We start from the raw sequence: 43,465 nt of genomic DNA on the forward strand, positions 1-43,465 counted from the left end.
GCGTGGGGCCGGGGGGCGTGGGGCCGGGCGGGGAGGGGGCGGTCGCGGCCGGCGGGACCGTACCGACCAGCTGCATCTCCGCGACCGGCTCGCCCGTCTCCAGCACCCGGCGCAGCGCCGCCCGGAGCCGGTCCGCCTCGGCACGCGGCAGGAAGTCGTGCGGTCCGCCGCCGCGGTACTTGGCCGGGGGGCCGCCGAAGACGGTCGCGAAGCGCTCGTTGACGCGCCGGATCCGCAGATCCGTGTCGAAGAGCACGAACCCCATGGGAGATTGGCCGAAAACGGCCTGAGAGGCGGCTATATCCGTCTCGATGCCGCGCAGCGCACGGACGTCGACAACCAGACAGACCGCGGCGCGCTCACCGTCCGCGGTCTCGGACGGCATCACATAGATCTCGGCCAGCCGCTGCCGCCCCGGCTCCCCCGTCTCCTCGTCCGTCTCGCGCGTGCGGTAGGGGACCAGGCCGGTCCACTCCCGGCCGTCGAGGATCTGCGACACCGTACGGCGGGCCTGTTCGTGCAGCTCATGGGGGACGAACGCGGACACCGGGTCCTTGCCGACGGCGTACCGGGCGGAGATGCCGAGCATCTCGGCGGCGCGCTCGCTCCACCGGTCGATGCGGCCGTCGGGGCCGAGCGAGAAGGAGGCGACGCGGATGTAGTCGTAGATGGAGCCGGGCGGGCTGCTCTGCCATATCGGCGGGCCTTCCGGGCCCTCGGGCCCCGCCGGCCGCGCCGGGCCGTCCGTACCGCCCGGCCCGGCCGGCTGCGCGGGTCCTGCCCCGCCAGATGACTTCTCGCTCACGAGCCCCGTCCCCTCCAGCTCATCGTGCCCGGACCGGACGAGCCGAGTATCCAGCACCGCGGCCATCCGGAACACGGTCTTCACGATCACAGCACAGTCTCGATCGCAGGCCGTCCACAGAATGTCAATGAAACGGCAACGATCAGGCCGCCACCAGACTCCTAACCCGCCACAGACAGCTCGAACCACACTGTTTTACCCGTCCTGCCGTGCCGGGTGCCCCAGCGCCGCGAGGTGCACGCCACCAGTTGCAGTCCCCGGCCCCCCTCGTCCTCGGGGGCCGCGGCGCGCTCCTGCGGCGGGTCGGGCACCGGGTCGGACACCTCGACGAGGAGATCGCCCCCGCTCTTGAGGACCATACGCACCCCGATGGGCCCGCTGGCGTAGCGCAGGGAGTTGGTCACCAGCTCGCTGACGAGCAGAACGGTCAGGTCCGCCGCGGAGTCCAGCCCCCAGTCCCGGAGTGTCCCGCGGACCACGGCGCGGGCGGTGCGCACGGAGCCGGGTTCGGCCGGGAAGCTCCATTCCGCGATGGGGGACCCGGAGATCACACCGCGCCGGGGCGCGTAGGACGCGGACTCGGGGGCCCCTGCCGCTGCGCTGTCGCTCACGCCGATCACTTCCCAGCCCGGTGCGAACACCCTCCGGATTGTCCGTGATGAGGGGGTAAACAGCACATACCCGATATCAGGGTCGCAATATCGCCCTCAACAGCGCACTGTGGCACAAACGGCGTACTGAGGCAGACGAGGGCTCGCCCCGTACGCCTCGTACGGGGCGGGGCAATCCAGGGCGCCACCCACGGCGGCAGGCCCGCCCCAGACCCCGCGGCAGCCCCGTACGAGGGACCCGCGTCGGTCCGATGATCGGCCCGTATGGGGGAAGGGCGAGATCGGGGGTGACCGGGGGCGGGGCGGCGCACCTGGCGGCACGGGGCGCTCTCAGCTCCCTGCCGCGTACGCGTTCCCGCTCAGGCGTCGCATCGCCTCGGCGACCGCCGGGCGGTCCTGGTCGAGCCAGTCGACCTCGTGCTCCTGTTCCGGCGCCAGCCAGCGCAGCGCGTCGTGGTCCTGGAGGGGCCGGGGTTCGCCGGACACCAGCCGGGCCGTCCACACCCGCAGGACGAGCCCGGGGCGCAGCGCCCACTCCCCCGGAATCCGCTCCACCGGTTCCGCCTCGATCCCCAGCTCCTCGCGGAGTTCGCGCGTCAGCGCCTCCTCGGGCGTCTCGCCGGGCTCCACCTTGCCGCCGGGCAGCTCCCAGCGGCCGGCCAGCGCGGCCGGGGCACTGCGCCGCGCGGCCAGCAGCCTGCCTCCGTCGAGCACCGCCGCGCCCACCACCACACGCACGTCCGTCATGCGCGGCAGCCTACGTCCCCCTGATGCCGCCCCCGCACGTCAGGTGGTGGCGTGGTTCACCCGCTCCACGACGTAGAGCCGCCCGTGACTGCGGGTGTCGAGCCGGTCGGCCACCTGCTCCGCTTCCGCGCGGGTGGCGTAGCGGCCGACGCGATAGCGGTTGCCGCCCTCGTCCTGACGAATGACGAGCCAGGGCAGCACCGCGCCACTGTCGGTCATCGCGCCCCTCCGTCCGCCGTCCGGCGCGCCGTCGCGCGCCCCTTCAGATCTGATGCCGAAACCGCATACCGCATATGCCCGAGCCTACGCCCGACCTTTACGCACCGGATACGGCTTTGCACAAAGAGGTACCGAACCGGCCACCGGACAGCGCGTGCGCCCCCTCCGGCCACTCCCGGCCGGTGCGGGGACGCTGTTGCCCTCGTACGCGAACGGGCGCCGCCGGCGGCTCCTGCCACCGACGACGCCCGTCGACTGCGCTTCACAAGGGTCGCGGGGGCGGTCCGGCGGTTACGCCGCGCAGCCCTCCGAGCGGCCCTGTCAGGCGGTCCCCGCCTCGCACTTGGCGTCGGACTTCGCACCGTCCGCTGCCGGCTTTCCGGCCGCCTCGGCCTCCGCCAGCGACTCCGCCTCGGCCTGGACCAGCGACGGGTTGCGCCAGGAGCTGCGGACGCCCCAGACGTAGAAGAGCAGGCCGATCACCGCGACCACGAGGATGTCCCAGCCCGCCGGCAGGTAGCCCTTGCCGCCGAACTCCTCGCCACCCATGTACGAGACGCACGCCATGACCAGCAGGTACGCCACCATCCAGGCGCCCGCCTTCAGGTGCGGCTTCAGCTCGGCCCACGGCTTGCGCAGCTCGTACCAGGCCCAGACCGGCAGACCGACCGCCATGATCAGGATGACCTTGCCGGTGAGCGGCCAGCGGCCCCAGTACAGGACGAGCGAGCCGAAGACCATCGCGATGGGCGCGACGACCGGCATGATCTTCAGCTTCACCGGCCGCTTGAGGTCGGGCGCGAGCCGGCGCAGCGACATCACCGCGACCGGGCCGGTGATGTACGAGATGACGGTGGCCACCGAGACGATCTCGGCGAGCGAGCCCCAGCCGCGGAAGACCGCGAGGAAGAGGAAGGCGATGAACAGGTTGAGGATCAGCGCCGGACGCGGCACCCCGGTCTTCTTGTCGACCCGGCCGAAGATCTTCGGCAGGTGGCCGTTCTCCTGCACGCCGTGGATCATCCGCGAGGTGGTCGCGGCGTAGATCATGCCGGTACCGGACGGGGAGACGAAGGCGTCCGCGTACAGCAGCAGCGCCAGCCAGTTCAGGCCCCAGGCGACGGCGAGGTCGGCGAGCGGCGAGTTGTAGCCGAGGTGCGCCCAGCCGCCGACGGACTCCAGCTTGCCGCCGGGGACGGCCATCAGGAAGGCGACCTGGAGCGCCACGTAGATGACGAGCGCGATGATGATCGAGTAGACGACGGCCTTGGGCAGCGACTTGCCCGGGTTGCGCGCCTCACCCGCCATGTTCAGCGGCGACTGGAAGCCGTTGTAGGCCCAGACGATGCCGGACAGGGCGACGGCCGAGAAGACCGCGCTCCAGCCGTTCGGCGTGAAGCCGCCGTGCTCCTTGATGTTGGCGGTGTCGAAGTGCGCCAGCATCAGCGCGCCGGCGGTCAGCACCGGCACCACGACCTTGAAGATCGTGATCGCGGTGTTGGTCTTCGCGAAGAGCGAGATCGCGAACCAGTTGAGGAAGAAGTAGAAGATCAGCAGGACGCTGGCCAGCGCGACACCGGTGCCGGTCAGCTCCTTGCCGTCGTAGAGCGCCTTGGTCCACCCGAAGTCCCAGGAGCTCATGTACTGGACGGAGGCGGTCGCCTCCCCGGGTATGACGGAGACGATCGCGATCCAGTTGGCCCAGGCCGCGAGGTAGCCGGCCAGCGAGCCGTGCGAGTACTGGCCGTAGCGGACCATGCCGCCCGCCTTCGGGAACATCGAGCCCAGCTCGGTGTAGGTGAGGGCGATCGTGAGCGCGACGGCCGCGCCGATGACCCAGGCGAGGATGGCGGCGGGACCGGCGATGGAAGCGGCCCGCTCGGCCCCGAAGAGCCAGCCGGAACCGATGATCGACCCAAGACCCGTGGCGGTCAGGGCAATGGTCCCGAGGGACCGTCGGTAATTCGAGTGGGAGCCCTGCTCCGCGCTCTGGGTCTGCGTCGTGCTCAACGTGCTTGGTCTCCTGATCTTCCCCCGTGCCGTGCACAAACTTCGCCATCGTAAGAGCGAATTGGAAGATCGGATTCCCAAGCGGGGTCAAAACTCGGGTCTGGCTGAAGGTGTGTGAGGTTTCCAACACCACAATTGCCTGGGCAAATCCAGACATACCAGCTTTTAGGGGGTGACTACTTGCGGGTTACGCGTCAGTACGCAACGTGCGATCTTGCGTTTGGCATCGCCGAAATTGGTATGAGGGAACGGGTTTCGGCCATTGATGGGGTGGGAAGGAGGCGCTGAATGCGGCGGGAGGGACGCCCATCGGCACCCCGCCGGGCGCTCCGGCATGCCCCGGCCCCTGACGCGCCGGCTAATGCACCGGCAAGTGGTACGCGACCCGATGGCGGTCGGCGAGCGTGACGACGTCGGCGGTCTCCACCGGGCGGCCGCCCGCGAAATACGTACGCGAGATGACCAGCACCGCGTGGCCCGGCACCCCGCCCAGCGCCATGGCCTCCTCGGCCAGGCCGGGGCGCGCTCCGACCTCCTCGACGACGTTGTCCACGATCACGTCGATGGCCGCCATCCGCTCGACCACGCCGCGCCCGGCCAGCGGCCCCTCCTCGGGCAGCATCACCGGGGTGCGCCCCGTCAGGTCCAGCGGCTCCCAGGAGGTCGAGAGCATGGACGGCTCACCCTCCGCGCGGAAGAGATAGCGCGTGCGCATCACCCGGTCGCCCACCTGGATGCGCAGCCGGGACGCGACGGCCGGGCCGGCCTCCTCCCGCTCGCTGCTGGACTCCCAGGTGCCCTTCACCCGCTCGTCGGCCTGCTCCTGCCGGAAGGGCGTGGCGCCGACGCCGGTGCGGTAGCCCGCGCGGGCGATACGGCGCGGGACGGGCTGCTCCCGTACGTACGTCCCGGAGCCGGAGCGGCCCTCGACCAGGCCCTCGGCCATCAGGACCTTGCGGGCCTCCAGGGCGACGGTGTCGGAGACGCCGTACTCCTCGCGGATGCGCGCCTGGGAGGGGAGGCGGGTGTGCGGGGGCAGCACACCTTCGACGATCTTCTGGCGCAGGTCGCCGGCGACGCGGAGGTACGCGGGCTGCTCACCGAAAGGCACATGCCCCTCCCAACAGCTTGACAGTCAGCAACAGCGTGGCAACCGCGCGTTGTTGACCGCAAGCCTGGGCCAGTAATTCACTCGAAGTGATGAAGCCCAGCTCAACCGAGGTGCCGATCATGGAACTTGGCCGCCTCACGACGCGTGTTCCCGGCGGTCCGGCGCGGCCGTACGTTTCGTGCGAAAGTCGGTACGACACGTCGTGCGACAGTCGGTACGACACGCCCCGCGCGCCGACCGGCGCCCGAGCGGTACGGGAAGGAGCCCACCGTGCCCGACGCCCCCCACACCGGCACCGGACGGCCCGCCGCCCCTCCCCTCTCCCCCGTGCCGGAGGACTGGCAGCGCGCCCTCGCCGTCGTCGCCCACCCCGACGACCTCGAATACGGCGCGGCCGCCGCCGTGGCCGAGTGGACGGCGGCCGGCCGCGAGGTCACCTACCTCCTGGTCACGCGCGGTGAGGCGGGGATCGACGGGCTCGGCCCCCAGGAGTGCGCCGCGGTCCGCGAGGCGGAGCAGCGGGCGAGCGCCGCCGTGGTCGGCGTACGGACGGTGGAGTTCCTGGACGGGCACCAGGACGGCGTCATCGAGGCCGGACTGCCGCTGCGGCGCGACCTGTCGGCCGCCGTCCGCCGGCACCGCCCGGAACTGCTGATCACCCTCAACCACCACGACACCTGGGGCGGGGTGGCCTGGAACACGCCCGACCACCGGGTGGTGGGCCGCGCCGCCCTGGACGCCGCGGGCGACGCGGGCAACCGCTGGATCTTCCCCGACCTGATCGCCGAGCAGGGACTCGACCCCTGGGACGGGGTCCGGTGGGTGGCGGTGGCCGGATCCCCGTACCCCACCCACGCGAAGGAGGTCGGCCCCGGGATCGAGCGGGCCGTCGCCTCCCTGGCCGAGCACCGCGCGTACATCACCGGCCTGGAAGGCGCCGGCCAGGACCCGGCCGCCTACGCCCGCGGCTTCCTGGAGCCCATGCTGCGCGCGGCAGGCGACCAGTACCGCGGCACCCCCGCCACCCTCTTCCAGCTCTACCCCCGCTGAGGCGGGGCTCCCCGCTCCCCTGCTCCCACGCGCCGGACGAAATCGGCCACCAAATCAGCGACCTCCCGCGGCCGCTCCAGCACCATGGCATGCGTCGCGTCCACCCCCGCCACCTCGACCCATGCCTCGCTCCGCGCCAGCTCGTCCAACTCCGCGTGCAATCCCTTCACATACGCCGCCATCAATTCATCCACCCATGGCATACCGGGCGTAGAAGGATTCGGCCGCAGCGCCCGAGCGATCAGCAACGGCCGCCGCACCCGCCGATAGAGCCCGAACAAATCAATCCCCGCCATCGCCTCCTGCATTCCGAGCCCCGCCACCCGCTCGGGCCGCAGATAGACCTCCCCCTCCGCATTCCGTGCCGCTCCCCTCCGCACCCCCGCCTCCAGCAGCTCCCGCGAAATCCCCAACTTCTCTGCCATGGCGGCGTTATAGGCCAGTACGCCGTCCAGACCGCCTTCCGGCAACGGCCGCCCCATGGCCGCGTCGGCGAATGCCCGGGCTTCCGCCAACCGCTGTTCCACGTAACCCCGGTCCAATCCCACGTACTGCTCGGGCCGCCCCATCCCATGCCCGTCCAGATTCACCGCGCCGGGCGTACGGTCCAGCTCTTCCAAACACCGGGCCGCGACCATCCCACCCAACGAATGCCCCACCACTACGGCATCCGGAATTCCACAGCCCTCCAGCACGGCCGCCACATCCGCAACCGCTCCCTCGAACGTCCAAGGCCCGTCCCCGCCCCCGGACTTCCCATGCCCCCGCAGGTCCATCGCCACCACCCGATGCCCCGCGGCCAGCAACGGCGCCACGAGCTCCCAGTCCACCAGGTTCCGCCCGGCCCCGTGCAGAAGCAGCAGGGGCATCCCGGCCCCGCCGTGATCGCGTACGGCGATCTCCACACCATCCGGCGCGACAACCCGAATGTCCTCAATGTCATGCGCAGCAGTCATGCGCCCACGCTAGGCCGCCGAATTCACCCCAAGATCATCCGCAGGGACGTAGATTTCCTTCGCCTGCGAGACCCATAATGGACTTACGCCACGCGGCGAAGCGCCCTCACCCAGTGGAACGACACGCAGATGTTCGGCATCGAGAACTACAGCCCACGCTGGCTGAACGGCATCGCCGACACCCGCGCAACGCACGCACAACGCCTGCGGACGCTCATCGGCCGCCCGCTGACGCGGCTGTGGCTCGTCTGGGACACCCAGCACGACGAGTGGTTCAGCGACTGCCCCGTACTTCTCGACTTCGACGGCGAGCAGGTCGAGATCAACCACTACAAGTTCCACGACCTGTCGATCACCTGGAACTCCGTGGACCCCCGAGTTCCTCTGCAGTGGCCGGTTTTCCCCACCCAGTGGCGCCACGACGCAACACCGCAGACGGCCGGCCTCCAAGGACAGCCGCTCCAGGACATCGAGCTCCTGGCCTGGCAAGGCCGCGACATGGCCCAGGGAATGGTCGCCGTCGGTTTCCTCTTCCCGTCGGGCCGCATAACCGTCTACAACGCCCTCGACGAGAACGGCCTGGCCTTCACCGAACCGGAGCCCGAGCACCGTCGCCACTCGCTTGCAACGAGCTCATGAGAAACCGCGACCGACACGGAACCAGCACCATGACGGCCCTGATCCACGTACCTCGATAAAGGGGCTGTCGCCCGGTAAGGACCTCGTGGCCTGGGTCTTGCCTAGCCACTGCGGTCGGGCCATGACCGGACTGCCCGGCTGGATGCCCCCACCGCACGCCGAAGGCTGGTTCGCGGACGACCTGGACCACCTGCCCGAGACACCACGTCGCACCGAGCTCATCGACGGAGCACTCGTTTTCAGGCCGCCGCCCCGGCGGTCCTGGCACAGCCGTCTCGTCACCATGCTCACAGTCACCCTCATGGACCAAGCGCCTGACGGCATACATGTCGGTCGCGAGATGACCATCAAGCTCGACCAACGCAACCGGCCCGAGCCGGACCTGCTGGCGACCACGGCCGCTTTCGACAGCGACCGCACCTGGTTCGCCCCGGACGAAGTGCGTCTCGTCGTCGAGGTCGTGTCCCCCGAGTCCGCCCACCGGGACCGCACCATCAAGCTCCGCAAATACGCCGAGGCCGGCATCCCGCACTACTGGTGCATCGAGGACGAAGACGGTTCGCCCGTCGTCCACGCCTACGAGCTCGACCGTCCCACCCGCGCCTACGCACCCGCCGGCATCTTCCGAGGCTCACTCCGGCGCCCCGTACCCTTCGCAATCAGCCTCGACCTGGACGGTCTCGTACCGGCTCGGCGCCGGGACTGAAGAGCACGCCTAAGGGCCGGTCCCGAACTTGGGTTCTAGGAGTCGTCGCAACACCCCAGCTCAAGGGGTGCGATGGACTTCAAGATCCGAGGGGACCGGACGCCGCAGGGCCCCAGGAAGCTGTCACGGGAGCGGGAGGCATACTCCCGGCTCGTGCAGCAGGGATACAGCAACACCGAGGCGTGCCGAATCGTCGGCGTCGATGCGCAGACCGGCCGGAAGTGGCGCAACGGCCGCAGTGCCGGCCGGCGGCAGAAGGCGGCACCACCGATTCACCTGGTGGTGCCGCCTTCCGGCCCGCCCCGATTCCTGCGTGAGGACGAGCGGATTCACATCGCCGACCGGTTGCGGGAGAAGGCCACGGTGCGGGCGATCGCCGCGGAGCCGGGCCGCAGCCCGTCCACGGTCAGCCGTGAGATCCGCCGCAACCGTCACCCCGGAAGCGGGGCCTGCCGCCCGCATGCCGCCCAGGCCCGCGCCGATGCCCGCCGGCCCCGCCCCAAGCCCCGCAAGATCCTGAGGAATCCCGAGCTGCGGGCCACCGTCCAGACGATGCTGGACGAAAAGTGGAGCCCGGAGCAGATATGCCACGCTCTGCGGACACGATTCCCTGACCGGCCGGAGATGCACGTGGTCCACGAGGCCGTCTACCAGGCGCTCTACGTCCAGGGCAGGGGCCGGCTGCGGCGTGAGCTCGCCGGTGCCCTGCGTTCCGGCCGTGCCCGGCGCAGGCCGCAGCGGCAGGCCAACTGTCGCCAGCCCCGCTTCACGACACCGAGGGTCATGATCAGCGAACGCCCCGCCGAGACCGAGGACCGGGCCGTGCCCGGTCACGGGTCGAGCATCACCATCTACTCTCGCCCCAACTGCCACCTGCTTCGCGGCGATGGTGCAGCTTCGATGAGCATGAGCCAGTCGGTGACGGGTGCACAGGGCCCGGCGACAATCACTCAGTCTATGTGCAACTGATCTCCATCCACTTCCGAAGTCTTGGCCGGAGCCGGATGCCCTGAGGTCTTGGACGCGTCTCCCTCCAGCGCATACGCGAGCGCGAGCGCAATCCGTTCGATCCAGTTGAGGGCGTCCGTGACATCAGCCTCGCCAATCTGGCGGCGTTGCTTGAGGTCGCCGTCGATCAGGTCCGCGTCGTGTGCGATCTGGTTGCGGCGGCGGAGCAACAGGACGTACTGGCCGCGCAGCCGTTTCTCGTCGTATGAAGTGCGGTACTGGCTCCACCGGTTTACCCACTTCGCCGCCTCCCGCCACACTTTGACGTCGGTGACGAGCGACATCACCTTTGCGATGGCGTCCGGGTTCTGCAAAGTCTGGCGGGCGATGTCCTGGCGCACCCGCTCCGCGACCACCTCGGCCGTGGTCGTTTCGCCCTGCTGCACCCTCTCCACGCAGTGCAGCGGCAACGGGTAGTCACGGAGCTTCCGCGGCATGTCCGGGTCGTCCTTGGCAGCTTCCTCAGCGACCCGGCGCAGCACCTCTTCCTGCACCCAGTGTTCGAGAGCGGCAATGGACTGCACCCAGGCGGCCCGGTAGAAATCTCCGGTGTCGATGCCCTTGGGGCTGAGCACCTCCAGCGCCTGCCCGGCTCGCACCATCTGGCGTGCGTACGACAGGTTCGTGACGAACGACTCGAACTGGCGGGTCTGGGGGTGTGCGATGGCCATGCATACCTCTGTGCGGCGCGTGGAAGGACGGGGAACATCGGGACGTGGACTCCTGATGTTCCCTGTACCGTACAGAGGTCGGTCAAGGGCTGCGCGAATCACGGTCGATTTGTGGCTCAATCCGATCGATTCGGCTCCGGACTCGGCCCTTCACTCCCTTACGGCAGGATTCTGGAGCTCTCCGCGGTACGGAGTTGGCCAGCCTCACGGCTAGGCATCTGTCCAGCTGGTGGAGCTCGCCCGCACCTGCCGTATGGTCCGCGAGCATCACCTCAGGGTTCCTCAACAGGCGGGCGAGCGACCATGGCCAGTTGCAGGGCCATTTGCTGGCTGGTCAACCGCGAGGCCAGGTCACCGCCGGAGTCGGAGACGACGTACCGGGATTTGCCGTCGGCGCTGCACCAGGGGAGGTGGCGGGGTTGGCCGAGAGGTGTCCGCCGTTGTGGCTGTCGCGACTGCTCCGTAACCGGCCCGATGCATCGTAGAGACCGTTCCGGCGAAGGGAACCTTCGGGATCGCCGTCCTGAAGGAACAGCCGGCAGCGGCCGCACGGGAACGCCGGAGGGCCATAACGTACTTGGCATTGCGGCCCTCCGGCGCGGTGATGACGAACCTTCCGGCCGCCGTCAGGCCTCTTCCGCCTCCGGTACGTCCACATCCGCGCCCAAGGACTTCGCGATGGCAGTGAACTCGGCGAGGGCAGACTGAAGATCGCGCACGATCTCCTCGGCGATGACCTCCGGCTCCAGGTCGCTGTCCGCATCCTCCAGCGCGGGGTCCTTCATCCAGGTGATGTCGAGGTTGACCTTGTCGCGCGCCGTCAATTCCTCGTACGTATATGGCTTCCAGCGGCCGTTTTCGTCCTCGTCGGCGACCCGGGCGGAAATCGGCTCGCCCGCCTTGTACTTGGCGACGAAGTCGTCGAGGTGGGGGCGGGTCAGCGGGCGCTGCTTCATGGTGAAGTGCTGGCCGGTGCGGAAGTCGTAGACCCAGGTGACGGTGGTGTGCGGTTTGCCGTCGGCGCGCGGGGGCTTCTTGTCGAAGAAGAGGACGTTGGCCTTGACGCCGCCGGCGTAGAAGATGCCGGTCGGCAGACGCAGGATCGTGTGCAGGTCGAACTCGTCCAACAGCTTGCGTCGGACCTTCTCGCCCGCGCCGCCCTCGAAGAGGACGTTGTCCGGCAGGACGACGGCCGCCCGGCCATTCACGGCAGTCAGCGACATGATGTGCTGGAGGAAGTTGAGCTGCTTGTTGGTCGTGGTGGCAGTGAAGTCGTCGCGGTCGTACTGGACGTCCTCCTTCTCCAGGTCGCCGTCCTGGCCGATCACGGTGATCGCGGACTTGCGCCCGAAGGGCGGGTTGGCGAGGACGAGTGAGGCGTGCCGACCGCTCGGCTTCTCGGCCAGTGCGTCGCCGACGTCAATCAGGCTCGGGCCGTCGCTCTTGCCGATGCCATGGAGAAGCATATTCATAGCGGCGAGGCGGGCGGTACCGGTGACCAGCTCGTTGCCCCAGATCTTGCGGCCGCTGTCATATGCCTTGCGGGCCTCAAGGTCCATGTCCTTGATGTGATGCCGAGTGATGTACGTGTGCGCGGCGATCAGGAACCCACCGGTGCCGCAGGCGGGGTCGGTGATGGTGTCGTCCGGACCGGGCCGGGTCACATCCACCATCGCGTCGATGAGCGCGCGCGGCGTGAAGTACTGGCCGGCGCCGGTCTTGGTATCGGACGCTCCCTTGGCGAGCAGCCCCTCGTACGCGTCGCCCTTGAGGTCAGTGCCAGTGACCGTCCACTCCTCGCGGCCGATCAGCTCGACGACAAGCTTTTCGAGCAACGCGGGCTTGGTGATCCGGTTCTGCGCATCTGCGAAGATCGTGCCGATGGTGGTGTGGGGCTTGCGACCCAGGTGCTCCAGGATGGAACGGTAGTGGAGTTCGAGCTCTTTCCCGCGCTTGCTGACGAGTGACTTCCAGTTGTACTCCTTCGGCACGATGCCGCTGAGGTCACGGCCGTCCCACGGGTCGCTCTCGATCTCGTCGACCATCTTCAGGAAGAGCAGGTACGAGAGCTGCTCGACGTACTCGATGGTCGACATGCCGTTGTCGCGAAGAACGTTGCAGTAGTTCCAGAGCTTGGCGACCAGAGTGTTGGTCTGCGCAGCAGCCTTCTTGGACTTGGGCGTCTCGGTAAGCGGGACACCTTCGGCGGAGGGAGTGGCTGCGTCGTCTGTAGCGGGGGCGGTCACTGGAAGAGCTCCTGCTGAACGGTGGTGATGGGGGCGGGGGTTGGGTCGGGGGCGGCGGCCTCGGTCGCCTTAGCCGTGGCGGCCGTCTTGCGGGGGCGCGCGGCGCGCTTGGCTTTGGCGGGTTTGACGGCGCCGCGCTCGGCGGCGATTCGGGCGAGGAGGGTGGCGGCAGGTTCGTCGGCGGGGTCCTGTGGGAGCAACTTGCCCACGAACGCCTTCTTCAGGATCTTCGACCTGAGAACTTCCGCACGGCGGAGTGTCCGGTCAAGTTCACTCCCCAAAACAGCAGCCCGGTCCACCGATGCCGTGACGCTCGCAGCGATACCAGCTTGTTCCCGCTTCGGCGCAATTGGAATCTCAACCTCAAGGAGCTGACGTTGAGAGATGTTGCGCATCGAATCCTTACTGCCTGTCGCCTGTGCAGAGATCTGCCTCCTGACATACGGGGAAGAGAGCACGGAAATCAGCCAACCCCTGTCCACCCCATCTGCCGGAATGAGGCGCAGGCTCTTGTCGCTCAGGAGCAACTTGTTTCGGATGTCCCCGACAATTACGGGTGCGCCCACATACTTAGGAGTGTTGGCCCTGCTGACCAAGATGTCTCCCGGCTTGACCTCATAGCGCTCGTCGATCTCGCGCCCCACGGGGACAGCTTTCTGCTCTCCCTCTCGAAACTCACCCCAAGTCATGGCACTGACCTTGATTACTCCCCACTCATGGGGAAGGGCCGGTCTGGCCTCGCACCTGAACGATTTCCCTGCCTCGATCCGCTCCAGCACCTGACCAATCGTTCCCCAGTGCCATCCAGACGGAAGTTCCCTGCCCGCGGCCGAACCAATTCCCGTGTTACGCAGCGCGCCGATCAGCCCGGGGAGGCGTTGGCGGCCCGAGTGGGTGGACGCAACGGCTACGTCGAGCCGGGAGAGCTGTTCTTCGAGGGCCTCGACGATGCGGTGCTGTTCGGCCAGCGGGGGTACCGGGACCCTGACGCGCTTGAGTGAAGCGCCCGAGATTCCCGCTTGCCCAGCGGACGTTTTGACCTCGCCTCGAACTTGTTCACGTACACGCGGTGAAGCCCACGCGTAGACCAGGAACCGGGAGTCCATGACTTGCTGTGAGACGCGCACTCGAATCAGCTTGTCTGGATACGCAAGTTCAGGTGCACCGTCGGGAACCCTGGCCCCCGCGCCAACATATTCAGGGTTTCCGTTGTACCGAGTGAACAGCAAGTCGCCGGGCATCACATCGCCCGCCTGATCCTGCACTTCCTGCCAGTCCAACCCCGTGTACCGCAAGTCGTCCAGGCTTAGCCGCATCGGCCGGACCGCACCGATCCGAAGAATCGGCGTACCGTTCGGCTCCGTACCAGGCCGTGATACGTACATCCCGTTCTTGACGGACGTAGCGATCTCCCCGAGCTCCGCCCAGACCCATCCTTCCGGCAACCCACCCACAACCATACTCAAGCCAATTCCTGATTCAGCTCGTCCAGCAGTTCCAGCGCCCGGTTCTTGTCACCGAAAGCATTCGCGAAGCCACGGCCGCCACCCTTCGCCGAGAAGGGGAGGTGGCTGAAGTCCTCGCGTTCCATGCCCACGTCCACTGCGATGGCATCCTTGATGCGGTGAAGCCACCACAGCTGGTCCTCGGTGAATTCGACGCCCGCCTGATCCTGCCGTAGCAGCCAGCCCTCGAAGCGCTCCTCGACCACCGTACGGTAAGGGCGGAGTTCGTCGTCTGCGCCGAGCGTGTAGCGGACGAGGTTCATGAGGTCGCCGAGGCCGGCCGTTTTCGACAGGGATTCCGACGCCTTGCCGAGCAGGTCGTAGTGGTCCCATATGACCTTCGGGGTCCAGGTCCGCTTGGTGGCCTTGATGGTGGCGAGCAGCTCGCGAAGATGTGCCCGTGCCTCCTGCGGGCGGACCCGCGATCCGCTGCCGAGGATCACCTGGAGTGCGATCGCCTCCGCCGCCTGCTCGTCGCGCCGACGATTGTCCAGCAACTGGCGCCACTCGGCGAGTTCCTTCTCCGCGCGTTCTTCTCGCGGGACCTCCGTCAGCCGTATCCCGACCTCGGTCGTCGCGTCGTACGTCAGGTCGTGCTGCTGCTTGATGCCGACGATCAGCTTGCGGAGCTCCGGGTGCGTGGTCAGGACCTCGACCGCGTCCTGGACGAGACGCCGGGCCTGGTCCGCGCCGCCCTCCCGGTACGCCCGATCCTGGGTGTCGACGTCCACCGCGTCGGAGATCCGGCGGACCAGCTCGCCGAGTGGGACGCCGCCCGATGCCTGCTTGATCTGCTCACGCTCCTCTTCGGTGAGCTTGCGGTCCAGGCGGGCCAGACGACGGCCGAGCGTCTCGGCCTGTTCGGCGGTGAGGGAGCGGCTGCCCGCCTTGTCCATGAGCTTATCCGTGCTGAGGGCACCGGTGTCCGGCGGCAACATCGGCCGGGTGTCGACCAGCGGCGACGCGGTGACGCCCACCGCGTCGACCAGGACGAAACGGTCCTTGGCGAGGTCGGCCGCCGCCTCCGGCGTCACCGCCTTCAGCTCGTCGGCGTCGATCGTGCGGGAGCCGCGCCCCTTCATCTGTTCGAAGAGCACGGGGCTGCGTACGGCCCGTAGGAATATCACGCACTCCAGGGCCCGTACGTCTGTCCCCGTAGCGATCATGTCGACCGTGACGGCGACCCGGAGCAGCGGCGAGTTCCGCAGGTCGTTGACGAGCTGCTCGGGGTCGTCGCCCTTGTCCCGGGACCGGTAGGTGATCTTCTTGGCGAAGGCGTCACCGCGTCCGAAGACCTCCTTGACCTGCTTCAGAACCTCGTCGGCGTGGTCGTCGCTCGCCGCGAAGACAAGGGTCTTGGGCAGTTCGGCACGGCCAGGGAACCAACGCTGCCAGTTGTTCTTGTACGAGGTGAGCACGGCCCTGATCTCGTCCTCGGTGATCACCGTGCGGCCGATCTGGCCGACCGTGTACGTGAAGTCCTCGTCCAGCTCCTCGTATCGCTGGGCACGGGTTTTGCGGTCACGGATACGGACCGTCGTGCCCTTGTCGATCTTCGCACCGCCCGCTTCCCGTACCGAAGTGTCCATGGTGACCACGTCGAAGTCGACGTTGACGCCGTCGGCGACAGCCTGCTCGTAGGTGTACTCGGAGACCAGGTTGTTGTCGAAGAAGCCTTTGGTCTGGCGGGTGGGGGTGGCGGTGAGGCCGACCAGGTGGGCGTCGAAGTAGTCGAGAACGCCGCGCCACAGGCCGTAGATGGAGCGATGGCACTCGTCGATGACGATCACGTCGAAGGACTCGATGGGGACATCCGCGTTGTACTCGACGGTGACCGGGCGGTCGGTCATGTAGTTCTCGTCGAGGGTGGAGGAGTCCTCGCGGTCCTGGGCCTCGGTCGTGTCCTCCAGGGGATCGCCCTTGAGGAGGGAGTACATGCGCTGGATGGTGGAGACGACCACGGCGGAGGTCTCCTGGAGGCCGGTCCGGCCGAGGGTGTCGACGTTGTAAAGGTCGGTGAACTTACGGTTCTCGTCCGGGGCACGGTATTTATCGAACTCGGCCTTGGCCTGACGGCCAAGGTTGTTGCGGTCGACGAGAAAGAGGATGCGGCCCGCACCTGCGTGCTTGAGGAGCCGGTACGCCTCGGTGACGGCGGTATAGGTCTTGCCCGCGCCGGTGGCCATCTGAATCAGAGCGCGCGGCTTGTCCTGGCCGAGGGACTGCTCAAGGCCGATGATCGCTTCCTCCTGCGCCGCGCGGAGGTCATGGGTCTCCAGGACCGGGAGCCCGGTACGCAGCGCGGCGCGGAAGGTCGGAGTGTCCGGGTGATCGGTGGCCCGCTTCATCCAGGCGGCGAAGGTCTCGGGCCGGTGGAAGGCGAAGACCGGGCGGGAACGGGCGTAGGGGTCGAGGAGGTTGATGAAGAATGTCTCCGCGCCGGTGGTGGCGTAGCGGAAGGGGAACGGTTCCTGCTCGCGCCAGACCGCCAGGGAGTGCTCCTTGAGGACACCGGCCGCGTACCGCTCGTTCTGGGCGAGGGCCCCGGCCAGGGCGGTGCCCTCACGCTTGGCTTCGATGACGCCGACGATCATGCCGTCTATGTAGAGGACGTAATCGGCGCGGCCGGTGGCCAGGGTGAACTCACGGACCGCGACGCCCTGGGAGGCGAGCGGGTTGAGATTGGCCTTGTCCTGGACGGTCCAGCCGGCCGCAGTAAGCATTTCGTCGATACGGACGCGAGCCTGCACCTCGTTGAGCGGCTCGGGCCGCTGTGCACGGGCGACGATCGCCTCGCGGGCGGCGGCGGCGACCGGGCGGGGCTTCAGCCGCTCCTGGTTGTAACGATTCCGCTGTTCGCTCCTGAGCCGCTCGATCTCCTCCCGATAGCTCGCGGCCAGTGCTTCCGACTCAGCGCGGGCCTGCTCGGCGGCCGCGGTCAGTTTCTCGGCCTCCTCCCGGCCGCGCTGCTCGGCCTCCAGGCGGTCGCCGACCTCGCCGAGGCGGGTACGGGACTCGGCGAGGGTGCGCTGGTAGTGGCCGAGCGCCTCGCGGAGCTCCTCGAGCTCGGCGGGACCGGCCGCCACGTCCCTCGGCAGCCGCGGCGGTACGAACGCGGAGATTTCGCGGACACCGTCGATCGCGCGGGAGAAGAACTGCCCGAGCTGGAAGCAGAGTTCGACAGCCTTGAGAGCCTTGCTGGTGTCGAAGAGATGGTTGTGCGCGGCGTCGTTCCGCCCCCGGCGGAGGGTGTCGAAGGCGTCCCGGGTGCGGCCCGGCAGCAGACCAGCCCGCTGGAGCCCAGCGAGCCGGTCGACCTGGCGGGCCCCTTCGATCCGCACCCCTGCCCGTTGGACCAACTCCTCGGCGAGCACCTCTCCGAACTGGCCGGACGCCACATACGAGACGTTGGGATTGGTAAAGACCGACTGTTCGGCCTGGGAACCATAGATCGCGAGTAGAGGCTGCATCGCATAGAGCCGCCCGAAGTTGGGAGACCTTCGGGCAGCTGCCTTCAGCTGCTCCGGGACTTGCTCACGACGCTGTGCCCGCCCGCTCATACGTTGCCGCTCCTCGACCAGGCCGCATCCGGCCCTCACCTGTGACAAGACCTCTCACTCTACGTCTGACCGGGTACTCCTCTCGGGCAAATGAATCGATCACATTGTCCAACCCTCGATGGAGCCGCAAAAGGGGCCTGTCTCGGCTTGACAGACCCCTCCTGACCTGCGCCTTACAGGACGCCGGTTTAGTTCGATATTCAATTAAACATTGAAGCGGAATTCGACGACGTCGCCATCCTGCATGATGTAGTCCTTGCCTTCCATACGCGCCTTCCCCGCAGCCCGAGCCTCGGCAACCGACCCCGTTTCCACCAGGTCGTCGAACGAGATGACCTCGGCCTTGATGAACCCCTTCTGGAAGTCGGTGTGAATGACACCGGCCGCCTCAGGAGCCGTAGCCCCCTTCTTGATGGTCCAGGCGCGAGTTTCCTTGGGGCCGGCCGTGAGATAGGTCTGCAGGCCGAGGGTGTTGAAGCCGACGTGGGCGAGGGTGGCGAGGCCGGGTTCTTCCTGGCCTACGGACTGGAGGAGTTCGAGGGCTTCGGACTCGTCGAGTTCGGCGAGGTCGGCTTCCAGTTTGGCGTTGAGGAAGATGGCCTCGGCGGGGGCCACGAGGGCGCGCTGTTCCTTCTTGAAGTCCTCGTCGGTCAGCTCGTCCTCGTCGACGTTGAAGACGTAGAGGAAGGGCTTGGTGGTGAGGAGGTGGAGGTCGTGGAGGAGTTCCGAGCGCTCGGAGCCCTGGACGATGCCCTGCGAGAAGAGGGTGTCGCCCTTCTCCAGGATGGCCTTGGCCTCCTCGACGGCCTTGACCTTCGGGGCCACGTCCTTCTTGATGCGCGACTCCTTCTGGAGGCGCGGCAGGACCTTTTCGATGGTCTGGAGGTCGGCGAGGATCAGCTCGGTGTTGATGGTCTCGATGTCGTCCCTGGGCGAGACCTTGCCGTCGACGTGGACGACGTTCTCGTCCTTGAAGGCGCGGATGACCTGGCAGATCGCGTCGGACTCGCGGATGTTCGCCAGGAACTTGTTGCCCAGGCCCTCGCCCTCGGAGGCGCCGCGGACGATGCCGGCGATGTCGACGAAGTCGACGGTGGCCGGGAGGATCTTCTGGGAGTCGAAGATCTCGGCCAGCTTGGCCAGGCGCGGGTCGGGGACGCCGACGACGCCGACGTTGGGCTCGATGGTGGCGAACGGGTAGTTGGCCGCCAGCACGTCGTTCTTGGTCAGGGCGTTGAACATGGTCGACTTGCCGACATTCGGCAGACCGACGATTCCGATCGTGAGCGACACGGTGGCGACTTCCCGGAGAGGATGCGGGTGGACTGGGCAACGGTGCGTACGGCCCGCTGCGGGGCCGGGACGGCCGTAAGGGGTGCGGTCCATGGAGGACCGGTCGTCCAGTCTACGGGGCGGGGGAAGGGCGCCGGGCGGCGGAGGTGGAGGCGGCCGGACGGGGCAGGGGGACGGCCGGGTACTGCGGCGCAGGGCTCCCTCTGCGTACGCGGCGTCCCGCCCAACGGGTGATTTGTACGCCGAATGGTCCGGTCAGGTCAGTCAAAACGCGTGTCCTGTAACCGATTGATCCCACTTGGCGGCCTACCGTTGCCGAGTGGAGCAACACAGAGCGCGCAGCCCTCAGCACAGTCCGCCCCGGACCGTCCGTCCGGCAGCGGGCCAGGACGCACGGCTTCCCCGTCCCGCGGAGGCCGTGCCGCCGAACGCTCCGGAGGCCCGGGGCGCGGCAGGCACCCCAGGAGCCCCGCGGGCCCCGGGTGCCCCACGCGCGCCGGGCGCGGCGGGGCCCGGCGGCGAGACGTCGACCGTCTACCGCGTGCGGGCCCGCCGGCGCGGCCCGCTGGCCCCGCTGGCGGCGGCGGCAGCGCGGCTGCCGTCGCCGCGGCTCACCGGCCTGGGCTGCGGCCTGCTCGGCACCTTCGTCCTGTTCGCCTTCGCCTTCTTCGACCACCTGCTGTTCGGGGATGCGCCGACGGCGTACGGGGTCTTCTTCGTCGTGGTCGGCGTGTGCACCGGGCTGTGGGTACGGCCGTACGACCTGATCACGGCCCCGATCGCGCTGCCGATCATGTTCACCCTCGGCACCGTCCCGATCAGCCACAACACGGGCGGGTTCGCCGGGCTGCTGATGGGCGTCTTCACGGTGCTGGCGACGCAGGCGGGCTGGCTGTTCGCGGGGACGCTGGCCTGCGCGCTGATCGTTGTCGTACGCAAGGCGGCGGCCATCGCGCGGCGGCAGGCCGAGCGGCACGCGCAGCGGCAGGTGGCGCGGGCGCAGAGCCGGGAGCCGGCGAAGGGCGGGAACGCGAGCGGCGCGGCCGGGCGGGCCTCCGGGCAGGCGCCGGACCCGCCGTCCGGCCGTTGGCAGCGAAGGCGCGGGCAGGCGGACGAGGGGCCGGGGCCCGGGCAGCGGCCGGGACTGGCCCAGGGGGCGCATCACCCCCGTAGCCCCGGGCCGCGTGCGGGCCAGGTCAGGGATCGGCCGGCCAGCCGACCTGCGACGTAGGGCCGTCGGAGGACGGGTCGGAAGCGGGGGCGGCCAGCGGGCCGGCGGACGCGCCCGCGCCGGCCGGGGCCGCCGTTCCGTCCCGGTCCGCGGCCGCGGCCGCCATCGCCGCGCCCACGATGCCCGCGCTGTTCTGGAGCTGCGCGGGCACGATCTCCGCCCGGATGCCCTCGATCAGCGGCAGGAACTTCGCCGCCTTGCGGCTGACGCCGCCGCCGATCACGAACAGCCGGGGCGAGAAGAGCATCTCCACGTGGGCGAGGTACTTCTGTACGCGGTGCGCCCAGTCCGGCCAGCTCAGGTCCTCGTCGTCCTTGACCTTGGTGGACGCCCGCTTCTCGGCGTCGTGGCCGTGCAGCTCCAGGTGGCCCAGCTCGGTGTTGGGGACCAGCTCGCCGTCGGTGAAGACGGCGCTGCCGATGCCGGTGCCGAAGGTGAGCACGATGACCGTGCCCCGGCGGTCGCGGCCCGCGCCGAACCGCATCTCGGCCAGCCCCGCCGCGTCCGCGTCGTTCAGGACGGTGACCGGGCAGCCCCCGGTCTCGTCACCGAGGCGGCCGGCCAGCAGCGCGGCGGCGTTCCGGTCGATCCACCCCTTGTCGACATTGGCCGCCGTACGGGTGACGCCGTCCGTCACCACGCCGGGGAACGTCGCGCCGACCGGCCCCGACCAGCCGAAATGGTCCACGACCTGCTTGACGCAGTCCGCGACCGCGTCCGGGGTGGCCGGATGCGGGGTCAGTACCTTGAACCGCTCTTCCGCCAGGTCGCCGCGCTCCAGGTCCACCGGAGCGCCCTTGATGCCCGACCCGCCGATGTCCACACCAAAGACCTTCATGCCTAGAGGCTAGGCGCCGGGCGGCCGGTTCACCCCTCGGATGGCGTCCGCGGGCCCGGGCACGCGGTCCCCGGGCCCTCGGGCTCATCCCTCGGCGGCGGTCTTCGCCTCGGCGCGCAGGTCGCGGCGGAGTTCCTTGGGCAGCGAGAAGGTGATGGACTCCTCGGCGGCCTTGACGGTCTCCACGTCCTCGTAACCGCGCTCGGCGAGCCAGTCCAGGACGCCGTGCACCAGGATCTCGGGGACGGAGGCGCCGGAGGTCAGGCCCACGGTGGTCACGCCCTCCAGCCAGCTCTCGTCGATCTCCTCGGCGCCGTCGACCAGGTGGGCGGCGCCGGCGCCCGCGCCGAGGGCGACCTCGACCAGGCGGACCGAGTTCGAGGAGTTCTTGGAGCCGACCACGATGACCAGGTCGGCCTGGGCGCCCATCTGCTTGACGGCGGTCTGGCGGTTCTGCGTGGCGTAGCAGATGTCGTCGCTGGGCGGGGAGAGGAGGTTGGGGTAGCGGCCCTTGATGGCGTCGACCGTCTCCATGGTCTCGTCAACCGAGAGGGTGGTCTGGGAGAGCCAGACCACCTTGTCCGGGTCGCGGACCTCGATGTTCTGCACATCGTCGGGGCCGTCGACCAGGGTGATGTGGTCGGGGGCCTCGCCGCTGGTGCCGATGACCTCTTCGTGGCCCTCGTGGCCGATCAGGAGGATGTCGAAGTCCTCCTTGGCGTACCGGACGGCTTCCTTGTGGACCTTGGTGACCAGCGGGCAGGTGGCGTCGATGGTGGCCAGCTTGCCCTGCTTGGCCTCGTCGTGGACGACCGGGGCGACGCCGTGCGCGGAGAAGATGACGATGTTGCCCTCGGGGACCTCCGCCGTCTCCTCGACGAAGATCGCGCCCTTCTTCTCCAGGGTCTTGACCACGTACTTGTTGTGGACGATCTCGTGGCGCACATAGACGGGCGCGCCGTACTGTTCCAAAGCTTTCTCGACGGCGATCACGGCACGGTCCACGCCCGCGCAATAACCACGCGGCGCGGCGAGCAGGACCCGGCGGCGGTCCTCGCGCGGCGTGGCGGCTCCGTCCGGAGCGCTGGCGGGCGACGGGCTGGGCGTAGCAGCAGTCATACGATCCATCGTACGGGGCGTACTTCGCGGTTCGTGCTGCCGTGGGGGCGCGGCGGGGTGAACGAGGTTGACGGGGCGCGGGGCGGTGTCACCGGGGTGACGGGGGTGGCCGCACGGGTGTGGGGCGTTGCGTGAGGCCGCGGCGCGGGGGTGGGGGTCGTGGGGCGTAGAGGCGCGTGCATGGCTGTGCGAGTGTGCGAGCGCCCTGTTACGGAGGCGCGTGCGCCGTGCTGCGGGTACGTATGTGCTGCCGTACGCCACCGGAGTGGCACCGGAGTGCCGTGTGCGCCGCGCCGCCGTACGCCACCGGAGTGCGTATGCGCCGCACCGCCGCACCGCGGCGAGGCTGCCTCCCGGCCCCCTCCCCCCTCCTGGCGCGTCCACCCCGTCCGGCGCGCGGCCTTGCCCGAAGCTGGAAGGCAGCCGACGATCATCGTCGGCACGTACGTCCCCCGCTGGAGTGACCGTCATGAGCGCACCGCCCGAGCCGAACCCGTCCTCCGGACCGAATCCGTCCTCCGGGCCGACCCCGTCCTCCCCGCCGCCGTCCGCCGGAACCACCGCGTCACCCGGCGCGTCACCCGGCGCGTCCGCCGACGCCGGGCTCCGGCGCACGCTGACCTTCCGGGACCTGATCGTCTACGGGCTGCTCTTCATCGCCCCGATGGCCCCGGTCGGCATCTTCGGCACGCTCCAGGCCAAGTCGCACGGCGCGATCACGGTCGTCTACCTCGTGGCGACCGTCGCGATGGCCTTCACCGCGTACTCGTACGCGCAGATGGTGCGGGTCGCCCCGCAGGCCGGCTCGGTGTTCACCTACGCGCGGGTCGGGCTCGGCGACGGCGCGGGCTTCGTCGCGGGGTGGATGGCGATGCTCGACTATCTGCTGATCCCGGCGGTGGCGTACCTCTTCTCCGGTATCGCCATGCACGCGCTGGTGCCGTCCGTGCACCAGTGGGTGTGGACGGCGCTCGCGGTGGTCGTCACCACGCTGCTGAACCTCATGGGGGTACGGACCGCGGCGGTGGCCGGGTTCGTGGTGCTGGCGATGGAGCTGGCGGTGCTGGTGGTGTTCGTGGTGGCGGCGGTGTGGGTGCTGGCCACGGACGGGGCGCGGCGCGGGTGGTCGGTACCGCTGACCGGGGAGGGCGGTTTCTCGACGAGCGCGGTGCTGGCGGCGGTGTCGGTGGCGGTGCTGTCGTATCTGGGGTTCGACGCGATCGCGTCGTTCGCGGAGGAGACCACGGGGAGTTCCGCGCGGGTGGCGCGGGCCGTGCTGACCTGCCTGGTGCTGGCGGGTGTGCTGTTCGCCGTACAGACCTATCTGGCGGCGCTGCTCACGCCGATGTCCGCGGCCGAGCTGGCGGCGAACCCCGCCGGGCAGGGCGACGCCTTCTACACGACGGCGGACACGGCCGTCGGCGAGTGGCTGCAGAAGCTGGTGGCGGCGAGCAAGGCGATCGGCGCGGCGTTCGCGGCGCTGGCGGGACAGGCGGCGGCCGGCCGGCTGCTGTTCGCGATGGCGCGGGACCGGCGGCTGCCGGGCGCGATGTCGAAGGTGGACGCGGGCAGCGGCGTGCCGCGGCGGGCACTGCTGGGCGCCGCGGTGGTGACGCTGGTCGCGGCGGTGTGGGCGGCCCGCCGCGACGACGGCCTGGACCATCTCTCCTCGATCGTCAACGTGGGCGCACTGACCGCCTTCGGTCTGCTGCACGCCTCGGTGATCGGCTGGTTCTGGGTACGCAAGCGGGCCGGGCGGCCGAACGTCCTCAAGCACGTCCTGGTGCCGCTGCTGGGCCTGGCGGTGGTGGTCGCGGTGATCGTGGAGGCGTCCGGGACCGCGCAGACCGTGGGGGCGGTCTGGCTGGTGGTGGGGCTGGTGGTGCTGGCGGTGCAGTACGGGCGCAGGAGGGGCGGTACGGCGGGCGCCGCCGAGCGGTGAGCGGTCGGCCACGCCGGGATCGGGCCTGGGGCGGGCGGCCTCGTACGGGGCCGCGGCAAGCGGCCGGCCTCGTACGGGTCTGCAACGAGCGGCCGGCTTCGTACGGGTCCGCGCCCGCTCCGCGCCGCCCGGCCTCGTACGGACCCCGCCGCCCGCTCCGCGCCGCCCGGCGCTGTCAGTGCCGGGCTATACGCTCGACGCATGAGTGTGAGGACGTCTGCGGAGGCGCCGATCCCCGTCGGCGAGGTGTCGCGGCTCATCGGGGGGTGGATCGACCGGCTGGGTGCCGTCTGGGTCGAGGGCCAGATCACCCAGCTGTCCCGGCGGCCGGGCGCCGGGGTGGTCTTCCTGACGCTGCGCGACCCGTCGTACGACATCTCGGTCAGCGTGACGTGCTACCGCCAGGTCTTCGACAAGATCGCCGACGTGGTGAGCGAGGGCGCCCGCGTCGTCGTGCACGCCAAGCCCGAGTGGTACGCGCCGCGCGGCCAGCTCTCGCTGCGCGCCGCCGAGATCAAACCGGTGGGCGTCGGCGAGCTGCTGGCGCGGCTGGAGCAGCTGAAGAAGTCCCTCGCGGCCGAGGGCCTGTTCCGGGCGGAGCGCAAGCGCGGGCTGCCGTTCCTGCCGCAGCTGATCGGCCTGGTCTGCGGGCGGGCCAGCGCCGCCGAGCGGGACGTCCTGGAGAACGCCCGTCTGCGCTGGCCGGCGGTCCGCTTCGAGGTGCGCAACGTACCGGTGCAGGGGGTGCACGCGGTGCCGCAGGTCATCGAGGCGGTCAAGGAGCTGGACGCGCTGCCCGAGGTCGACGTGATCATCGTGGCGCGCGGCGGCGGCAGCGTCGAGGACCTGCTGCCGTTCTCGGATGAGCAGCTGGTCAGGGCGGTGGGCGCGGCCCGTACGCCAGTCGTCTCCGCGATCGGCCACGAACCGGATTCACCGCTGCTCGACCTGGTCGCCGACCTGCGCGCCTCGACGCCGACGGACGCGGCCAAGAAGGTCGTACCCGACGTGGGCGAGGAGTTCGCCCGTATCCAGCAGCTGCGGGAGCGGGCGCTGCGCGCGGTCAGCGGCTTCCTCGACCGCGAGGAGCGCGGCCTGGCGGCGGCGCTGAGCAGGCCCTCGATGGAGCGGCCCCACCGGATGGTCGAGGAGCGCGAGGACCAGGTCACGGCGCTGCTGGAGCGCGGCCGGCGCACGCTGGGGCATCTGCTCGACCGGGCCGACTCCGAGCTGTCGCACACCCTGGCGCGGGTGGTCGCCCTCTCCCCCAAGGCCACCCTGGAGCGCGGTTACGCCGTCCTCCAGAGGCCGGACGGCTCGGCCGTGCGCTCGCCCGGCGAGGTCGCGCCGGACGACGAGCTGCGGGCCAGGGTCGCCGACGGCGAGTTCCGGGTACGGGTCTCCGGCGCACCGTCCGATGTCGGACCCCAGGATTAGGGTGGGAGCCATGGCGAAGGCGAAGACGGACGACACGGTGGCGGGCGGCGCGGCGGGCGCGCCGGACGCGGCACAGCCGGAGGGTTCCGCGCTCGGTTACGAGCAGGCCCGGGACGAGCTGATCGAGGTCGTCCGCAGCCTGGAGGCCGGCGGGACCACCCTGGAGGAGTCCCTCGCGCTCTGGGAGCGCGGCGAGGAACTGGCAAAGGTCTGCCGCCGCTGGCTGGACGGCGCGCGGGCGCGGCTGGACGCGGCGCTGGCGGAGGAGGACGAGGCGGAGGCGGCGGCCGAGTAGCGGCCGGCTGTACGGACAGGGGGCCGGGCCCGCGTACGTATGGGTACGGGGCGGCACGGCCCCCTGCGCGCGTAACCACGCGTACGACCGCGCCTACGACCACCCGTAGAACCACGCCTGCACCCACGGCCCCCTCCCCTGAGCGGCAGCGGAGCCCGCACGCACAACGCTCCCCCACCCACCTTGTGAACCGAGTCACGATTCCCCCGTATTAGTTGAAACTTAATCTATCTTGGTTACAGTTGATACCGAACACGGAAATCACCGACTCACCGAGGTGCCCTCATGTCTCTCGCGCTCGACGCCGCCGCCCAGGACCTCCTCTTCCGCGAGGCCCAGACCGCCAACTCGTTCACCGACGAGCCGGTGACGGACGAGCAGGTTCAGGCCATCTACGACCTGGTGAAGTACGCGCCGACCGCCTTCAACCAGTCGCCGCTGCGGCTGACCCTGGTCCGCTCGGCGGACGCCCGTGAGCGCCTGGTCAAGCACGCCATGGGTGCCAACGGCCCGAAGACGCTGAGCGCGCCGCTGACCCTGGTGCTCTCCACGGACCTGGACTTCCACGAGAAGCTGCCGACCCTGTTCCCGCACGCCCCGGGCATCAAGGACGCCTACTTCAGCGAGCCGGCCGTCCGCGAGGTCGCCGGCGCCCAGAACGCAACCCTCCAGGCCGGCTACCTCATCCTCGGCATCCGCGCGGCCGGCCTGGCCGCCGGCCCGATGACCGGCTTCGACTTCGCCGGTATCGACAAGGAGTTCTTCGGCGACGGCAAGCAGAAGTCCTTCATGGTCATCAACGTCGGCAAGCCGGGCGCCGACGCGTTCTTCCCGCGCTCGCCGCGCCTGAGCTTCGACGAGGCCGTCACGACCGTCTGAGCCTTCCCCGCGTACGACGAGGCCGCCGCACCCAGCCCGGGTGCGGCGGCCTCGTCGTACCTGCGGAGCCGTAGTGGCAGGCGGGGGCCGTCAGCCCTTCTTGGCCTCCAGCGACGCGGCCAGCTCCGCGAGCCGCCCGTAGGGCGCGGTGCCGGTGAGGACGGTGGTGACGCCCTCCTCCTGGCGCACCAGCGCGCGGTACTTCTCGCCCTTGTAGCGGTCCCACTTCACGCCGCCGACGGCCTGCTTGCCCGGCGCCTTCTCGGCGCCCAGCGTGACGTCCTGGATGAACTTCTTCGCGGGCGCGTCGCTCTGCTCCAGCGCCGCGTACTCCTGCTCCGGGTCGAGGAAGCCCAGGTGCCAGGCGCCGCCCTTGCCGTCGTTGCTCGCCTTGTACGTGACGGAGGTGGCGCGCCAGCCCTCGGGCAGGCCCTTGGGCGCGGCGATCGCGTACGGCGCGGCGCGCCGGGCGGTCGCGAGTTCCACGCGGTAGTCGACCGTCTTGACCGCGTTGACCTCGGCGGTCCTGCTGTCGTTGTGCGGGATGAAGACATAGATGCCCGCGACGAGGGCGCCGATCACCGCCATCGACAGGACCATGTCCCGAACCGTCTGCTTGCCTCGCATACCTGCCACGTCTCTATCGTCCCCCATGCCCGGTCCCGCGAAGACACGCCCCCTGCCGTTCGCCGCCCGGCGCCCGCCCTCGCGGGGACACGCCCGTACGGCGCCCGGGCGCTGCTCATGCGTAGGGCCCACTGCTCATTGTGGCGACCTACCGATAAAGTCATAGCCACCCTCACCATTCCGGCCGTCGCCGTACAGAAAGGTGCGCTCGATGACCGAGCATCATCTGCCGTCCCAACTCGAGGTCAGCCCCGAGGCTCCCGACCGCAACCTCGCACTGGAACTCGTCCGGGTGACCGAGGCCGGAGCCATGGCCTCGGGCCGCTGGGTCGGGCGCGGCGACAAGAACGGCGCCGACGGCGCCGCCGTCAAGGCCATGCGTGCCTTGATCCACACCGTCTCCATGAACGGCGTCGTGGTCATCGGGGAGGGCGAGAAGGACAACGCCCCGATGCTCTACAACGGCGAGCGGGTCGGTGACGGCACCGGCGCCGAGTGCGACGTGGCCGTGGACCCGGTCGACGGTACGACGCTGACCGCCAAGGGCATGGCCAACGCGGTCTCCGTGATGGCCGTCGCCGAGCGCGGCGCCATGTTCGACCCGTCCGCGGTGTTCTACATGGACAAGCTGGCCACCGGCCCGGAGGCCGCCGACTTCGTCGACATCACCGCGCCGGTCGGCGTGAACATCCGCCGGATCGCCAAGGCGAAGAAGTCCGCCGTCGAGGACGTCACCGTCGTCATCCTGGACCGGCCGCGCCACGAAGGCCTGGCCAAGGAGGTACGGGAGGCGGGCGCCCGGATCAAGTTCATCTCCGACGGCGACGTGGCCGGCGCGATCATGGCGGCCCGTGAGGGCACCGGCGTGGACCTGCTGCTGGGCATCGGCGGTACGCCCGAGGGCATCATCGCCGCGTGCGCCCTGAAGTGCCTCGGCGGCACCCTCCAGGCCAAGCTGTGGCCGAAGGACGACGAGGAGCGGCAGCGCGCGATCGACGCCGGGCACGACCTGGACAAGGTGCTCCAGACCGACGACCTGGTGCGCGGCGACAACGTCTTCTTCGTGGCCACCGGCATCACCGACGGCGACCTGCTGCGCGGCGTGCGCTACCGCGCCGAGACCGCGACCACCTCGTCGCTGGTGATGCGCTCCAAGTCCGGCACGATCCGCCGGGTCGACTCCGAGCACCGGCTCGCCAAGCTGCGCGCGTACAGCTCGGTCGACTTCGAGCGGCCCAGCTAGCGGCGGCCGGACCGGCAACGGCCGGCCGGCGCGCACAGCAATCGGGCCGGGACTCCGCCGTCACACTCGGCGGGGTCCCGGCCCGTCACGCGTGCCGGGTGCACGGGCCGCTCAGCCGGCGGCCTGCATCCGGGCCGAGCGCTGCAGCTCGGTCTCCCGGCGCCGACGGCGCGCGAGCACGACCCGTCGCTCGGCGGCGGTCAGACCGCCCCACACTCCGTAGGGCTCGGGCTGCATCAGGGCGTGCTCCCGGCATTCGATCATCACCGGGCAGCGGGCACAGACCCGCTTCGCGGCTTCCTCCCTCGCCAGGCGTGCGGCGGTCGGCTCCTTGGACGGTGCGAAGAACAGTCCCGCCTCGTCACGGCGGCACACCGCCTCCGCGTGCCAGGGACCGGCCTCTTCGCGAGAGGGAACCCGCTGGGGCGGAACAACTGCGGTGTCCTGCAGAGGCTGATGCGGTAGCAGCACGGTCTACTCCTGACGACGGCTTCGGCGAAAGAGTCACCCTTGCCCGTCTCGCTGCGCACGACTTTTCGCACCCCGCAGCCGTACGAGAGACGATGCACCAGCCCTACCCGCTGTACGCGTGCTTATGCACACGGTTGCGAACGGCGTTTGAGCAGTACGGAAGCGCGGGGAATTCAACCTTCCCGCAGCCCGGAAGGGTGCGGTCCGCCCGGTTTTTACCCCGGTCTCTCCCGTCGCACACCGACCGGCCGCGGGCTGCGCCGCCGGCGGCCTCCCCCACCGCCGCCGGCCCCGTCAGTCCCAGCCGCCGTGCAGCCGCCCGTGCCGTTCGCGCCGCTCGTCCCGGCGCTGCTCGTGCCAGGCCCGGCGCTCGTCCCGGCGCTGTTCGTGGAGCGTCCGCCGCTCGTCGCGCCGCTGCTCCTGCCACGCGCGCCGCGCGCCGCGCAGGTCATCACGCAGGTCGCGCAGCCACTTGCCGCGCTTGGCCTTGGCCTCGACGCTGCCGAGCACCGCGTAGCCGTTGACCTGGACGACCGGCGCGTCACCCTCCACCGACTCGTTGGTCTCGACCTCGAAGGCGCCGAGCACGCCGGAACCGCTGCTGCGCAGCGTGATGTTCTCCGGCACCCGGATCTCCACACTGCCGAAGATCGCGGTGACGTTGATCTGGACCTGTTGCTGCTGGAAGATGCCCTCGGTCAGATCGATCTCCACGCTGCCGAAGACGGCGACGGCGTTGATACGGGCGGGCACCCGCCAGCGGCCCTTGCGGGTCGAGGCGCTGAAGATCGCGACCATGGTCTGGTCCGGCGGCGCGGCGCCCGGCCCGTCCCCGTACGCGGCGGACGCGGGCCGCTGCCGGGGAGCGCCGTCCTCCGCGGGCAGGTCCCGTACCAGCGGTTCCAGTTCGCCCATCGTCTTGGCGCGGTAGACCAGGTCGATACGTTCGGCGTGCTCCTCCGCGTCGAGCCGTCCCACCGCCAGCGCCTCGCGGAGGATCTCCGCGATCCGGTCCCGGTCGGCGTCGGAGGCCCGGATTCCGGCCTCCGCCACGGGCTTGGTCAGGTTCACCGGCTGCTGGGCTCGTTTGGCGAGCGACGATTCGTCCACGGGCAGCAGCGTACCGAAACGCGATAGATCGCGACTAGGGGACGCGCGGCCCCGTCCCGGCCCCGGGTGAGCCTTACCTCACAGCGGCGGCCGCGAGTAAGGGTTCTACGCTGTTCAGGCGCTGCCGCAGATGTCAGCCGAAAGCCACCGTCGAGTGAGGAATGACCGCTAATGCCGGAGTTCGCCTATACCGACCTGCTCCCCGTAGGCGAGGACAACACCCCCTACCGCCTCGTCACTTCGGAAGGTGTGAGCACCTTCGAGGCCGACGGGCGCACGTTCCTCAAGGTCGAGCCGGAGGCGCTGCGCAAGCTGGCCGCCGAGGCGATGCACGACATCTCGCACTATCTGCGCCCGGCCCACCTCGCCCAGCTGCGCCGCATCCTGGACGACCCCGAGGCGTCCGCCAACGACCGCTTCGTGGCGCTGGACCTGCTGAAGAACGCGAACATCGCGGCGGCGGGCGTGCTGCCGATGTGCCAGGACACCGGCACGGCGATCGTCATGGGCAAGCGCGGCCAGAACGTACTGACCGAGGGCCGGGACGAGGAGGCCCTGTCCCGCGGCATCTACGACGCGTACACGCAGCTGAACCTGCGGTACTCGCAGATGGCCCCGCTGACCATGTGGGACGAGAAGAACACCGGCTCCAACCTGCCGGCGCAGATCGAGCTGTACGCCACCGACGGCGACGCGTACAAGTTCCTGTTCATGGCCAAGGGCGGCGGCAGCGCCAACAAGTCCTTCCTCTTCCAGGAGACCAAGGCGGTCCTCAACGAGACCTCCATGATGAAGTTCCTGGAGGAGAAGATCCGCTCGCTGGGCACGGCCGCCTGCCCGCCGTACCACCTGGCGATCGTCGTCGGCGGCACCAGCGCCGAGTACGCGCTGAAGACCGCCAAGTACGCCTCCGCGCACTACCTGGACGAGCTGCCCGCCGAGGGCTCCCCCACCGGCCACGGCTTCCGGGACAAGGAGCTGGAGGAGAAGGTCTTCGAGCTGACGCAGAAGATCGGCATCGGCGCGCAGTTCGGCGGCAAGTACTTCTGCCACGACGTACGCGTGGTCCGCCTGCCCCGGCACGGCGCGTCCTGCCCGGTCGCCATCGCCGTCTCCTGCTCCGCCGACCGCCAGGCCGTCGCGAAGATCACCGCCGAGGGCGTCTTCCTGGAGCAGCTGGAGAAGGACCCGGCGCGCTTCCTCCCGGAGACCACCGAGGAGGAGCTGACCGAGGGCGCGGGCCCGGACCTCGACGCCGTACGCGTCGACCTGAACCAGCCGATGGACGCCATCCTCGCCGAGCTGACCAAGCACCCGGTCAAGACCCGCCTCTCGCTCACCGGCACCCTGGTCGTCGCCCGCGACATCGCGCACGCGAAGATCAAGGAGCGGCTGGACGCGGGTGAGGAGATGCCCGAGTACCTGAAGAACCACCCGGTGTACTACGCGGGCCCCGCGAAGACCCCCGAGGGCTACGCGTCCGGCTCCTTCGGCCCGACCACGGCCGGCCGCATGGACGCCTACGTCGAGCAGTTCCAGGCGGCGGGCGGCTCGAAGGTCATGCTCGCCAAGGGCAACCGCTCCAAGCAGGTCACCGACGCGTGCGCAGCCCACGGCGGCTTCTACCTCGGCTCCATCGGCGGCCCGGCGGCCCGCCTGGCGCAGGACTGCATCAAGAAGGTCGAGGTCCTCGAATACGAGGAGCTGGGCATGGAGGCCGTCTGGCGCATCGAGGTCGAGGACTTCCCCGCCTTCATCGTCGTCGACGACAAGGGCAACGACTTCTTCCAGGATCCGGCGCCGGCTCCCACCTTCACCAGCATTCCGGTACGTACCGCCTGAGCCACCGGGCGGTCCGCCTGACGGCTGACTCCTGACGGTGTCCGGGAACACATCGCGGTTCCCGGGCACTGTCATAGACATGAGCGACAACGGCGACTTCCGCATCGAACACGACTCCATGGGCGAGGTAAGGGTCCCCGCCCACGCCAAATGGCGCGCCCAGACCCAGCGCGCCATCGAGAACTTCCCGGTTTCCGGGCAGCGGCTGGAGCGGGCGCACATCGAGGCGCTGGCGCGGATCAAGGCTGCAGCGGCCAAGGTGAACGCCGAGCTCGGGGTGGTGGACGAGGACATCGCGCGGGCGATCCAGGAGGCCGCGGCCGAGGTCGCGGACGGGAAGTGGGACGAGCACTTTCCCGTCGACGTCTTCCAGACCGGCTCCGGCACCTCGTCCAACATGAACACCAACGAGGTGCTGGCCACCCTCGCGACCGAGCGGCTGGGGCGGGACGTCCACCCCAATGATCACGTCAATGCCTCCCAGTCCTCCAACGACGTCTTTCCCTCCTCGATCCACATCGCGGCGACCGCGGCCGTCACCCGCGATCTGATTCCCGCGCTGGAGCACCTGGCGGCTTCCCTGGAGCGCAAGGAGACCGAGTTCGCCGAGGTGGTGAAGGCGGGGCGGACGCATCTCATGGACGCCACGCCCGTCACCCTCGGCCAGGAGTTCGGCGGCTTCGCCGCGCAGGTGCGCTACGGCGTGGAGCGGCTGCGGGCCGCGCTGCCGCGGCTGGCCGAACTGCCGCTGGGCGGTACGGCCGTGGGCACCGGCATCAACACCCCGCCCGGCTTCCCCGCCGCGGTGATCGCCGAGGTGGCGCGGGCGACGGGGCTGCCGCTGACCGAGGCGCGCAACCACTTCGAGGCGCAGGGCGCGCGGGACGCGGTCGTGGAGACCAGCGGGCAGCTGCGTACCATCGCCGTCGGCCTGACGAAGATCGCCAACGATCTGCGGTGGATGTCCTCGGGGCCGCGCACCGGCCTCGCCGAGATCAACCTGCCCGACCTCCAGCCGGGTTCGTCCATCATGCCGGGCAAGGTCAACCCGGTGATCCCGGAGGCGGCGCTGATGGTGGCGGCGCAGGTCACCGGCAACGACGCGACGGTGGCCGCGGCGGGCGCCGCGGGCAACTTCGAGCTGAACGTGATGCTGCCGGTCATCGCGAAGAACGTGCTGGAGTCGGTACGGCTGTTGGCCAACGTCACACGGCTGCTGGCGGACCGTACGGTCGACGGGATCACCGCGAATGCCGAACGGGCCCGGGAGTACGCGGAGTCGTCGCCCTCCGTGGTCACCCCGCTCAACAAGTACATCGGGTACGAGGAGGCGGCGAAGGTCGCCAAGAAGTCGCTCGCGGAGCGCAGGACCATCCGCGAGGTGGTCATCGAGTCGGGGTACGTCGACAAGGGGCTGCTGACCGAGGAGCAGTTGGACGAGGCGCTGGATGTGCTGCGGATGACGCACCCGTAAGGGAGCGACACCCGTGTGGCGCCGGCCCCCGTCCGTAACGGACCGTGCGTCCTGCGTCACGGCGCGGCCATCCGTACGCCACTAAGATCTGCGCATGACAGCGGACATGGTGGAGACGAGGAAGGGCGCCGCCGGGGCGGGGGACGCGCGGGACGCCGTGGAGCGGACGGGGAGCTGGGCGCCCGGGGACCGGATTCTGTGGCGCTACCGCGACAATGCCGGCGACGGCATTCACATCTGCCGCCCGATGACCGTCGTCCAGGACACCGACGAGCTGCTCGCGGTGTGGATGGCCCCGGGCACGCCCTGCGTCAAGCCGGTGCTGGCCGACGGGACGCCCGTCCACCGCGAGCCGCTCGCCACCCGCTACAAGAAGCCCCGGCGCACCGCGCTCGACCAGTGGTTCGGCACCGGGGTGCTGAAGCTGGCCCGGCCGCACGACCCCTGGTCGGTGTGGCTGTTCTGGGAGCCGGGCTGGCACTTCAAGAACTGGTACGTGAATCTGGAGGAGCCGCGCCGCCGCTGGGCGGGCGGCATCGACTCCCAGGATCACTTCCTGGACATCTGCGTGTATCCGGACCGGCATTGGGAGTGGCGGGACGAGGACGAATTCGCGCAGGCGCAGCGGGACGGGCTGATGCCGCCCGCGCTGGCGGCGGACGTACGGGCGGCGGGCCGCGCGGCGGTCGAGCACATCGGCGCGTGGGGGGTGCCGTTCGGCGGCGGCTGGGAGGACTGGCGGCCGGACCCGGCGTGGGAGGTGCCGGGGCTGCCGGAGGACTGGGACCGGCCCGTACCCGTACCGGACGCGCAGGGGTGAGCCCGGCCGCGCGGGGCGCGGCCTGGCCGGTGCAAGGGCGCGCCCGCGCGCCCCGGTGAGCAGGTCGAGGCGTCACGTGGCGTGCGAGTGAGCCCCCTTGATGCGCCCCTGGGGATCAACCGTAGGATCGTCCTCCACAAGACTGCACAGGCGTAACTCAAGACTGCACGGAACTGCACGGACGTGGCTCCCTCGCCGGAGCCCCGAACTTGACCGCGGTCGCAGGAGAGGCGAGGTCGTGAGCGCTGAAGGCTACGACGGATACGAGGGCCTGAACGGGTTAGTCCTGGACCGGGCGGGGCAGGCGGAGGCGTTCGATGCGATCGGCGACCGCTACGACGAGGCGTTCCCGCACAAGGACGGCCAGCTCGCCGCGGGCGCCCGGCTCGCGGCCGCGCTGCCGCCCGGGTCCCGGGTGCTGGACCTCGGGTGCGGTACGGGGCTGCCGACGGCCCGTCAGCTGGCGGACGCGGGGCATGCGGTCGTCGGTGTGGATCTGTCCCCCTCGATGGTGGCGCTGGCCCGGGAAAACGTCCCGGCGGGTGAGTTCCACCGGCTGGACATCGCCGACCTGCGCCACGGCGAGCTCGGCGGGGCCGGCTCCTTCGACGGGGCCACCGCCTTCTTCTCGCTGCTGATGCTGCCCCGCGCGGAGATCCCGTACACGCTGCGGATGCTGCACTCGCTGCTGCGGCCGGGCGGGCTGCTGGTGCTGGCCATGGTCGAAGCCGATCTGGACGACTGCCCGATTCCGTTCCTGGGCAGCACGATCCGGGTATCGGGTTACCTGCGGGACGACTTGCGCCAGGTCGTGCACGACGCGGGCTTCGAAGTCACCGGGGAGGACTCGTATGCGTATGCCCCGGCCAGTACGGACACCCCACCCGAGATCCAGCTCTTCCTGCACCTGCGACGCGCTTGAGACGCGGCGCGCCACGCGCGCAGCCCCGGATGGATGGAATCCCACGCGTGACGGAGCACCCGACCTCCCACGAACCGCGGCAGGCCGCCCCGCCTGCCGCGTCCTCGGCGACCCCGCACCGGGCGCCGTACACCGCGGCCGCCGGTCCCGGCGGCCTGCCGGGGCGGTCCACGCCCCACGGACCGGCCGAGGTGGCTGAGATGTCTCCCGCGGCACCGCGCGGTGACGATTCTGCGCACACCGCGGACAACCGCTGCGAGGAGCCCGGAGCCGACGCCGGGGGCACGCCCTGGCAGGGGCCCGGCGACGGCGGCACCGCCGGCGGCGTCGGACGGCCGCGCCCGTGCCCCGAGGGGACGCCCACGGTCCCGCCGCCCGCCGCGCCGCGCGGTGTACCGGTGGAGTCCGGCGCGCGCGGCGAGGAGCCCGCGCGGGCGTCCGAGCAGACCGCGGGGCCGGCCGCACCGCCCGCCCGCTCCGCGCACCCGGCCGAGAGCGGCGAGGTGCTGGCGGCGCGTCAGGCGGGCGGCGACCGGCTGCGCTTCATCGGCGCCGCGACCCGGCGGATCGCCCGCGGCATAGACCTGGACGAGATCGTGCTGGGGCTGTGCCGGGCGACGGTGCCGACGTTCGCCGACGCCATCCTGGTCTATCTGCGCGATCCGCTGCCGGTGGGCGACGAGCGGCCGACCGGCCCGGTGGTGCTGCGGCTGCGCCGTACCGACCGGATTCCCGAGGAGCCGGACACCAACGGCGGGCGGCTGCCGATGCTGCCCGCGCAGCCGGACCTGAGCCCGGCGATGGGCGGCAGCGCGGCGGAGCTGTCCGAGGTGCTGCCGGGCGGGCCGCTGGCGGAGGTGCTGCGCGGTGTCCGGCCGCTGTTCGGCGAGGTGCAGGCGGCGCGCGCCGCGCTGCCCGAGCTGCTCGGCCCGCTCACCCAGCTGCCGGCCGGGCACCGGGTGATCCTGGCGCCGCTGCGCGGGCGCCGCCGGGTGATCGGCGCGGCGGTGTTCCTGCGCCGCCCGGACCGCCCGGCCTTCGAGGCGGACGATCTGCTGGTGGCGGCGCAGCTGGCGACGCACACGGCACTGGGTGTGGACAAGGCGGTGCTGTACGGGCGCGAGGCGTACATCGCGGACGCGCTCCAGCGCACGATGCTGCCGGACTCGCTGCCGCAGCCCACCGGCGTCCGGCTGGCCAGCCGCTATCTGCCGGCCGCCGAGACGGCGCGGGTGGGCGGCGACTGGTACGACGCGATCCCGCTGCCCGGCAGCCGGGTGGCGCTGGTCGTCGGCGACGTGATGGGCCACTCGATGACCTCCGCGGCGATCATGGGCCAGCTGCGCACCACCGCGCAGACCCTCGCGGGGCTGGACCTGCCACCGCAGGAGGTGCTGCACCACCTCGACGAGCAGGCGCAGCGGCTCGGCTCGGACCGGATGGCGACGTGCCTCTACGCGGTCTACGACCCGGTCGCGCACCGCATCATGGTCGCCAACGCCGGGCACCCGCCGCCCGTGATGCTGCACCGCGGCGGGCGCGCGGAGGTGCTGAACGTGCCGCCGGGCGCCCCGATCGGTGTCGGCGGGGTGGACTTCGAGGCGGTCGAGCTGGACGCGCCCGCGGGCGCCACGCTGGTGCTGTACACGGACGGCCTGGTGGAGTCCCGTATCCGCGATGTGTGGACCGGCATCGAGCAGCTGCGGGAGCGGCTGACCGAGACGGCGCGGCTGACCGGGCCGAACCCGCCGCCGCTGGAGCCGCTGTGCGACGAGGTGCTGGACATGCTCGGGCCCGGCGACCGGGACGACGACATCGCGCTGCTGGCGGCCCGGTTCGACGGGATCGCGCCGAGCGATGTCGCGTACTGGTACCTGGACCCGAAGGCGCAGACCGCCGGGCAGGCCCGCCGGCTGGCCCGCAGGGCGCTGTCCCGGTGGGGCCTGGAGGAGCTGACCGACCAGCTGGAGCTGCTGGTCAGCGAGGTGGTGACGAACGCCGTGCGGTACGCGGAGCGGCCCATCACGCTGCGCCTGCTGCGGACGGACGTGCTGCGCTGCGAGGTCGGCGACGATGTGCCGCAGCTGCCGCGGCTGCGCCAGGCCCGCCCGTCCGACGAGGGCGGCCGGGGCCTGTACCTGGTCAACCGGATGGCCCGGCGCTGGGGCGCGACGCGGCTGAGCACCGGCAAGGTGGTGTGGTTCGAGCTGTCCATGCCGTTCGGGGGCACGCCGTAGGCGGGGCTCGCGCGCTTCGTCGATGCCGGCCGCCGGGCCGCCAACGGGCGTACCGGCGGCCGGACTTCGTCCCGAACTGGACGGCGTCCAACGGTTGCCGACACCGCGTCGGCGGAGTTGACTTCTGAGGTGGCAAGGGACTGACGACCCACCACCGGGAGGCGCACCCCCATGACCAGCTCCGCGCACGACGTCCCGCGTACGACGACCAATGCCGGCATCCCGGTCGAGAGCGACGAGCACTCGCTCTCGGTGGGCTCCGACGGTCCGCTGCTGCTCCAGGACCACTATCTGATCGAGAAGATGGCCCAGTTCAACCGGGAACGGGTGCCCGAGCGGGTGGTGCACGCCAAGGGCAGCGGCGCGTACGGCTTCTTCGAAGTGACCAACGACGTGAGCCAGTTCACCAAGGCGGACCTCTTCCAGCCGGGGCGGCGCACCGAGATGCTGGCCCGGTTCTCGACGGTGGCGGGCGAGCAGGGCTCGCCGGACACCTGGCGCGACCCGCGCGGCTTCGCGCTGAAGTTCTACACCGAGTACGGCAACTACGACCTGGTCGGCAACAACACACCGGTCTTCTTCGTACGGGACACGATCAAGTTCCAGGACTTCATCCGGTCGCAGAAGCGCCGCCCGGACAACGGGCTGCGCGACAACGACATGCAGTGGGACTTCTGGACGCTCTCGCCGGAGTCGGCGCACATGGTCACCTGGCTGATGGGCGACCGCGGCATCCCGAAGACGTACCGCCACATGAACGGCTACGGCTCGCACACCTTCATGTGGATCAACGGCGGCGGCGAGCGGTTCTGGATCAAGTACCACATCAAGACGGACCAGGGCGTCGACTTCCTGACACAAGAGGAGGCGGACCGGCTGGCGGGCGAGGACGGCGATGTGCACCGCCGCGACCTGTATCAGGCGATCGCGGCCGGGGACGCCCCCTCGTGGACCATGTACGTCCAGGTCATGCCGTTCGACGACGCGCCGGACTACCGCTTCAACCCGTTCGACCTGACGAAGGTGTGGCCGCACGCCGACTACCCGCTGATCGAGGTCGGCCGGATGACGCTGGACCGCAACCCGGAGGACTTCTTCGTCCACGTCGAGCAGGCGGCCTTCGAGCCGTCCAACATGGTGCCGGGCATCGGCCCGTCGCCGGACAAGATGCTGCTGGGGCGGCTGTTCTCGTACCCGGACACCCACCGCTACCGCATCGGCCCGAACTACGCGCAGCTGCCGCCCAACCGCCCGCACTCGACGGTGACCTCGTACGCGAAGGACGGCCCGATGCGCTACGAGCCGTCCCGCGCGGCGGCGCCGTACGCGCCCAACTCCTACGGCGGGCCGGCCGCCGACACGCAGAACTTCGGCGACCCGGCGGGCTGGCACGCGGCGGGCGAGATGGTGCGCGAGGCGTACAAGCTGCGCCGTGACGACGACGACTTCGGCCAGGCGGGCACCCAGGTGCGCAAGGTGCTGGACGACGCGGCGCGTGAGCGGCTGGTGAACAACGTGGTCGGGCACCTGTCGAACGGGGTGAGCCGGCCGGTGCTGCTGCGCGCCTTGCAGTACTGGCGCAGTGTCGACAAGGCGCTCGGTGACCGGATCGCCGCGCGCTTCAACGGCAGCTGAGCCGGAGCGCGCCCCGCGGGACGGAAACGGCCGTGGCCCCCACCGGTGCGGTGGGGGCCACGGCCGTTCGCGCCGGGCGCCGGGTCAGCCCAGGTCGTCGAAGCCGGGCGGGCGGCCGTTGTTGCCGTTGCCGCCGCTGCCGGCCGTCGGGGAGGCGGGCGGCGACTCCGGCGGCTTCGAGGGCGTCCGCGACGGCGAGTGCGACGGGGACTGGGACGGCGAGTGCGACGGGGTCCTGGACGGCGTCTGCGACGGGGTCTGGGACGGCGTCTGCGAGGGCGTCTGGGACGGGGTGTGCGAGGGCGTGTTGCTCGGCGGCGGCGTGTTGACCGGTCCGCCGCCGGAACCGAGGTCCGTTTCCAGGTCGAACTTGGCCCCGGTGTCGTCGCCGATCGCGGCGGCGGTGTAGGCGGCCCAGATCTTGGCCGGGTAGCCGCCGCCGTTGACGCGGCCGCCACCGCCGGTGCCCTTGAGCGTGACCTGCTTGCCGCCCTTGGCCTCCTCGCCGAACATGCCGACCGCGGTGACCAGCTTGGGCGTGTAGCCGACGAACCACGCCGACTTGTTGTCGTCGGAGGTGCCGGTCTTGCCCGCGGCCTGGTAGTCCGTGCTGCCTATGGCTTCCTTGGCCGTACCGTCGTTGACCACGCCGCGCAGGACGGAGGTGACGGTGTCGGCGGTGTTGCGGGTCAGCACCTGGGAGCCGATCGGGTCGGGCAGCTCGGTCTCCTGCGAGCCGTGCTCGGCCTTGGTGACCAGCGACGGGGTGACCTTCTTGCCGTGGTTGTCCAGGGTGGCGTAGGCACCGGCCATCTGGAGCGGGCTGGCGCCCATGGTGCCGAGCGTCATGGCGGGCTGGACGTCCATCCGGCTGCCGTCCATGCCGAGGCCGACCGCGGTCTTCTTGACCTCGTCCAGGCCCACGTCGGCGCCCATCTGCGCGAAGACGGAGTTGACGGAGTTGTTGGTCGCCTGCTGGACGCTGATCCGGCCGTAGGTCTGCTCGTCCTCGTTCGGCGGGGCGAACGGCTTGGTGCCGCCCACCACCGGGCGCCGGTTGCGTCCGTCGTAGACCGTGCTGGGGGTGATCGGCACGCCGGACTGGGTCTTGGCGTGGTTCTCCAGCGCGGAGGCGAAGATCAGCGGCTTGAACGTGGAGGCGGGCTGGAAGTCGGCCCGCGTGGCGTTGTTCGTGTAGTGCTTGGTGTAGCCGGCGCCGCCGTACATGGCGACCACGTGGCCGGTCTTGGGGTCGACCGAGACGGCGCCGAGCTGGGCGTCCCGGTCCACCTTGCGGACGTCGGGCTTGAGGTCGTCGGTCAGCTTGTTCTTGACCGCCTTCTCCAGCTCCTGCTGCTTCTTCTTGTCGATGCCCAGGGTGATGGTCCAGCCGCCGGCCGCGAGTTCCTTCTCGTCGACACCCTTGCGGATGAGTTCGTCGTTGGCGGCGTTGACGAAGTAGCCGATCTGGCCGGCCACACCGGGCAGCGGCTTGGGCTTGATGGGCTGCTGGAACTTCTGCTTCTGCCGGTCCTGCGGGCTGAGCCACTTCATCTCGACCATGTTGTCGAGCGTGTACGCCCAGCGCTCCTGCACCCGCTTCTTGCCGGCGTCGGAGGCGATGGCCCAGTCGTACTGGCTCGGCGCCTGGAGGAGGGAGGCCAGGTAGGCGCCCTGGCTGACGGTCAGCTTGTCCACGTCCACGCCGTAGTACGCCTGGGCGGCGGCCTGGATGCCGTACGCGCCGCGGCCGTAGTAGCTGGTGTTCATGTAGCCGGCGAGGATGTCCTTCTTGTCCAGCTTGTTGTCGACCTTGAGGGAGATGACGATCTCCTGGAGCTTGCGGCTGACCGTCTGCTCCTGGCTCAGGTAGTAGTTCTTGACGTACTGCTGGGTGATCGTGGAGCCACCCTGCTTGCCCCGGCCCCTGAGCGTGTTGAGGACGCCGCGCAGCGTGCCCTTCAGGTCGACGCCGGAGTCCTGGTAGAAGGTCTTGTTCTCGGCCGCGACGAAGGCGTGCTGGACGGGCTCGGGGATCTCGTCGATCTTGACCGTCTCGCGGTTGAGCAGGCCCTTGCGGGCCATGACCGAGCCGTCGGCGTACTTGTAGACGTTGCTCTGGGTCGTGGCCGCCGCGTTGCCCTGGTCGGGCACGTCCACGTACAGGTACAGGCCGATGAAGCCGAGGATGCCCAGCAGGCACACGCCGAGGAAGGCCCCGAGCAGCTTCTTCCAGGTGAAGAAGCGGCGTATGCCGCCCTTCTTGGCCTTGGTCTTCGGTTTGGCCCGGCGGTTACGTCCCTGCGCCGCCCGTCTCGCGTCCGCTCGCCCCATCGCTCCCGCAACTCCAGTCGTTCCGCCCCCAATAACTCAGCTCACGAAGCTAACACCGCATCTGTCGACAAATGCTCATCGATCAAGGCTTTTGCCGACGTGACAAAGAGCACCCGTTCCTGGGGGAACCTCCGGTCAAGGATGCCGCACCGGACTGAGAACCCTCTTAAAGTGCTATCACTTTGCTAGAGTTCCGTTAGCATCACCGACCAGTACACGAGAAACGGGGAGACACATGTCCGACCAGACACCGGCCGGCGGCGGCAACGACGAGGCGGGCGGCGGCGCGCAGCTCACGGCCGACGCGCCGCAGATGCCCCGCCCGCAGGTCCGCGAGACGCCGGCGCACAGCATCCCGGGCGGCCTGGGCCTGCTGCTCACCGTCCTCGGCGCGTTCGCCGGACTGGGCATGATCATCGGTGGCGGCGCCCTCGCCGCGGGCGGGAACAAGGCGGTGGGCGTACCGCTGATCGTCGTCGGCGTCCTGCTGGCGGTGGGCTCGCTGTTCTGCATGACCGGCGTGAAGATGGTCGCCCCCGGCGAGGCCCGCGTCATCCAGCTCTTCGGCCGCTACGTCGGCACCATCCGCGAGGACGGCCTGCGCTGGGTCAACCCGCTGACCGCCGACCGCAAGATCTCCACCCGCGTCCGCAACCACGAGACCGCGGTCCTGAAGGTCAACGACGCCTACGGCAACCCGATCGAGCTGGCCTCCATCGTCGTGTGGCAGGTCGAGGACACCGCGCAGGCGCTCTTCGAGGTCGATGACTTCCTGGAGTTCGTCGCCACCCAGACCGAGGCGGCGGTGCGGCACATCGCGATCGAGTACCCGTACGACGCGCACGACGACGACGCGCTGTCGCTGCGCGGCAACGCCGAGGAGATCACCGAGAAGCTGGCCGTCGAGCTGACCGCCCGGGTGCAGGCCGCGGGCGTACGGATCATCGAGTCCCGCTTCAGCCACCTCGCGTACGCTCCGGAGATCGCCTCGGCGATGCTCCAGCGGCAGCAGGCCGGCGCGGTGGTGGCGGCCCGCCAGCAGATCGTCGAGGGCGCGGTCGGCATGGTCGAGATGGCGCTGGCCCGTATCAGCGAGCAGGACATCGTGGAACTGGACGAGGAGCGGAAGGCGGCCATGGTCAGCAACCTGATGGTGGTGCTGTGCGGCGACCGGGCCGCACAGCCGGTACTGAACACCGGCTCCCTGTACCAGTGAGCGAGGGCGGCTCCCAGGACGCGACCGGGGCCGGCGGCCCCGGGGACGGCGGGCAGGCGCCGAAGCGGCGGGCGGCGCAGCGGCGCAAGCAGATGCTGCTGCGGCTCGACCCGCTGGTGCACGACGCGCTCGCCCGCTGGGCCGACGACGAGCTGCGCAGCGCCAACGCACAGGTCGAGTTCCTGCTGCGGAAAGCGCTGGCGGACGCCGGCCGGCTGCCGAAGGGCGCGGGCGGCCTGCCCCGGCGGGGGCGGCCGCCGAAGTCGGCGGAGCCGCGGGAGGCGGCGGGTGGCGAGGAGCCGCCGGGCCCGGAGGGCGCCGGACCGCACGGGTGAGACCGGGATGCCGGGGGCCCGGCCCGTACGCGGGCGGGGTTCCCGGCCTTCCTTTCCCCGGCTATACACCACGGGTATACACACCATGTAGTGTGTGGCATGTCCCTTGGGGCCGGTCCCTGGAGGCCGCCGTCCGCCGTATCCGTTACGGTCCCGGCCCGCCCCGGCAGCGGCGTCGGCCGCTGCCGCCCCACCGCCCCTGTCCGCACTTCCGGAGGCCCCCGTATGACCCCGGCCGGTTCCCTGCTCACGGCCCGCGCGCTGCACAAGGCGTACGGCTCGACCCCCGCGCTCGACGGCGCGGACTTCTCCATCCACCCC

Annotated in this window: 34 protein-coding genes and 3 pseudogenes; 19 read left to right on the forward strand and 18 right to left on the reverse strand. The window is 70.2% G+C overall.

Translation table 11 applies throughout. The features are described 5' to 3' along the window. The 6 genes from ADK86_RS34055 to ADK86_RS34080 all read right to left on the reverse strand — a co-directional run. Positions 1-895 (reverse strand): PAS domain-containing protein (locus tag ADK86_RS34055; RefSeq protein ID WP_159394023.1); only part of this gene is annotated, 895 nt, incomplete at its 3' end. A gap of 71 nt (positions 896-966) precedes the next feature. After that, positions 967-1,425 (reverse strand): ATP-binding protein, encoded by a 459-nt coding sequence (locus tag ADK86_RS34060; protein ID WP_053700112.1) that lies wholly within the window; start codon positions 1,423-1,425, stop codon positions 967-969. A gap of 321 nt (positions 1,426-1,746) precedes the next feature. After that, the gene (locus tag ADK86_RS34065; RefSeq protein WP_199834526.1) at positions 1,747-2,163 is read right to left on the reverse strand and encodes a (deoxy)nucleoside triphosphate pyrophosphohydrolase; all 417 of its coding nucleotides are present in this window, start codon (positions 2,161-2,163) and stop codon (positions 1,747-1,749) included. 39 nt (positions 2,164-2,202) lie between these two features. Further along, positions 2,203-2,382 (reverse strand): SPOR domain-containing protein, encoded by a 180-nt coding sequence (locus ADK86_RS34070; protein ID WP_003982322.1) that lies wholly within the window; start codon positions 2,380-2,382, stop codon positions 2,203-2,205. 321 nt (positions 2,383-2,703) lie between these two features. Further along, positions 2,704-4,392 carry an APC family permease gene (locus tag ADK86_RS34075; RefSeq protein WP_053700092.1) on the reverse strand — a complete coding sequence of 563 codons (1,689 nt, stop codon included), beginning with the start codon at positions 4,390-4,392 and terminating at the stop codon, positions 2,704-2,706. A gap of 358 nt (positions 4,393-4,750) precedes the next feature. Continuing rightward, positions 4,751-5,503 carry a GntR family transcriptional regulator gene (locus ADK86_RS34080; protein ID WP_003982324.1) on the reverse strand — a complete coding sequence of 251 codons (753 nt, stop codon included), beginning with the start codon at positions 5,501-5,503 and terminating at the stop codon, positions 4,751-4,753. Between the two features lie 270 nt (positions 5,504-5,773). On the opposite strand from ADK86_RS34080, the gene ADK86_RS34085 reads away from it, so the two are divergent. Continuing rightward, positions 5,774-6,553 carry a PIG-L deacetylase family protein gene (locus ADK86_RS34085; RefSeq protein WP_053700093.1) on the forward strand — a complete coding sequence of 260 codons (780 nt, stop codon included), beginning with the start codon at positions 5,774-5,776 and terminating at the stop codon, positions 6,551-6,553. Here the strand turns inward: ADK86_RS34085 and ADK86_RS34090 are convergent. Further along, positions 6,541-7,509 (reverse strand): alpha/beta fold hydrolase, encoded by a 969-nt coding sequence (locus tag ADK86_RS34090; RefSeq protein WP_053700094.1) that lies wholly within the window; start codon positions 7,507-7,509, stop codon positions 6,541-6,543. The two genes, ADK86_RS34085 and ADK86_RS34090, sit on opposite strands and share 13 nt — an antisense overlap. Before the next feature lie 129 nt (positions 7,510-7,638). On the opposite strand from ADK86_RS34090, the gene ADK86_RS34095 reads away from it, so the two are divergent. The 3 genes and pseudogenes from ADK86_RS34095 to ADK86_RS34105 all read left to right on the forward strand — a co-directional run. Next, positions 7,639-8,148 (forward strand): hypothetical protein, encoded by a 510-nt coding sequence (locus ADK86_RS34095; protein ID WP_053700095.1) that lies wholly within the window; start codon positions 7,639-7,641, stop codon positions 8,146-8,148. Between the two features lie 121 nt (positions 8,149-8,269). Next, positions 8,270-8,854 (forward strand): Uma2 family endonuclease, encoded by a 585-nt coding sequence (locus ADK86_RS34100; protein ID WP_053700096.1) that lies wholly within the window; start codon positions 8,270-8,272, stop codon positions 8,852-8,854. Positions 8,855-8,926: 72 nt separating this feature from the next. After that, positions 8,927-9,688 (forward strand): annotated as a pseudogene (locus tag ADK86_RS34105) (IS30 family transposase); the annotation flags it as partial. Positions 9,689-9,804: 116 nt separating this feature from the next. Here ADK86_RS34105 and ADK86_RS34110 read toward each other — a convergent pair. From ADK86_RS34110 to ychF, 5 genes are all read right to left on the reverse strand, one after another. Further along, on the reverse strand, positions 9,805-10,533 hold the full coding sequence (locus ADK86_RS34110) for a hypothetical protein (protein ID WP_053700097.1): 729 nt from the start codon (positions 10,531-10,533) through the stop codon (positions 9,805-9,807). Between the two features lie 626 nt (positions 10,534-11,159). Beyond that, on the reverse strand, positions 11,160-12,779 hold the full coding sequence (locus ADK86_RS34115; protein WP_267888826.1) for a type I restriction-modification system subunit M: 1,620 nt from the start codon (positions 12,777-12,779) through the stop codon (positions 11,160-11,162). After that, complete coding sequence (locus ADK86_RS41730) at positions 12,776-14,239, reverse strand: restriction endonuclease subunit S (protein WP_078952443.1); 1,464 nt, start codon at positions 14,237-14,239, stop codon at positions 12,776-12,778. Before ADK86_RS41730 ends, ADK86_RS34115 begins: the two co-directional genes overlap by 4 nt. Before the next feature lie 2 nt (positions 14,240-14,241). Then, positions 14,242-17,754, reverse strand: coding sequence for a DEAD/DEAH box helicase family protein (locus ADK86_RS34125; protein ID WP_053700099.1), 3,513 nt, complete (start codon positions 17,752-17,754; stop codon positions 14,242-14,244). Between the two features lie 294 nt (positions 17,755-18,048). Then, positions 18,049-19,137, reverse strand: a complete 1,089-nt coding sequence (gene ychF / locus ADK86_RS34130; RefSeq protein ID WP_053700100.1) for a redox-regulated ATPase YchF — start codon at positions 19,135-19,137, stop codon at positions 18,049-18,051. Positions 19,138-19,678: 541 nt separating this feature from the next. On the opposite strand from ychF, the gene ADK86_RS34135 reads away from it, so the two are divergent. Further along, positions 19,679-20,368, forward strand: a complete 690-nt coding sequence (locus ADK86_RS34135) for a DUF6542 domain-containing protein (protein ID WP_063789152.1) — start codon at positions 19,679-19,681, stop codon at positions 20,366-20,368. Here ADK86_RS34135 and ppgK read toward each other — a convergent pair. Beyond that, a complete protein-coding gene (ppgK, locus tag ADK86_RS34140; RefSeq protein ID WP_078952444.1) occupies positions 20,334-21,206 on the reverse strand; it encodes a polyphosphate--glucose phosphotransferase in 873 nt (290 codons plus the stop codon). The two genes, ADK86_RS34135 and ppgK, sit on opposite strands and share 35 nt — an antisense overlap. An 84-nt stretch (positions 21,207-21,290) precedes the next feature. Next, positions 21,291-22,334, reverse strand: coding sequence for a 4-hydroxy-3-methylbut-2-enyl diphosphate reductase (locus ADK86_RS34145; RefSeq protein ID WP_078620452.1), 1,044 nt, complete (start codon positions 22,332-22,334; stop codon positions 21,291-21,293). Between the two features lie 460 nt (positions 22,335-22,794). Between ADK86_RS34145 and ADK86_RS34150 the strand changes: the two genes are divergently transcribed. From ADK86_RS34150 to ADK86_RS34165, 4 genes are all read left to right on the forward strand, one after another. Continuing rightward, positions 22,795-24,267 carry an APC family permease gene (locus ADK86_RS34150; protein WP_053700101.1) on the forward strand — a complete coding sequence of 491 codons (1,473 nt, stop codon included), beginning with the start codon at positions 22,795-22,797 and terminating at the stop codon, positions 24,265-24,267. A gap of 201 nt (positions 24,268-24,468) precedes the next feature. Next, positions 24,469-25,704 (forward strand): exodeoxyribonuclease VII large subunit, encoded by a 1,236-nt coding sequence (xseA, locus tag ADK86_RS34155; RefSeq protein WP_033020849.1) that lies wholly within the window; start codon positions 24,469-24,471, stop codon positions 25,702-25,704. Between the two features lie 10 nt (positions 25,705-25,714). Next, on the forward strand, positions 25,715-25,999 hold the full coding sequence (locus tag ADK86_RS34160) for an exodeoxyribonuclease VII small subunit (RefSeq protein ID WP_030586977.1): 285 nt from the start codon (positions 25,715-25,717) through the stop codon (positions 25,997-25,999). Between the two features lie 285 nt (positions 26,000-26,284). Then, positions 26,285-26,878: a malonic semialdehyde reductase gene (locus ADK86_RS34165; RefSeq protein WP_053700102.1), complete on the forward strand. Its 594-nt coding sequence runs from the start codon at positions 26,285-26,287 to the stop codon at positions 26,876-26,878. Between the two features lie 90 nt (positions 26,879-26,968). On the opposite strand, the gene ADK86_RS34170 is transcribed toward ADK86_RS34165, so the two are convergent. Continuing rightward, positions 26,969-27,505: a DUF4245 domain-containing protein gene (locus ADK86_RS34170; protein WP_078952445.1), complete on the reverse strand. Its 537-nt coding sequence runs from the start codon at positions 27,503-27,505 to the stop codon at positions 26,969-26,971. Between the two features lie 211 nt (positions 27,506-27,716). On the opposite strand from ADK86_RS34170, the gene glpX reads away from it, so the two are divergent. After that, positions 27,717-28,748 carry a class II fructose-bisphosphatase gene (gene glpX / locus ADK86_RS34175; protein ID WP_053700104.1) on the forward strand — a complete coding sequence of 344 codons (1,032 nt, stop codon included), beginning with the start codon at positions 27,717-27,719 and terminating at the stop codon, positions 28,746-28,748. Between the two features lie 111 nt (positions 28,749-28,859). Here glpX and ADK86_RS34180 read toward each other — a convergent pair whose 3' ends face one another. Further along, positions 28,860-29,219 carry a WhiB family transcriptional regulator gene (locus tag ADK86_RS34180; protein WP_032922291.1) on the reverse strand — a complete coding sequence of 120 codons (360 nt, stop codon included), beginning with the start codon at positions 29,217-29,219 and terminating at the stop codon, positions 28,860-28,862. Positions 29,220-29,660: 441 nt separating this feature from the next. Beyond that, positions 29,661-30,335: pseudogene (locus ADK86_RS34185) on the reverse strand (DUF1707 SHOCT-like domain-containing protein); the annotation flags it as partial. 165 nt (positions 30,336-30,500) lie between these two features. Between ADK86_RS34185 and ADK86_RS34190 the strand changes: the two are divergent. The 6 genes from ADK86_RS34190 (at position 30,501) to ADK86_RS34215 (ending at position 39,259) form a co-directional block, all read left to right on the forward strand. After that, positions 30,501-32,171, forward strand: a complete 1,671-nt coding sequence (locus ADK86_RS34190; protein WP_030628518.1) for a fumarate hydratase — start codon at positions 30,501-30,503, stop codon at positions 32,169-32,171. Positions 32,172-32,250: 79 nt separating this feature from the next. After that, on the forward strand, positions 32,251-33,645 hold the full coding sequence (locus tag ADK86_RS34195; protein ID WP_053700106.1) for a class II fumarate hydratase: 1,395 nt from the start codon (positions 32,251-32,253) through the stop codon (positions 33,643-33,645). A 94-nt stretch (positions 33,646-33,739) separates the two neighbouring features. After that, positions 33,740-34,465, forward strand: a complete 726-nt coding sequence (locus ADK86_RS34200; RefSeq protein ID WP_030641053.1) for a DUF402 domain-containing protein — start codon at positions 33,740-33,742, stop codon at positions 34,463-34,465. 238 nt (positions 34,466-34,703) lie between these two features. Further along, positions 34,704-35,387 carry a class I SAM-dependent DNA methyltransferase gene (locus tag ADK86_RS34205; protein ID WP_053700107.1) on the forward strand — a complete coding sequence of 228 codons (684 nt, stop codon included), beginning with the start codon at positions 34,704-34,706 and terminating at the stop codon, positions 35,385-35,387. A gap of 29 nt (positions 35,388-35,416) precedes the next feature. After that, positions 35,417-37,624, forward strand: coding sequence for a SpoIIE family protein phosphatase (locus tag ADK86_RS34210; RefSeq protein WP_053700108.1), 2,208 nt, complete (start codon positions 35,417-35,419; stop codon positions 37,622-37,624). A 171-nt stretch (positions 37,625-37,795) separates the two neighbouring features. Continuing rightward, a complete protein-coding gene (locus ADK86_RS34215; RefSeq protein ID WP_053700109.1) occupies positions 37,796-39,259 on the forward strand; it encodes a catalase in 1,464 nt (487 codons plus the stop codon). An 84-nt stretch (positions 39,260-39,343) separates the two neighbouring features. Here the strand turns inward: ADK86_RS34215 and ADK86_RS34220 are convergent, their stop codons facing one another. Further along, positions 39,344-41,593 carry a transglycosylase domain-containing protein gene (locus ADK86_RS34220; RefSeq protein ID WP_053700110.1) on the reverse strand — a complete coding sequence of 750 codons (2,250 nt, stop codon included), beginning with the start codon at positions 41,591-41,593 and terminating at the stop codon, positions 39,344-39,346. 235 nt (positions 41,594-41,828) lie between these two features. Between ADK86_RS34220 and ADK86_RS34225 the strand changes: the two genes are divergently transcribed. The 3 genes and pseudogenes from ADK86_RS34225 to ADK86_RS42755 form a co-directional block, all read left to right on the forward strand. Further along, positions 41,829-42,809 (forward strand): SPFH domain-containing protein, encoded by a 981-nt coding sequence (locus ADK86_RS34225; RefSeq protein WP_053700111.1) that lies wholly within the window; start codon positions 41,829-41,831, stop codon positions 42,807-42,809. A 92-nt stretch (positions 42,810-42,901) separates the two neighbouring features. Beyond that, positions 42,902-43,144, forward strand: coding sequence for a hypothetical protein (locus ADK86_RS34230; RefSeq protein ID WP_053700115.1), 243 nt, complete (start codon positions 42,902-42,904; stop codon positions 43,142-43,144). Positions 43,145-43,369: 225 nt separating this feature from the next. Next, positions 43,370-43,465 (forward strand): annotated as a pseudogene (locus tag ADK86_RS42755) (ABC transporter ATP-binding protein); the annotation flags it as partial.

The sequence above is a fragment of the Streptomyces sp. NRRL F-5755 genome (assembly GCF_001279365.1).
Classification (GTDB): Bacteria; Actinomycetota; Actinomycetes; order Streptomycetales; family Streptomycetaceae; genus Streptomyces; species Streptomyces rimosus.

What these genes read in the sequence shown, in the direction of transcription:
- ADK86_RS34065 (WP_199834526.1), bottom strand. Translation starts at nt 2,163, where the DNA reads ATGACGGACGTGCGTGTGGTGGTGGGCGCGGCGGTGCTCGACGGAGGC.
- ADK86_RS34070 (WP_003982322.1), bottom strand. Translation starts at nt 2,382, where the DNA reads ATGACCGACAGTGGCGCGGTGCTGCCCTGGCTCGTCATTCGTCAGGAC.
- ADK86_RS34090 (WP_053700094.1), bottom strand. Translation starts at nt 7,509, where the DNA reads ATGACTGCTGCGCATGACATTGAGGACATTCGGGTTGTCGCGCCGGAT.
- ADK86_RS34095 (WP_053700095.1), top strand. Translation starts at nt 7,639, where the DNA reads ATGTTCGGCATCGAGAACTACAGCCCACGCTGGCTGAACGGCATCGCC.
- ADK86_RS34100 (WP_053700096.1), top strand. Translation starts at nt 8,270, where the DNA reads ATGACCGGACTGCCCGGCTGGATGCCCCCACCGCACGCCGAAGGCTGG.
- ADK86_RS34110 (WP_053700097.1), bottom strand. Translation starts at nt 10,533, where the DNA reads ATGGCCATCGCACACCCCCAGACCCGCCAGTTCGAGTCGTTCGTCACG.
- ADK86_RS41730 (WP_078952443.1), bottom strand. Translation starts at nt 14,239, where the DNA reads ATGGTTGTGGGTGGGTTGCCGGAAGGATGGGTCTGGGCGGAGCTCGGG.
- ADK86_RS34125 (WP_053700099.1), bottom strand. Translation starts at nt 17,754, where the DNA reads ATGCAGCCTCTACTCGCGATCTATGGTTCCCAGGCCGAACAGTCGGTC.
- ppgK (WP_078952444.1), bottom strand. Translation starts at nt 21,206, where the DNA reads ATGAAGGTCTTTGGTGTGGACATCGGCGGGTCGGGCATCAAGGGCGCT.
- ADK86_RS34145 (WP_078620452.1), bottom strand. Translation starts at nt 22,334, where the DNA reads ATGGATCGTATGACTGCTGCTACGCCCAGCCCGTCGCCCGCCAGCGCT.
- ADK86_RS34150 (WP_053700101.1), top strand. Translation starts at nt 22,795, where the DNA reads ATGAGCGCACCGCCCGAGCCGAACCCGTCCTCCGGACCGAATCCGTCC.
- xseA (WP_033020849.1), top strand. Translation starts at nt 24,469, where the DNA reads ATGAGTGTGAGGACGTCTGCGGAGGCGCCGATCCCCGTCGGCGAGGTG.
- ADK86_RS34160 (WP_030586977.1), top strand. Translation starts at nt 25,715, where the DNA reads ATGGCGAAGGCGAAGACGGACGACACGGTGGCGGGCGGCGCGGCGGGC.
- ADK86_RS34165 (WP_053700102.1), top strand. Translation starts at nt 26,285, where the DNA reads ATGTCTCTCGCGCTCGACGCCGCCGCCCAGGACCTCCTCTTCCGCGAG.
- ADK86_RS34170 (WP_078952445.1), bottom strand. Translation starts at nt 27,505, where the DNA reads ATGCGAGGCAAGCAGACGGTTCGGGACATGGTCCTGTCGATGGCGGTG.
- glpX (WP_053700104.1), top strand. Translation starts at nt 27,717, where the DNA reads ATGACCGAGCATCATCTGCCGTCCCAACTCGAGGTCAGCCCCGAGGCT.
- ADK86_RS34190 (WP_030628518.1), top strand. Translation starts at nt 30,501, where the DNA reads ATGCCGGAGTTCGCCTATACCGACCTGCTCCCCGTAGGCGAGGACAAC.
- ADK86_RS34195 (WP_053700106.1), top strand. Translation starts at nt 32,251, where the DNA reads ATGAGCGACAACGGCGACTTCCGCATCGAACACGACTCCATGGGCGAG.
- ADK86_RS34200 (WP_030641053.1), top strand. Translation starts at nt 33,740, where the DNA reads ATGACAGCGGACATGGTGGAGACGAGGAAGGGCGCCGCCGGGGCGGGG.
- ADK86_RS34210 (WP_053700108.1), top strand. Translation starts at nt 35,417, where the DNA reads ATGGATGGAATCCCACGCGTGACGGAGCACCCGACCTCCCACGAACCG.
- ADK86_RS34215 (WP_053700109.1), top strand. Translation starts at nt 37,796, where the DNA reads ATGACCAGCTCCGCGCACGACGTCCCGCGTACGACGACCAATGCCGGC.
- ADK86_RS34220 (WP_053700110.1), bottom strand. Translation starts at nt 41,593, where the DNA reads ATGGGGCGAGCGGACGCGAGACGGGCGGCGCAGGGACGTAACCGCCGG.
- ADK86_RS34225 (WP_053700111.1), top strand. Translation starts at nt 41,829, where the DNA reads ATGTCCGACCAGACACCGGCCGGCGGCGGCAACGACGAGGCGGGCGGC.
- ADK86_RS34230 (WP_053700115.1), top strand. Translation starts at nt 42,902, where the DNA reads ATGCTGCTGCGGCTCGACCCGCTGGTGCACGACGCGCTCGCCCGCTGG.